Source organism: Cryptosporangium phraense (assembly GCF_006912135.1).
GTDB lineage: Bacteria > Actinomycetota > Actinomycetes > Mycobacteriales > Cryptosporangiaceae > Cryptosporangium > Cryptosporangium phraense.
The window spans coordinates 1-55809 of sequence record NZ_VIRS01000014.1; the positions used below are offsets into that span (position 1 = coordinate 1).

Sequence of the window (55809 nt, forward strand, 5' to 3'; positions counted from 1 at the left end):
GGGCTCCGGGGCTATCGACGGGGCTCCCTGGTGCAGGGAGCAGCGGTCGCCTTCGTGAGGGACTCGGTTCCGGCACGGCCGGCCCGATCGGGTCGCCGCGCCGCACCTCGGCTCTTCGGCGTTACTCGTGCTCACTCCACCATCCTGACTCACTCCCGCACGCACAACGCCGGGACGTCCGAACTGTCGTTGTTCGCGTAGCCTCCCGAACGAGAGACCGACGGAAGGACAACGGTGGAACTGCCCCGGTCGTTCGCGGGTGCCCCCGCCCTACCGATCGACGCCGTCCCGACGACCGTCCGCGCCGCCGCCCTCGCCTCCCGCGGGTCCGGCGAACCGGTCGGCGGCTACCTCTACGACCTCGCCGCCGCCCAGACCCGAGCCACCGCCCTCGTCGACGCCCTCCCCGGCACCGCGACGGTGTGCTTCGCGGTCAAGGCCAACTCGTACCCCCCGCTGCTCGCCGCCCTCGCCGAGCGGATCCACGGCTTCGAGGTCGCGAGCGTCTCCGAAGCCCGCCTCGCCGTCGCCGCCGCCCTCAAAGCCGGAACGACGCCCCGACTCGTCGCGTCCGGCCCGGCCAAGAACCCGGCGATGCTGGCCGGCCTCCTCGGCCCGGAGATCCCCGACGGCGCGCTCACGGTCAACGTCGAGAGCCTGCTCGAACTGCACCGCCTCTCGCGCGCCGCCGTCGCCGCCGGACGTCACGCCCCCGGCCGCGAGGTCCCGGTCGCCCTCCGGGTCAACCCGCGAACGAGCCCACTCCGGATCGAACACACCCACGGCCTCACGATGGGCGGCCTGCCCAGCCCGTTCGGCATCCCCGAGCCCGAGATCCCCCGGGTCCTGCGCGCGCTCGGCTCGCTGCCGGGCGTCCGCTTCAGTGGCTTTCACCTGCACGCGGTGAGCGGCAACATGGACGCCTCCCGCCACGCGGACTACGTCCGCGGGGTCGTGGACTGGTCTGTCCGCACCGCGGACGAGCACGGCCTCCACCTGCGGACGATCGACGTCGGTGGCGGGCTCGGGATCCCGTTCGAACCCGGGCCCGAGTTCGACGTCGCGGCCTTCGGAGCCGCCCTGCCCGACCTGGGGGACGTCGAGCTCGTCCTCGAACCCGGCCGCTGGATGACCGGACCGATCGGCTGGTACGCGACCGAGGTCGTGGACGTGAAGCACTCCTACGGCGAGGTGTTCGTCGTGGTCCGCGGCGGCATCAACCACTTCCAGCTCCCCACCTCCTGGGAGATCCGGCACAACTTCGCGGTGCTGCCGGTGGACGACTGGCCGGTCGGCCTGCCCCGCCCGTCGGCCGAGCGCGTGCCGGTCATGGTCTCCGGTGAGCTGTGCACCCCCGAGGACGTGCTCGCGCGCGAGGTCACGGTCGAGTCGGTGCGGGCCGGTGACCTGCTGATCTTCCCGAACGCCGGGGCCTACGGGTTCGAGTTCGCGATGCCCGCGTTCCTCGGCCAGCCGCCGGCCTGGCGAACCGCGCTGATCCGCCCGGACGGTCCGACCCTGAGACCGCGTCCGGCGAGCCGAGTTGACGACCTGACGAACTTCCGCTGAGGTTAGGCAAGCCTAAGTCCACATCGACCTCAGGGGAGTCCCCCCACCATGACCGTGCTCAGCCAGGTCGACGGAATACTCGCCCGCCAAGCCGCCCGGGAGTCCTCGGCCCGGACGTACGCGAGACACTTCCCGATCGTCCCGGTCCGCGGCGAAGGCATGACGATCCACGCCGCGGACGGCCGGACCTATCTGGACTGTCTGTCCGGAGCGGGCACGCTCGCGCTCGGGCACAACCACCCGGTCGTCGTCGACGCGATCCGGCGGACGGTCGACTCCGGCCGGCCGCTGCACACGCTCGACTTGTCGACACCGGAGAAGGACGAGTTCGTCACCGAGCTGTTCGCAACGCTGCCGGACACCGGCTACAAGATCCAGTTCTGCGGCCCGGCCGGCACCGACGCGGTCGAGGCGGCGATCAAGCTCGCCCAGACCGCCACCGGCCGGACCTCGGTCGCCGCGTTCACCGGCGCCTACCACGGCATGACGCTGGCCGCGATGTCCGCGTCCGGGGGCGTGGCCGCGCGCACCGGGACGAACCTCGACGTCGTCCGGCTGCCGTTCCCGTACCCCTACCGGTGCCCGCTCGGCCTCGGCGGGGTCGCCGGCGAACACGCGTCGGCCGCCTATGCGGAACGCCTGCTCGACGACCCCAACAGCGGCGTGCCGCTCCCGGCCGCGATGCTGGTCGAACCCGTGCAGGGCGAGGGCGGGGTGATCCCCGCTCCGGACGACTGGCTGCGCCGTCTGCGCACGCTCACCCAGCAGCACGGCGTCCCCCTGGTGGTGGACGAGATCCAGACCGGCGTCGGCCGCACCGGGACCATGTGGGCGCACGAGCGGGCCGGCATCCGGCCGGACGTCGTCGTGGCCTCGAAGGCGATCGGCGGCGGACTGCCGCTCGCGGTCGTCCTCTACCGCGAGGACCTCGACGTGTGGGAGCCCGGCGCGCACGCCGGGACGTTCCGCGGGAACGTCCTCGCGATGGCCGCGGGAGCGGCCACGCTCCGGTTCGTCCGGGAGAACGACCTGGCCACGGCGGCGGCAACGAACGGCGCGCGGCTCCGCGACGGTCTGGAGAAGCTGACCCACCCGGCGATCGGGGACGTCCGCGGGCGCGGGCTGATGCTCGGCGTCGAACTCGTCGACCCGGACGGGGTGCCGGACCACCTCGGCGCCCGCCCGGCCGCGTCCGCGCTGGCCGGACGGGTCCGGACCGAGTGTCTGCGGCGGGGTCTGCTCGTTGAACTGGGTGGCCGGCACGACGCGGTGCTGCGCCTGCTGCCCCCGCTGACGATCACCGAGCCCCAAGTCGACGCGGTCCTCGACCGCCTCGCCGACGCCTTGCGCGCTTGCGAGTGAACGCACTCACCCCTTGCCAGACCGGGGTGGGTGCGAGGGAGTGTCTAGGGATGCAAACCACTGATCGCGCCTGGCGCGAGGCCGGGCACGCGCTCCTCGTGCGTGCGCTGGCCGAGCTGTCCTACGAGGACATGCTCTCGCCCGAGCCGCTGGGCGACGGTGCCTACCGCGTTTCGCTGGCGGCCGAGTACACGTTCCGCGCGGTACGCGGCGGGTTCGAGAGCTGGCGGATCGATCCCGGGTCGGTCCGGCGCAACGGCGTGCCGGCGTCCGACCCGATGGAGTTCCTGGTCGACGCGCGGTCGGCGTTGGGGCTGGACGGGCCGACCACGGCCGAGGCGCTGCGCGAGCTGGTGGCGACCTGGTCGGCCGACGCGCTGCTCCGGCGGTCGCTGCCGACCGCGTCCGGGCTGGCCGACGCGTCGTACGTCGATCTCGAGCAGGCCCAGGGCGGTCACCCGGCGATGGTCCTCAACAAGGGCCGGCTCGGCTTCACCGCCTCCGACGCCGAGGCCTACGCGCCCGAGGCGGGCCGCACGCTCCGGTTGACCTGGATCGCCGTGCATCCATCGCTGGGGGTCTCCGCGGGGGTTTCTCTGGCCGACGAGCTCGATCCGGACACCACGGCCGCGTTCGCGTCCCGCGCGCCGGACGGGTACGTCTGGCTCCCGGTCCACCCGTTCCATCTGGACGTGGCGGTCCGCCCGTTGTTCGCGCCGTACCTGGCCGACGGACGGATCGTCGAACTGGGTGAGGCTCCGGACCGGTACCGGGTGCTGGCGTCGGTGCGCACGCTGGTGAACGTCGACCACCCGGCCAAGTTCCACGTGAAGGTGCCGCTGCTGATCCGGAACACGCTGGTCTGGCGGGGGCTGCCGGCCGGCCCGACGGCCGGGGCGCCCGCGGTGTCGGCCTGGCTGCACGCGCTGCAGGCGTCGGATCCGTTCCTGGCGTCGCACGTGGACCTGCTGGGTGAGGTCGCGTCGGTCGCGGTGCGCCACCCGCTGTTCGACCGGATCCCGGACGCGCCGTACCGGTACCACGAGCTGCTCGCCGCGGTCTGGCGCGAGCCGGTGGAGACGTATCTGCGGCCCGGCGAGCGGGCCCGGTCGCTGGCGTCGCTGCTGGTGACCGGCTCCGACGGGGTCGCGCTGGTGGCCGAGCTGGTCGCACGGTCGGGCCTCTCGGCGGTGTCCTGGGTGCGGACGTTGCTGCGTGTCGTGCTGGCCGCGCCGCTGCACGCGCTGCACGTCCACGACCTGGCGTTCTGTCCGCACGGCGAGAACACCGTCGTGGTGTTCGGGCCGGACGACGTCCCGGTGCGGACGATGCTCAAGGACTTCGCCGAGGACGTGAACCTGCTGCCCGGGCGGGTGTACCCGGGGTTGCCGCCCGAGGCCGACCGGCTGCTGCCCCGGTGGTCGGAGGGGGAGCTGGCGCACTCGATCGTCACCGCGGTCTTCGCCGGGGTGTTCCGGCCACTGGCGGTGCTGGTGGGGCCGCTCGGGATCTCCGAGCCGGAGTTCTGGGGCCTGGTGCGGGAGGCGGTGGAGGAGTACTTCGAGGCGGTGCCGGAGGCGGCGGCCCGGCGGAAGGAGTACGGGCTGACCGCGGACCGGGTCGAGCGGATCTGCCTCAACCGCGAGCAGCTCACCGGCGGCGGGTTCCACGACCGGGCCGAGAAGGAGGAGTTCGAGATCGTCTCCGGGACGGTGCCGAACCCGCTGGTGGTGCACGGGTGAGTGCGCTGGCCGAGGCGGCCGAGGTGGTGCTCGCGCTGCCGGACCTGTACGGCCGGCTGGTGGGGACCAGGCTGGCCGGTGACTTCTTCCGCGCCGAGGTGGCCGCGGCCGGATACGGCGGGTGCGACTACCTGCTCTCGGCCGACGTCGACCTGCGGGCCTTCTCGTCGTACGCGGGTTCCTACGGTGACCTGGTCCTCCGGCCCGACCTGGGCACCGCCCGGCCGTTGCCGTGGCGGGACGGGGCCGTTCTGGTGCTGGCCGACGCGGTCTCCCGTTCCGGGGAGCCGGTGCCGGTGGCGCCCCGCCAGGTCCTCCGCTCGCAGCTGGCCCGGCTGGCGTCCCAGGGGTTGACCGCGTTCGTCGGCACCGAGCTGGAGTTCCTGGTGTTCTCGGAGTCGTACCGGGACGCGTTCACCGCCGGGTACGCCGGGCTGAGCACCGCGTCCAGGCACAACTCCGACTACGCGCTGACCGGCCTGGGGGAGATGGACGACCTCGTCGGTCGTCTGCTGCGAGGGATGGCCGAGGCCGGGCTGCGCCTGGAGTCCGCGCGCGGGGAGGTGCACCCGGGCCAGTACGAGATCGTGTTCCGCTACGCGGAGGCGCTGTCGGCCTGCGACGCCCACGTCTTCTACAAGATGGGCGCGAAGCAGATCGCCGAGGCCAGTGGGCGCGCCCTGACGTTCATGCCGAAGTACGACGCGGGCGAGGGCAACTCGTGCCACGTGCATTTCTCGCTCCGGGAAGATGGCCGTCCTTCACTGGGCGATTCGGCGTTGGGCCAGTTCGGGGAGCACTTCCTCGCCGGGGTGCTGGCCTGCGCACCGGAGCTGACGCTGCTGAGCGCGCCGACGATCAACGCGTACAAGCGGCTGGCCCCGGAGGCGTTCGCGCCGACGTCGGCCACCTGGGGCTACGACGACCGGACCCGGGCGATCCGGGTCGTGGGGACGGGCTCGTCGCTGCGGCTCGAACACCGCATCGCCGGTGGGGACGCGAACCCGTACCTCGTGGTGGCGGGGATCGTCGCGTCGGGCCTCTACGGCGTCGAGCGGTCGCTGCCGTTGGCCCCGCCGAGCGCTGACGGTTCGCCGCTGCCGCGGACCCTGGAGTCGGCGGCCCGGCTCTGGCGGGAGAGCGCGGTGGCGCGGGCCGCGTTCGGCGACGAGGTCGTCGATCACCTGGCGGCGGCCGCGGACGCGGAGCTGTCGGCTTTCGCCAACACGGTCACGGACTGGGAGCGCCAACGTGCCTTCGAACGCCTCTGAATCGGCGGCCCTGGCCGGGCGGGACAGTGCTGTGCTCGCCGAGTTGCTGCGGGTAGCGCTGGATGCCCTGGCCGCCGGCGCCCGCGACCGAGGCGGTCCGGCGCCGGCCGGAACGCCGGCCGTGCTCGACGCGGCCTGGCGCAACGCGCTCGGCGGTGCTCCCGGGGCCGAAGCCTTGCGGGAGCTCGTCCGGGTGTTCGCGGCCGGGTCGGTGGATCCGGCCGACCCCTGGTGTGCGGCCCATCTGCACACGCCCCCGTTGGCGCTGGCCGTCGCGGCCGACCTGGCCGCCTCGGCGCTCAACCCCTCGCTCGACTCCTGGGACCAGGCCCCGATCGCCACCACGCTCGAACCCGCCGTCATCGCCGAGCTCGCCGCGCTGGCCGGCTTCGACCCGGCCACGGCCAGCGGCGTCGTCACGACCGGTGGCTCCGAGTCGAACCTGCTCGGGCTCCTGCTGGCCCGGGAGAGAGCGATCCCGGGCGCGGTCCGCACCGGCCTTCCGGCCGGCCGCTACCGGATCTACGGCTCCGCGGTGACGCACTTCTCCGTCCACCGCGCCGCCGGGCTCCTCGGCTTCGGCGAAGACGCCGTCGTCCCGGTCGACACCGGGCGCGACCACCGGCTCGACCCCGACGCCCTCGACCGCGCGCTCACCGCCACGACCGACCACCCGATCGCGATCGTCGCCACCGCCGGTACCACCGACCTCGGCGCGATCGACGACCTTCCGGCCATCGCCGAGGTGGCGGCAAAGCACCGGGTCTGGCTCCACGTCGATGCCGCCTACGGCGGGGGAGCCCTCTTCTCCGAGCGCCTGGCGCCACTGCTCAGCGGCCTCGAACGAGCCGACTCCGTCGGCCTCGACCTGCACAAACTCGGCTGGCAACCGGTCGCGGCCGGCATCTTCCTCACCTGCTCGGCCACCAACCTCACCGCGCTCGCCCGCCGCGCCGAGTACCTCAATCCGGCCGACGACGAGGACGCCGGGTACACGAGCCTGCTCGGCCGCTCGCTGCGCACGACCCGTCGCCCCGACGCGCTCAAGATCGCGGTCACCCTCCGGGCGCTGGGCCGCGACGGCCTCGGCCGGCTCGTCGACCGTTGCTCGGCGCTGGCCCACCACGCCGCCGCGGCCGTCGAGGCCGAGCCCGCCCTCGAGCTCTACCAACCCCCGGTGCTCACCACGGTCGTCTTCCGTTACCGGGCGTCCGACGAGGTCAACGCCCGGCTGCGCCGTGCGTTGCTGGCCGCCGGCCGGGCGGTCGTCGGCCGGACCGAGATCGACGGCCGCGTGTGGCTCAAGCTCACCCTCCTCAATCCGGACGCCACGGAGGCCGACGTCGACGGGCTGCTCGCGGCCGTACTCGACGCCGGAGCGGCGGAACTCAAGGCGGTGCGATGACCGAACCCGACATTCTGAACCGGCTTCTCGGGGACATCCCCGACCAGAGCCGGACCCCGAGAACCGGCGCGCCCACGACCGAGGGCGTCGCCAACTCGCTCGCGGTCCAGGCGCTGTTGCGCTGCTGGCTGCGCGAGGCCCGCGCCCCGGTCGCGCACGCCGGGGACACGCTGCGGATTCCGCTCCAGGTCGCCGGCGTCACGGTCGCCGCCGACGTGCGCTACCGCTCGCCGACCGGCTGGCACCGGTTCGGGCCGGCCCGGTTCCCGTCCGGCGTCAACGTGGACGCCACCGTGCTGGCCGCTCTGCTGGCGGCCGAGGCCAACTCGCACGGCTCCCCGAGCGACCTCGTCGAGCAGGTCATCGACTCCACCCGCCGGCTCGACCGCTACGTGCGGGCCCGGGCCGCCACCCCGAACGGCGACCCGGAGTCCCCGTTCCTGGTCGCCGAGCAGGCCCTCGTCGCCGGCCACCCCCTGCACCCGACGCCGAAGAGCCGCCCCGGGCTCTCCGACGTCGACGAGCTCGGCGCCGCTCCCGAGCTGCGCGGTGCGGCGCCGCTGCACTGGTTCGCGGTCGACCGGACGCTGATCCGGCACGGGTCGGCGACCGGCACCTCGGCGCTCGACCTGATCGCCTCGCTCGCGCCCCCGGGCGTGCACCAGCCCGCCGGTACCGCGCTGGTCCCGGCCCACTTCCGCCAGGCCCGCTCGCTGCTGGCCCGGGCCGACGTCCAGGACCTGATCGGCGACGGGCGCGTCTACGACCTCGGCCCGGGCGGCCCGGCCTGGTCGTCCACGTCGTCGGTGCGGACGCTCTACCGCGCGGACGCCCGGCTGATGCTCAAGCTCTCGCTGGGCGTCCGCATCACGAACTCGCGGCGGGAGCACCTGATACCGGAACTGATCCGCGGGGCGGAGGCGTACCGGCTGGTGGAGGCCGGCCTCGGCCGGCTGTTGTCGGCCGAGCACCCGCGGTTCCGGATCCTCGGGGACCCGGCCTGGGCCGCGGTGCCCCTGCCGACGGAAGACCCGGCCGGGCAGGTCGCGCTGGCGGTGAGCCTGCGCGACAACCCGTTCGGGCCGGACGCCCGGGTGGCCTGCGTCGCCGGGCTGGTCGCGGAGCGACCCGACCTGCACGACCAGCGGTCGGCGCTGACCGTGCTGATCGAGGGCCTGGCCATCGGACGTCCGGCCGCCGCCGTCGCGGTCGAGTGGGTCCGCCGCTACGTGGACGAGGTGATCGCGCCGGTGGCCTGGCTGCACGGCGTCCACGGGCTCGGGCTGGAGGCGCACCAGCAGAACACGCTGGTGACGCTCGACCCGGCGGGCTGGCCGGTCGGCGGCTGGTACCGCGACAACCAGGGGTACTACCTGTCGCCGACCCGGGCCGGCGTCCTGCGTGCGCTGGTGCCCGGCCTCGGCGTGGACAGCGACGCGACCAACCCCGACGACGTCATCGACGAGCGGGTGACCTACTACGTCGGCGTGAACAACCTGCTCGGGCTGATCGGCGCGATCGGGTCGGCCGGGCTCGCCGAGGAGAACGTGCTGCTGCGGGCGGCCGTGGCCGCGCTCGAATCGCACCGCTACGGCTTCATCAACACGCTGCTGGACGCTCCCGAGCTGCCGTGCAAGGCGAACCTGCTGACCCGGGTCGCCGGGCTCGACGAGCTGATCGGGCCGGTGGAGACGCAGTCGGTGTACGTCCGGATCCCCAACCCGCTCTGGGAGGTACGCAGGTGAGTGAGCCGTACGACGTGCTGGGCATCGGGATCGGGCCGTTCAACCTGTCGCTGGCCGCGCTGGCCGAGCCGCTGCCGGGTCTCCGCTCGATCTTCTTCGACGGACGACCGGGCTTCTCCTGGCACCCCGGCATGATGATCGAGGGCGCGACGCTCCAGGTGCCGTTCCTCGCCGACCTGGTGACGCTGGTCGATCCGCGCAGCCGCTGGTCGTTCCTCTCCTACCTGCAGGAACGCGACCGGTTGTTCCCGTTCTACTTCGCCGAGCGGTTCCACGTCCCCCGGGCCGAGTACGACGACTACTGCCGCTGGGTGGCCGAGTCGCTGCCGTCGTGCCGGTTCGGACGACAGGTCGACTCGATCGCATGGGACGCCGACGCGCAGCTGTTCGTCGCCGAGGTCTACGACGTCCACACCGCGCAGACGTCGTTCGTCCGGGCGCGCAACGCGGTGCTGGGCGTCGGTACCGAGCCGGTCGTGCCGGCCGTCCTGCGTCCGCTGCTGGGCAAGGAGGTGTTCCACTCGGCGGAGTTCCTCGACCGCCAGGAGTCGCTGCGCGGAGCGCAGGACGTCACGATCCTCGGGTCCGGGCAGTCGGGCGCCGAGGTGCTGCTCGACCTGCTCCGGTCGCAGCGGGACGCCGGGTACCGGCTGCGCTGGCTCACCAAGGCACCGGCGTTCGCGCCGATGGAGTACTCGAAGCTCGGCCTGGAGCACTTCACGCCGGACTACACCCGGTACTTCCGGTCGCTGCCGTCCTCGGTACGCGACGCGCTCGTGCCGTCGCAGTGGCAGCTCTACAAGGCGATCGACGCCGACACGATCGACGCGATCCACACCGAGCTCTACGACCGGACGGTCGCGGGCGGCACCGTGCCGCTGACGATGTCGCCGAACGTCGAGGTCGTGGGGGCGTCCAGGGGGCCGGACGGGATCACGCTGGAGTGCCGTGAGCTGCTGCAGGAGCGGTCCGTGTCGCTGCGCACCGACGTCGTGATCGCCGCGACCGGCTACGCGGCCCGGCCGCCGCTGTGCCTGGCCCCGCTGGAGTGGTCGATCGACCGCGACGACGCCGGGCGGTTCCGGATCGACGGCGACTACCGGGTGGCTCTGGATCCGGCGGTGACGGGCGGGCTCTACGTCCAGAACGCGGAACTGCACACGCACGGCGTCGGGACGCCCGACCTCGGGCTGGGCGCGCACCGCGCGGCCACGATCCTGAACGCGCTGACCGGCCGGGAGGCCTACCGGCTGCCGTCCCGAGCCGCCTTCACGACGTTCGGCCTGGACTCCTAACCTGGTCCGATGGGATCGAACGGACCGTTGGACGGCGTGCTCGTGGTCGACCTGTCCCGAGCGCTGGCCGGGCCGCACGCGGCGATGATGCTCGGCGATCTCGGCGCCCGCGTCATCAAGATCGAGAACCCGGACGGCGGCGACGACACCCGGTCGTGGGGGCCGCCGTTCGTCGGGCCCGACGACTCGATCTCGACGTACTTCCTGTCGTGCAACCGCAACAAGGAGTCGGTGACGCTCGACCTGAAGTCGGACTTCGGGAAAGAGACGCTGCGGAAGCTGATCGCTCGGGCCGACGTGCTGGTCGAGAACTTCCGGCCGGGAGTGCTCGACCGGCTGGGCTTCTCCACTGACCGGCTGCACGAGTTGAATGCCCGGCTGGTGGTGCTGAGCATCACCGGGTTCGGGCACGACGGGCCCGAGGGCGGGCGGGCCGGGTACGACCAGATCGCCCAGGGCGAGGCCGGTCTGATGTCGCTGACCGGGCCGTCGGCCGACGAGCCGACGCGGGTCGGCGTCCCGATCGGTGACCTGCTGGCCGGCATGTACGGCGCGTACGGCGTGGTGGCGGCGCTGCACGAGCGGAACGAGACCGGCCGCGGACGGGTGGTGCGGACGAGCCTGCTGGCGGCGATCGTCGGCGTGCACGCGTTCCAGGGGACGCGGTACACGGTCGCTCACGAGGTGCCGCACGCGTCGGGGAACCATCACCCGTCGATCGCGCCCTACGGGTTGTTCCACTGCGCGGACGGCACGCTGCAGATCTCGGTCGGGAGCGAGGCGCTCTGGCGTCGTTTCATCGCCGCGTTCCCGTCGCTGGATCGGCCGGAATTCGGCTCGAACCCGCAGCGGGTCCGGGCTCGCGAGGCGGTGATCGCCGCGGTCGACCAGGTTTTCGCTGGGTGGAACCTGGCTGATCTGCTTCCGAAGCTCGCGGAGATCGGGATCCCGGCCGGTGAGGTGCGGACGCTCGACCGCGTCTACGAGTGGGATCAGACCAGGTCGCAGGGGTTGATGGTGGACGTCGAGCACTCGGTGCTGGGGTCGATCACGCTGCCTGGGCCGCCGCTGCGGTTCGATGCGAATCCCTTCGCCGGTGGGCGCCCGGTCAACGATGCACCGCCCACCCTGGGTGAGCACACCGACACAGTCCTGGCATGGCTGGAGGAACCACAGCAAGTCGCCGATCCGGAGTAAGCGCGTCAATTGACGGGCATGCTCGTTTCCATGAGACGGGGCGTGCTCGGATTGCTGGTGCTGTTACTCGCAGCGGCCTGCGCTCCCGCGGACGGCACGTTCCAGCACCTGCAGGCGGTCTCGGTATCGCTGGAGGACCGCACCTCGGCGACGCTCGACGTCCGCCTGTCGGCGGAGAACGTCCGGGTGAAGGTCGCGGACCTCGACGACCTGCTGCTCAGGGCCGTCGTCAAGCGCGGCGACGGCTCACCGTCGGCCACCGTCGTCGGGGACGACGTCACGGTGGCCGGCAGCGGCACGAACTTCGAGCTGACGCTCAGCAGCCGGGTCCGGTGGACGCTGACGTTGTCGGGCGGGGCGTCGGCGGTGGACGCCGATCTGCGCGGATCCCGGCTCACCAGCCTGAACGTGCCGGCCGGGGTGTCCCGGGCTTCGCTGTGGCTGCCCGCGCCGGCCGGGGACACGTCGGCCACGCTCTCGGGCGTCGGCACCGCGAACGTGTACGTGCCGAACGGCGTCCCGACCCGGCTGACGTGCCGCAGCGGCGGCGGGACGGTCACCGTCGACGGCGTCGAGAGCAGTGGGGTGCAGGCGGGTCGCCTCTGGACACCGGCCGGCTGGGACGGGGCCCGGAACCGCTACGACCTGTCGGTGGGCGGCTTCGGAAAGCTGACGCTCGGCCGGTCATAGGGCGCGCCATTCGTCGCGGAGCGGAAGCCGCCCTAGAGTCTGCGCCATGTCGAACGCCTTCTCCAACGAGGATGTCGCCGCGGCCGCCGAGGTGCTGGCCGAATCCATCCGGCGACATGCCGCGGTCATGGTCGACTCGGACGCTCCGGTCCGGGACGCGCTGGGCGCGATCGAGGCGCTCCGCACCTCGGCCCGCCGATACGAAGAGGTCATCTTCGGGACGTCCGGCTGGGGTCCCGTCTTCGCCGACCTGGACGAGGACGACTTCGATGAGGACGACGAGCACGACCACGACCACGAACACGACCACGTCGTCGAGCACGGCACCACGCCCCCGATGGCGGTGACCGTCCGGGCCCGCTACGACTACCTGATCCCCGACCCCGACGCCCTGATCCGGGCCGGCCAGCTGGCCCGGATGCGCTCCTGGGACGGCGACCCGCACGGCGCCGAACCGGTGGCCGGCGTCGGCGAGGCGATCTACGAGCTCTTCCACCTCTCCGGGGCCACGTTCCCGGCTCTCGAAGTGGGCGAGCTTGAGCCCGGCAGCGGCTTCATGACCGTCCACCACACCGCGGCCCCCCTCGAGCCCGACGACGTCGTCGGGCCGGGCGTCGATCTGGAAGAGCTGTTGATCAGCGACGAGGAGGACGAACTCCTCTACGACCTGGCCGAGCCGCGGTACGCGACCCGCGAGGAGGCGGAAGAGGCCGGACGTCGTCTGGAGAGCGACGAGGGGATGTGACATCGGCCCGTCTGAACCGATTCCGGTAAGCATCACGGGTGCATGATCGAGGTTCTCTCCGACGCCGAGGAGGACCTGTGGGCCGACGCCGTCTTTCCGCTCGAGAACTGATCGACAGCGCGCTCGACCAGGACAGCTGGGAGTCGTGGGACGCGGCCGTCACCGACCCGGCCGGAGCCGACGACGAGTACCGGGCGGCGCTGGCCGCCGCCCGCGAGAAGACCGGCGTCGACGAGGCCGTCCTCACCGGCGCGGGCCGGATCCGGGGACGGCGGGTCGCCGCGGTCGTCGGGGAGTTCCGGTTCCTGGCCGGGTCGATCGGCGTCGCGACCGCCCGCCGGGTGGTCGCCGCGGTCGAACGGGCGACGCGCGAGGGGCTGCCGCTGATCGCCGCCCCCACGTCCGGCGGCACCCGGATGCAGGAGGGCACGGTCGCGTTCCTGCAGATGGCGAACATGACCAGGGCGGTGACCGCGCACAAGGCGGCCGGCCTGCCGTACCTGGTCTACCTGCGGCACCCCACCACCGGGGGAGTGTTCGCGTCCTGGGGCTCGCTCGGCCACGTGACGGTCGCCGAGCCCGAGGCGCTGGTCGGGTTCCTCGGTCCCCGGGTCTACGAGCTGCTCAACGGGCGCGAGTTCCCGGCCGGCGTCCAGACCGGCGAGAACCTCTTCCGGCACGGGCTGGTGGACGCGGTGCTGCCGCCCGAACAGGTCACCGACCTGGCCGCGCGGACGCTGGAGATCCTCTGCACGCCCCGGACCGGCCTGCCCCGCCCCTCCGACGTTCCGCGCGAGGAGCTGGCCGACGTGCCGGCCTGGGAATCCGTCACCCGCTCGCGACGCGTCGACCGGCCGGGCGTCCGTCGTCTGTTGAAGCACGCGGCTCAGCCGGTGATCCCGCTGCACGGGACCCAGCAGGGCGAGATCGGATCGGGGATGCGGCTGGCGCTGGCGCGCTTCGGCGCGGCGCCAGCCGTCGTCCTGGGGCAGGACCGTCGGGGACAGACGGCGGAGAGCCCGCTCGACCCGGGCGCGCTGCGGACCGCCCGACGGGGGATGAGGCTGGCCCAGGAGCTGCGGTTGCCGCTGGTGACGATCATCGACACACCGGGCGCGGCGCTGTCCAGGGAGGCCGAGGAGGGTGGGCTGGCCGGCGAGATCGCCCGCTGCCTGGCCGACCTGATCGAACTGCCGACACCGACGCTGTGTGTGCTGCTCGGCGAGGGCACCGGGGGAGGGGCGCTGGCGCTGCTGCCGGCCGACCGGGTGATCGCGGCCGAGCACGCCTGGCTGTCGCCGCTGCCGCCCGAGGGCGCCTCGGCGATCGTCCACCGGACCACCGACCTGGCGCCCGAGATGGCCGCCGCCCAGGGCGTGCGCTCCCGCGACCTGCTGGCCAACGGGATCGTCGACCGGATCGTCGCCGAGCACCCGGACGCGGCCGACGAGCCCGAGGCGTTCCTGGCCCGGCTCGGGCGGGTGATCGAGCACGAGCTGGTCGGTCTGCTGGAGCTCGAGCCGGAGAAACGGGTGGCCGCCCGCACGGACAGGTACCGCCGTATCGGAGGCTGACAGCGAATCGGTGGCCTTTGGGCGAGTGTTGACAATGTCCGGGCGCCCCGGACTTCCTACGCTCGCCCCATGCGGGTCGTGATCGCTCTGGGCGGCAACGCGATGACCTCCTCGGACGGGCGGGCCCGGCCGGAGGACCAGATCGCGGCGATTCGCCGCGCCGCCGGCCCGATCGCCGAGGTGATCGCGAGTGGGGCGCAGGTCGTGCTCACCCACGGCAACGGTCCCCAGGTCGGGAACCTGCTGGTCAAGAACGAGATGGCGGCCCACGTGGTGCCGCCGGTGCCGCTGGACTGGTGCGGGGCCCAGACCCAGGGCACGGTCGGTTTCGTCCTGCTCAACGAGCTGGAGGCGGCCGGACCGGTCGCCGCCGTCGTCACCCGGGCGCTCGTCGACGCGCACGACCCGGGCTTCATGAACCCCACCAAGCCGATCGGCCGCTATCTCAGCAGCACCGAGGCCGCGGTGATGATCCAGCACGGCCAGCGCTGGGAAGACCGGGGCGAGCGCGGCTGGCGCCGGGTCGTCGCCTCGCCGGAGCCCCGGGCGATCCTCGACGCCCCGTCGATCGCGACTCTGCTCGACGCCGGTTACACGGTGGTGTGCAACGGCGGCGGGGGCATCCCGGTCGTGCGCGACCCCGACGGGCGGCTGCGAGGCGTCGAGGCGGTCATCGACAAGGACCTCGGTGCGGCTCTGCTGGCGAATACGCTGAAGGCCGACACGCTGGTGATCGCCACCGACGTCGACGCGGCCGTGGTCGGCTGGGGCACGCCTTCGGCGCGCCCGCTGGGTGAGATCGGGGTCGTCGAGCTGCGCCGGCTGGCCGCCGAGGGCCATTTCGCCTCCGGCTCCATGGGTCCGAAGGTCGAGGCGGCCTGCCGGTTCGCCGAGAACGGTGGCCGCTCGGTGATCACCTCGCTCGATTCCATTGCGGACGCCGTGCAGCGCGCCGTCGGCACGGTAGTGACCAACTAGAGGAGACGCAGTGCCCGAGGCCATCGAAGTACGCAAGGTCCCGATCCTGAACGTCAGCGACGCGTCGGGCCTCGCTCAGCTCATCGACGACAAGGTTCTCGACGCCGACCGCGTGATCGCGGTGATCGGCAAGACCGAGGGCAACGGCGGCGTCAACGACTACACCCGGATCATCGCCGACCGGGCGTTCCGCGAGGTGCTGGTCGAGAAGGGCACCCGCAGCGCCGACGAGGTCAAGCAGATCCCGATCGTGTGGTCGGGCGGTACCGACGGGGTGTTGTCCCCGCACGCGACGATCTTCGCCACGATCCCGGCGGAGTCCGTCGTGCCGACCGACGAGCCCCGCCTCACGGTCGGCTTCGCGATGAGCGAGGTGCTGCTGCCCGAGGACATCGGCCGGGTCGCGATGATCGAGAAGGTCGCGGCCGCGGTGAAGGTCGCGATGGAGCGCGCGGGCATCACCGACCCCGCCGACGTGCACTACGTCCAGACCAAGACCCCGCTGCTGACGATCTCCACGATCCGGGACGCGAAGAGCCGCGGCAAGACCGTCTGGACCGAGCACACGCACGAGTCGATGGACCTGTCGAACGGCACGACCGCGCTGGGGATCGCGGTCGCGCTGGGCGAGATCGAGATGCCGACCGACGCCGACGTCATGAACGACCGGTCGCTCTACTCGTCGGTGGCGTCGTGTTCTTCCGGGGTCGAGCTCGATCAGGCCCAGGTCGTCGTCGTGGGCAACGCGCGCGGGGTCGGCGGCCGGTACCGGATCGGGCACGGGGTGATGAACGACGCGCTGGACGCGGACGGGATCTGGTCGGCGATCCGGTCGGCGGGGCTCGATCTGCCCGAGCGGCCGCACCCGTCGGACCTCTCCGATCGCCTGGTGAACGTGTTCCTCAAGTGTGAGGTCTCGCAGGACGGCGTGGTGCGTGGGCGCCGGAACGCGATGCTCGACGACTCCGACGTCCACTGGCACCGGCAGATCAAGGCGACGGTCGGTGGCGTGACCGCGGCGGTGACCGGTGACCCGGCGGTGTTCGTCTCGGTGTCCGCGGCTCACCAGGGCCCCGACGGCGGTGGCCCGGTCGCCGCGATCGTCGACCTTGGCTGATGTAGTCGACGGTGGGGTAGTCGGCGGTGGGGTCGTCGGGATAGTGCTCGCGGCCGGGGCCGGACGTCGCTTCGGGCGGCCGAAGGCCCTGGTCTCGTTCCGGGGCGTGCGGCTGGTGGACCGCGCGGTGGCGCTGCTGCGCGACGGCGGGTGCTCCCCGATCCTGGTGGTGGCCGGTGCGGCGCCGCTGACCGTCGCCGGTGCGACCGTCGTCGACAACCCCGGGTGGGACGAGGGCATGGGCTCCTCGGTGCGCGCCGCGCTGGCGGTGGCCGAGGGTGGTGCGGCCGTGCTCGTCCCGGTCGACACCCCGTACCTCGGTCCGGACGCCGTCCGCAGGCTGATCTCGGCGTACCGCGACGGCGCGACCGTGGCCGTCGCGACCTACGGCGGCAAGCGTGGCCATCCCGTGCTGATCGCGGCCGAGCACTGGCCCGCCGTGCGCGAGACCGCCGTCGGCGACGTCGGAGCCCGCGCGTTCCTGGCCGCCCACCGAGAACTGATCACCCCGGTCCCCTGCGACGACACCGGCCGCCCCGACGACGTGGACACCCCTGACGCTTTAGTGTGACTTGCCCTATACCACCGAATTACTCTCCGAAAACCTGCAAGGGAGTGCGGAGGGCGCCGACAGGTAGCGCGAAGGGTGCGGGCGGGGGCCCGACAGGGCCGGTACGACGGGGGAGCAGGGACATGCGGCGGACGATCATCTCAGCGCTTCGGGCCACGACCACCGTGGGCGGCGCCCTCGTCGGTGTGGCGCTCGCGCTGACCAGCCCGGCGCTCGCTAGCCCGGCGCTCGCTGCTCAGGCCGGCGCCGCCGGCTTCCCCGACGCCGTCCAGGCCGGCTCCACGTGGACCGCCCGGACCGGCGGCCGGATGCTCGTCGACAACGGCGCGGACATGGACCAGCTCTCGGCCGGCGGGAAGCAGACACTGCTCGCCGGTGAGGCCTACGAGCGCAAGTACGGCTCGTACTCGAAGGACGGCGCCAAGATCGTCTACTCCGACCAGGGCACGAAGGGCTTCGGCGCCCAGATCTGGAGCATGGACTCGAGCGGCCGGAACCGCCGCCAGCTCACCTCGCTCGACACCGAGGCGTTCGGCCCGGAGCTCTCGCCCAACGGCAAGAAGATCGCGTTCCAGACCCAGGGCGCGATCTGGGTGATGAACGCCGACGGCACCGGCTCCCGCAAGCTCTCCACCGACGGCTACTACTACGGCACCGGCATCAGCTGGGCCCCCGACAGCGCGAAGTTCGTCGTCACCCGGGGCCAGATCGACGAGCGCAGCGGTGAGCCGTACCAGCTCGAGATCGTCACGATGAACGCCGACGGCTCCGGCGAGACCGCGCTGACCAAGTCCGGCGGCGACAAGAACAGCCCGGCCTGGAGCCCCGACGGCAGCACGATCGTCTTCAGCTACACGACCACCAAGGCCCAGCAGCAGGGCGACACCTACGACCTCTGGACGATCAAGTCCAACGGCAACGGCCTCAAGCAGCTCACCCACACCAAGAACGTCAGCGAGCAGGACACGGTCTGGGCGCCCACCGGCGCGGCGATCGCGTACGCGTCCTGGGCCGAGCAGACCGAGACCAGCCCGCGCGTGATGAAGGCCAAGGCCGACGGCACCTCGGTGACCTCGCTCGACGCCACCGGCTACCCGACCGCCTGGAGCTGAGCCTCGATGTGTGCCCACCCCCGCCGCCCGTCGGGTTACCGCCGCCCGGCGGCCAAGCGCCCGGTCTCCCGGCGCCCCGCCTGCCGCGCGGCCGGTTCGACCCGCCCGCCCGAGCGTCGGCACCTGCCACCGCCGACGAAGCCCCTGACCTGAGGAGGTGATCGCTCGAAGACTCACACCACGCCACAGAGTCACTGCGTCGATACGGCCGGGCCGGTTCGGTTACCGAACCGGCCCGGCTCGAGCGTGACTCCCCGCTGCAGTTCAGGAGCTCCAGGTCGACGGATACCGCATCTTCCCGGTCATCCGGAAGCTCGCGACGATGCTCTCGGCCAGCTTCCGGGCCGACCCGGTCTTCTCCGCTGTCTTCCGCTCCGGCCGGGGCTGGACTTGGACGAACGTCTCCGGCTGGGCCTGGAAACTGTAGAAGTCCCGGCCGTCGACGTGGTCCACGTCGACCGTCCAGGGCCCGATCCGGCGGTCGGGCGACAACCCGGCGGTGACCGTGTCGACCAGGACGTCAGCGCCCGGCCCCACCCCGTCCTCGGCCGGGAACACCAAGCTGAAGGAGGAGGCGCCGTCCGGCCGGCTCAGCCGGTCGTAGTGCGCGATCTCCAGCCGGGTGAGCGGGACCTTCGGGCGGGTCATCGTGAACGGGAGCAGGGTCGGCTGCTCGGCGTCCAGCCGGAGCGTCTCGGCGATCCGGGCCGCGATCTTCATCGCGTCACCGACGTCCCACAGGGTCACCGAGCCGACCGCACCGGGCGCCCAGGTGAAGCGCAGCTCGCCCGCCCGGTTGTCGCCGGCCGCGATGTCCCGCGGGTACCAGGTCGACGGACGTCCCAAGACCGTGGGCCCGGCGACGTGATCACCGGGGCGGGGGTCGCTGGGGCGGGCCGGGCCTCCCATCGGCGCCGTCGGAACCAGCGGGGCACCCCGGGCGGCCAGGTAGACGTCGATCTCCCGGCCGGAGGTCGAGTCCTTCGTCGTCTGGTAGCGGACGCCGGGCGCCTCCAGCTGCTGACGCCAGCGGTCGAACCCCGGCGGGAGGAAGCCGATCCGCAGCCGGGTCGTGGCCGGATCGAACGACGGCGGCGCCGACCGGGCCGGTTCGGGGGCCGGCCGGGCCGGTGGTCCCGGACGGTCGAGCAGTCCGGCCGACGCCAGCGCCACAGTTGCGGTCACCACCAGCACCAGAGCCGCCGCCGCGGCGACGACCAGCCGTTGCCGCCGCCGCCGTAGCCGTTCCGCGGTCTCGGCCGCCCGGTAGGAGTCGACGGTGGTCTCGGCCGGGGTGTCGGTCGCCACCTGGGCCAGCACCTCACGCAGCAGGTTCGGGTTCATCGCTGGATCGCCTCCTCGGGCAGGGCGCGGCGCAGCGCCGCCAGGCCCCGGGCGGTGTGACTCTTGACCGTGTTCACCGGGCAGCCGAGCGCGGCTGCCGTCTCGTCCACCGAGAGGTCTGCGTAGTAGCGGAGCACCAGCGCAGCGCGTTGTTTCGGGGGGAGGGCAGCCAGCGCGGCCCGCAGGGCCACGCCGGCCTCCGCGTCCGGCCGGGGCGCGGCCGCCTCCGGCACCCGGTCGACCAGCACCACCCGGCGGGCCTAGCCACCGCGTCTCTCGCTCAGGAAGACCCGGACCAGCACGGTCCGGGCGTAGGCGTCCCGGTTGGTCCGGATCCGGTCCCAGCTCAGGTACAGCTTGACCAGCGCGCTCTGGACGAGGTCGTCGGCGCGGTGCCCGTCCTGGCAGAGCACGTACGCGAGGCGCCGCAGCGCGGGCAACGCGGTGCGGACGTAGTCGTGGTAGTCGTCGGCCACGCTCGTAAGAGGTAGTCGGGTCATCCACAGGTTGCAGTCGAGCGCGAAATGAGGGTGCGCCGTCCGCGTAGAATTCTGCGGCGTGACGCTCCGTCTCCACGACACCGCCAGCAGGTCGACCCGCGAGTTCGTCCCGATCAAGCCGGGACACGTCGGGATCTACCTGTGTGGGCCGACGGTGCAGTCACCGCCGCACATCGGGCACCTGCGCTCAGCGGTCAACTACGACGTGCTGCGCCGCTGGCTGGCCCGGTCCGGCTACGCGGTCACGTTCGTCCAGAACGTCACCGACATCGACGACAAGATCCTCAACAAATCGGCCGGTACCGACACCGAATGGTGGGCGCTCGCCTACGAGAACGAGCGGGCGTTCTCGGCCGCCTACGCGGCGCTCGGTTGCTTGCCGCCGACGATCTCACCCCGGGCCACCGGCCACGTGCCCGAGATGATCGAGCTGATGAAGCTGCTGATCGAGCGCGGCCACGCCTATGCGTCCGAGGGCGACGTCTACTTCGACACGCTCTCCTACGCCGCTTACGGCGCGCTGTCCGGGCAGCGGCTCGACCACATGCAGGGTGACGGCGCCGATGAACATTGCAAGCGCGACGCCCGCGACTTCGCGCTCTGGAAGGGCCGCAAGCCCGGCGAGCCCGATACCGCGTCCTGGCCGACGCCCTGGGGCCCGGGCCGCCCGGGCTGGCACCTGGAGTGCTCGGCGATGGCCGGCCGCTACCTCGGCGAGGCCTTCGACATCCACGGCGGTGGCCTCGACCTGGTGTTCCCGCACCACGAGAACGAGATCGCGCAGTCCAAGGCGGCTGGGTTCGGGTTCGCGAACTACTGGGTGCACCACGCGCTGCTCAACCTCGGGCCCGAGAAGATGAGCAAGTCGCTCGGCAACGTGATCGACCTGCCGCACGTGCTGAACCTGGTCCGCGCGGTCGAGGTCCGGTACTACCTGGCGACGCCGCACTACCGCTCGACGATCGACTACAGCGAGGAGTCGCTGCTCGAGGCGGCCCAGGGCTACCGGCGCATCGAGAACTTCGTCCAGCGCGCAGCCGAGCGGGTCGGGGCCGTTTCCGGAGCGCTGAGCCCGGCGTTCACCGCCGCGATGGACGACGACCTCGGAACGCCCGCGGCCATCGCGTCCGTGCACGAGGCAGTGAGGGTGGGGAACTCGGCGCTGGCCGACGGCAACGACGCTGCGGCGACGCAGGCGTTGGCCGAGGTCCGTGGCGGTCTGGAGGTCTTCGGTCTCGATCCGCTGGCGCAGGCCGACGGCTCGGCCGACGATCTGCGGGGTGTCGTGGACTCCTTGGTGGCGGTCGCGCTCGAGCAGCGGCAGGCCGCTCGCGGGCGGAAGGACTACGGGGCCGCGGACAGCATCCGGGATCAGCTCAAGGACGCCGGTATCGTGGTCGAAGACACTCCAGCGGGTCCACGCTGGACCCTTTGAACCCAAGGTTGAAGCATGCCCGGCAATAGTCCGCGTCCGAACCGCCGCAAGGCAGGCACCAAGAAAGGCGCGGTCGTCGGATCGGGCGGTCAGCGGCGCAAGGGGCTGGAAGGCAAGGGCCCGACGCCCAAGGCGGTCGACCGGTTCAAGCACGTCGCGGCCCGGAAGGCGGCGGCGGCGCGCAAGGCCAACCCGCCCAAGAACGGCGACCGTCCCCGCACCGCGGCCGGCCGGCGCGCTCAGGGCACCCGGGAAGGCGCCGAGTTGCTGGTCGGCCGCAACCCGGTGGTCGAGGCGCTGCGGGCCGAGATCCCGGCCAGCGCGCTGTTCATCGCCCAGGGCGTCGACGTCGACGAGCGGATCAACGAGGCGGTGCAGACCGCGGGTGACCGCGGGCTGTCGATCCTCGAGGTCAGCCGCACCGAGCTCGACCGGATGACCGGCGGGGTCCTGCACCAGGGCATCGGCCTGAAGGTGCCGCCGTACTCGTATGCCGACCTGCCCGACGTGCTGTCCTCGGCGAGCGGCACCCCGCTGCTGGTCGCTCTCGACGGCGTCACCGACCCGCGCAACCTCGGTGCGGTCGTGCGCTCGGCCGCCGCCTTCGGCGCCTCCGGGGTCATCCTCCCGGAGCGGCGCGCGGCCGGGATGACCGCCACGGCCTGGCGGACGTCGGCCGGCGCGGCGGCCCGTGTGCCGGTCGCTCGCGTCACGAACCTCACGCGGACGCTCCGGTCGCTGCAGGATCAGGGCTTCACGGTCCTGGGTCTGGACGCCGACGGGGACGTCGATTCCGACTCGCTGGACGTCGGCACCGACCCCGTGGTGATCGTGGTCGGCTCCGAGGGGCGCGGGCTGTCCCGGCTGGTGGGGGAGGCCTGCGATCAGCTGGTCTCGATCCCGATGACCAGCGACACCGAGTCGCTGAACGCGTCGGTCGCGGCCGCGGTGCTACTGGCGGACGTAGCGCGGCAGCGGCGTCAGGCTGCGCACGACTAGCCCGAGCACGAGGCCGATCAGCAGCCCGTAGACGTTGTCGGCGACGTCGCGGGTGTCGCAGAAGCGGTTCAGCGGCAGCGTCCGCTGGGCCGCTTCGATGCCGATCGGGATGAGGACGCCGAAGGCGGCCAGCGTGAGTGGGATCTTGACGTTCTTGCCGGTGAGCGCGGTGAAGATCCCGAGCGGGACGAACATCCAGACGTTGAGGCTGCGGCCGTTGATCGAGCCGGTGAACGGCCACGGCACCCAGTCGGGCTCCCAGCCGGCCCGGATGCAGCCCCAGCCCTGCCAGGGGTTGGCGAACGGCGCCGGGGCCGGCGTCAGCGTGACGATCGCGATGCCGGCCAGGCTCAGCAGGAGCCCGGCGGCGACGACCGGGTGGGTGCCGAGCTTGCGGACGATCGGCCGCCAGCCGACGGCGGCGATCAGGAGCACGACCACGGCGATCGGCACGATGCGTAGCAATTCACGGATGATGCTGCCGGCCAACGCTCAGTTCCCCCAGGTAAGCAGAAAGGCCCGCACCTCAGTGCAGGCCTTTCCGACTTTACTGTGCGTCAGTCGAGGCGCTTGCCGCTCTCGGCGTGGAACACGTGCACCGCGTCCTTGTCGAGCTGCAGGTGCACGGTGTCGCCGATCACCGGGATCTTGCGACCGTCGGTGCGGGTCACGATCCGCGTGTCGTCGCCACCGATCTCGGCGTGGCCGTACACGTAGGCGTCCGAGCCCAGCTCTTCGACCAGGTCGACGACGACCGGCAGCCCGGTGCCGTCGGACACCAGGTCGATCGCTTCCGGCCGGAAGCCGATCGTGACGTTCTTGGAGCCACCCTCACCCGCGCCCGCGACCTGCTCGCGGGTGAGCGGAACCACGATCGAGCCCAGCTGGGCACCCTCGTCGGTCAGCGGGACCGTCTTGAGGTTCATGGCCGGGGAGCCGATGAAGCCCGCGACGAACGCGTTGCCCGGACGGTCGTACAGCGAGCGCGGGGTGTCGCACTGCTGCAGCAGGCCGTCCTTGAGCACCGCGACCCGGTGGCCCATCGTCATGGCCTCGACCTGGTCGTGGGTGACGTAGACGGTCGTGATGCCGAGGCGCTTCTGCAGGGCGGCGATCTGCGAACGGGTCTGGACACGCAGCTTGGCATCCAGGTTCGAGAGCGGCTCGTCCATCAGGAAGACCTGCGGCTCACGGACGATCGCGCGACCCATCGCGACACGCTGACGCTGACCACCGGAGAGCGCCTTCGGCTTGCGGTCGAGGTATTCCTCGAGGTCCAGCAGCTTGGCGGCGTCGCGGACCTTGTCGGCGATCTCCGACTTCGGCGTCTTCTTGAGCTTCAGCGCGAAGCCCATGTTCTCCGCGACGGTCATGTGCGGGTAGAGCGCGTAGTTCTGGAACACCATCGCGATGTCGCGGGCCTTCGGAGGGAGGTTCGAGACGTCCTTGTCGTTGATGAGGATCGCGCCCTCGTTGACGTCTTCCAGGCCGGCCAGCATCCGGAGCGACGTCGACTTGCCGCAACCCGAGGGACCGACCAGAACGAGGAACTCGCCGTCCTGGATCTCGAGGTTCAGCTTGTCGACCGCGGGCTTGGTGGAGCCGGGGTAGATACGGCTCGCCCCCTGGTACGTGACAGTTGCCATCGTGCAGTCCTTTCCACCGGCAGGAACGTGCCGGACGATCCGAGTGGTGAGGACGGTGCACAAAGCTCCGCCTCCCGTGCCGGTAAACATATCTCCCGCGTGTCGGGAATGTTGCTTGAACCGGAACTATCGCTGGCGGTGGCCGGTCGGCATCGTTGGGTAATTAACACCACCATGAATCGTTTCAAAATGGCACGGACTGCGCGCCGATGACGTACATCACAAAGCCGCTCTGTTACCGGCGGGTATACGAAGGGCGCTGGATCGGTTAGGGTCCGCCCATGGCTCAGCGTCCGCCCCGTCGGACCGCCACACTTGCGTCGCTGGCGGCGGAACTCGGCGTGTCCCGCACCACCGTCTCCAACGCCTACAACCGTCCCGACCAGCTGTCGCCGCAGCTCCGGCAGCGCGTCCTCGAAGCCGCCAAGCGGCTCGGGTACCCCGGGCCCGACCCGTTGGCGCGCTCGTTGCGCACCCGCCGGGCCGGAGCGATCGGCCTGCTGCTCACCGAGGCGTTGTCGTACGCCTTCCGCGACCCGGCCGCGGTCGAGTTCCTCGAGGGCCTCGCCCGCGAGTGCGAGGACGCCAAGACCGGCCTCCTGCTGGTCCCGGCCGTCCCCGGCGCCGGAACCGACCCGGCCCTGGCGGCGGCCGCCGCCGTCGACGGCTTCATCGTCTACTCCCTCCCGAACGACGACCCGCATTTGGACGCTGCGCTGGCGCGCCCGGTGCCGACGGTGATCGTCGACGAGCCGCTCAATGCCGCCGGCGCGGACTACGTCGGCATCGACGACCGGGCGGCGGCGGCGAAGGCCGGCGCGCACCTGGCCGAGCTCGGCCACCGCCAGATCGGCATCATCTGCAGCCGGATCAGCTCGACCCGCGGTCCGGGCGGCCAGGCGACGCCCGAGCGGCAGCGGTCGTCCCCGTACGACGTCGTTCGCCTGCGTCTGGACGGTCTGTTCGACGGCCTGCAGCTCGACCGGGACGAAGTTCCGGTCTGGGAGTGCTGGGAGAACACGCTCGACTCCGCGGCCGGCGCGGCCAAGGAGATGCTGGACGCGTACCCGTCGCTGACCGCGGTGGCCTGCACGACGGACGTCTTGGCCTTGGGGGCGATCCAGGCGGCCAAGTCTCTGGGCCGTTCCGTTCCTGACGACCTGTCGGTGACCGGCTTCGACGACATCCCCGACGCCGGGGCCAGCGGGCTGACGACCGTGCACCAGTCGCACGCCGAGAAGGGCCGCGCGGCCTGGCGTCTGCTCAGCCGCGACGACCGGGACGAGGTCCCGACCCAGCGCGCCACCATCCCGACGGAGCTGCGGATCCGCCAGACCACGGCCGTACCTTCTCGATAACTGACCGGAGGTCCCTGTTGGAGGGACCATCGGGTCTAGTTGGATGGTCGGGTGCAGCCGGTGCGGACGAACAGCGACCTTTACCTCGCGATGTCCCGAGTGGGGTCCGCCGCGCGCAGACCGCTGGCGGAGTTCCTGCGGGCGTGGTGGTCGACGGGGTACGACTACGCGGACTCGAAGGCGTTGGAGCCGCTGGAGCTCGTGGGCTGGGTGAGAGATGCGTTGGTGGCGCCGGCGCCGCCGTACGAGCGTTACTGGGCCAGGGAGGATCTGGATCTGGAGGCGCTGGACGGGTTCTCGGCCTGGTCCCGGGTGATCAGGGCGCAGGTCTGTGATCTGGAGGAGATGGCGTCGGCCGGGGTGTTGCGCACCCAAGCGAGTTATCTGGGCCTGGACGCGCCCCGGCCGCCGGGTGCCGGGCGGCGGCCGACGCCGCCCCGCTGGTTCAACCTGGACGTGGCCAGTTACCTGGAGTCCGGCGTGATGGCGACGGTCGGCGGGTGGAGGCCGGAGTTCGAGGACGCGGTGGTGGACGTGGAGCCCCCGGAGCCGCTGGAGATCGGGGCGTTCGACTGGTCGGACCTGACGAGGTTCGCCATCGGTGGCCAGACGCACCAGTGAGGGTGCGGGTCGGTGGCGGGCAGCGGTTACGATCTGTGGCATTGCTGGTGTGGCGCAATTGGTAGCGCACCCGACTTGTAATCGGGCGGTTAGGGGTTCAAGTCCCCTCACCAGCTCTCTTCTGACCTCTTGCTTTGCTGGCTCTGTGGGTCGTGTCGGCTGATCGAGTAGCCAAGCGGCGTCGGCGCATCTTCGCGGTTCCCCATGGTGCCTTCTCTGTCGAGGTGGCGGCCTCGCCGAGCATGGTGGGGGAGACCTGCGAGTAGGTGCTGAGTGTCAGGGCGATCTAGGAGTGACGAGCAGCTCCATGACAATGCGGGCCGGGACACCGTGCGCGACAGGCAGCGTCGCCGCGGTGTGCCGCAGGTCGTGGAGCCGGGTCGGACGGACCTTGGCCTTCTCTAGGAGCGCCTCGAATGCCCGCGCGTCGGCGCGATGGTCGATCGGGTGTGCCGCGGAAGCAGACGCCCGGGACGGACATCCAGAGGGACATGACCCAGCGTTCGCGAGCGATGAGACCGACTCGGGCGAGGTCGTTAGCGCGATATCCGTTGATCGTGAATCCTGCCTCCCAGAGGTGATCAGGGGCCGTCACTCGGCGCCGGGCGTCTTCCATTCGGGTCGCTGAGGGATCGTGAGGTCACCGCGGTACCGCTCAGGGATCTCGTACCGGGCAGTCGCTTCGTCAGGGGTTATGCCGTCGAGCGCCGGCCAAGTCGGCGGGTGTGGCGCCGAAATGCAGCGCCCACTGTCCGGCCATCACGGCATTCAGTTCGGCCTCTTCGATGGCCGTGCGATTGACCGCCACGGTAGCCAGGTAGCGCACGCGGATGCCGATCCAGTGCAGCGGGTCACGACGTACATCTCGTGGGAGATCGCCGAGGGGACGCGATTGCTGGTGGAGGAGATCCCGCACCTGCACGGCATCCACGGTGTGCTGGAAGTGCGCGGACAGACGATGACCCGCCTCCGCGAGGAGGTCACCGCCCGCATGCCCCGAGCCGAGGAAGCGCGCTATCTCCAGATCCCGTCCGGAGTTCCGGTACTCGATTCCCTCTACACCAGCGTCGACCAGCACGGAATTGCGTACGTGCTGACCCGCTTCGTCTTGCGCGCCGATCTCGGCGCCCTCTGATACGACGCACCCGTTGAGTAGGTTCGCAATTCGAGGCCTTACTCCGCCGCACTGCCCCAGACGGCTCCGTACGCTAGGCCACGCTGGAGATCCGAGAAGTCCAAGGCGATGCCACCGAATCTGTCAACTTCGACCGCTGGTGCTTCGGATAGCCTGTTACGAATCTCTCGATGTGCCACTCCCCGAATTTCGCGAATTTCGATCGGTAATTGGTTTGTTCGGAACTGAACTCTGAGCCGGAAGACATCACACTCCTTGAGCGGAGAGAATAGGAATTGAGGCGCGAAGCCCCGCCAAGAGGGCATGCTGTACATAAGGCCCAGCGCATGACTTTCGCCGATTCGGATGAGGCGAGTGAGTTTCAACACGACACTGGTTCTAGTTGGAGACTCGGTCGTCTTTCGGATAACTGAACCACCGTAGAGCGTGTCAATATCGATCCCATCGCTCGACTCAACGGGCGTGCTAACGGATAACATCATATACTTCATCTCGTCCGACTCCGCTAGGATGCTGCGATGCTCGATAATCCTCGGGCTTTCGGTATCGAGATGGATCGAAGCGCTCATCCAACGCGTTCTCCACCAGCCCAAGTCGGCAGGTATCGTACCCAAGTTTAGATGATCCAATTTGCGCGAGATTTCCTCTGCAAACTGCTCAGGAGCGATTCCTCGGAGGTCGATCCAGGCTTGATCATCTGAGATTCCTGGAACGGGTGTGTCGTCGAAACGTGCAGCGAGCACACGAGGGCGCGGCGCTTGAAATTCGCCTCGGGATGCTGCGGTCAACTCTGCGATTGTGTGGCTGGACTGGACGTATTCGGCGGACCCAAATACAATTACGACTGCGGCCTGGCTGCCGTAGATTCGGACGAGTTCATCGCTTAGATTCTCGCCCCAAATTTCAGCCAATTGATGACGGTCGAAGAAGCACCGGACCCCTAGTCGACCGAGTTCAGTCGCTACACGTTCGACGTATTCGCGCTGCGCACCTGCATATGAGAGCGCCACCTCCCAGTCGAGACTCATTTTACTATTCCTCTCCGCTACGGACGGTATGGCGGTGGGTTGAGGTTCTATCGCGTCTATAAATTTCAATTCGCACACAACTCTGCTTGGGTCAGTCCCCTTGTCTACCTGCATTCGGCATCCACAAAGCCCCTACGATCTACACATTCCTCCGGCGATTACTTGAGCACTTCGGTTGGGAGTGAACGCGAACTATCTATAGCATCGACGCGTACCGCAAGACTGCTGGCATGAGTTGACCGCAGCCCTACGCAAGCCCCACCCATGCGAGCTTCCAACCCCTAGCATCGCTTTTAGCAGCGACGGACGGGGTGCCGTGCGTGACGTCGACGAGAGCGACTGTCGACCACTACGAACGGTTGGCAGCAAGCCATGACCACAACTGGACGCACAGCGGCGTGTTCCTGGACTGGATGACCAGCCAGATCGTCTCCGCAGCCTCGATCGGTGCGACCGACCGCGTCGCCGACGTCGGTTCCGGTACCGGCTTGTTCGCGAGACACATCGCGGACCAGGTCCACCCTGCCCAGCCGATCCTCTGCGTAGACACGTCGCGGCCGATGCTCACCCAGATACCCACATCGCCCGAGCCCCAGCCCGTAGTGGCGCCCGCCGAAGAGATGGCGGAGTGGGTGACGGCGGGAGGCGGAGCCGGGACCGCCGGCGAACTCGACGTCATCCTCCTCAAGGAGTCGGTCCACACCCGGTAGCGGTACGGGCCGAGGCCTTCGTTCGACAGGCGGGCGCCGGTGGCGACGCTCGTGAGGACCGTGGTCTTGCCGCTGCCGGGGCCGCCGATCACGAGGACGTTCGCGGTTGAGGTCGCGAGGCGGGCGAGCTCTACGTACTCAGCACGAAGACCGGCCTGTCGGCAGAACAGGTGGTTGGTGCCGGCCGCGCCTGACCCAGGTCGTCGTCAGCCGTCGGACGTCCACTCGCGCCCAACGATGATCTTGCAACTGGAAACTCGGAGGTCAGACACCAAGTCGGAAGTCCTCAAGTTTCTGCCGGATGACCATGGCGGGATCCTGGCCGTGCTTCCGATTCTCCAGCATTTGCATTAGATCGTCGTCGTTAAATACCAATATCATTTTGCCGTGTAACATCCACTGTTCACGGCAGGTGTGCATCGCTCCCTTGTCGGCCGAATTTCGTGTCAAAATGAAGGCGAACAGGCCTGTTTTGTGTACCGAGAGATAGTTTGCTATTTGCAGGATATGTTCCTTCTTTACGTAGCCGCAGAAATTCTTTGCATCAACCACCAAAAAGTCGGCCCGATAGTGTTCTCGCATAAACTGCCAAAATCCGGCGGTAGCATAGTTCGGGATCGCGAAATCGCGACGATTGACGCGAGGGATATCCGCACTTTCGGAAATAGGCTTGTTTAGGGGTGGTGTGAACAGGTACTCAAGAACTTCGCCGCAGAATCTCTGGTACAAGGGCCAGTGGTCACGACCACATTTGATGCGGGCCAACCGGCGCTGCATCTCTTCTGCCTGCGAGACTGATCGTGGGGCGGTTTGCTCGGCGCTGAAGAACTCATGTGCGTCGGATAGGAATCCGGCCTTGGCGGCAATCCTGGTGATCTCGTCTTGATCCCAAAGGACTATGTTGGATGCGCGGAGTCGTTGAACGAAGGTGGCCGACAATGATCCTGGAATTGCAAGAACGACCGTTAGTGGGGTCTCTGCCGCGCCATCCTCTTCGAGTGCCGATCGATATTTATCCAGCCTCCAAATAAGCTCACGGATTCGCCTGTCGGTCTGAGGGGTGCTCCCTCGGACCTCGACGAGAGTAAGTGTTCCGGCTCGCTCGAAGGCGATATCTACCCTCATTCGGAGCGGTTTTGGAAGTCGGACTTCAGAGGCTAGTTCGACATCGAAAGCCCGAGGAATGATCTTCTGAAGCAACTGCGTCAGTTGCAGCTCTGAGTACCGCGGCGCCGGCTCCTCTGGCATACGTGTCCATCCTGTTTAGATCGGAACTCGACCCTATTGCATCGGTCGGACTCTGCGCACGAGTAGTGTGCCAGCGGAGCGCAGTCGGGGGCTCGGTCAGCTCTGCGCCGACAGCACCTGCCTCGTTCAGGTTCGCCACATACGGGACCGGTCCCTAGGCCGGCGGCCGTTCTGTCACACGGAGGTCACGCCAACCCTGCAACGGCTCCGGACGTCGACGGACAGCCTCGGTCGCTGCAACCCCTCTGGCCAGCCCCGCGCCGGATGACAGAGGTCGACGCCGGACGGCAAAGTACGCGTCACACCGCACTTGTAATCGGGCGGTTAGGGGATCAAGCCCCCTCACCAGATCTGGTCTGACCAGGGCCTTCTGCGTTGCGCGCAGTACGTCTCCGTGGCGGCGGTTGGCTTAGAATCACTTCATGGCCCTCGACAGGATCACTGCGGAGCCCGGCAAGCTCGAGGGTCGGCCTTGTATCCGGGGTCTACGGATGTCGGTCCAGTCGGTTGTCCGGCTTGTTGCCGCCGGTTGGGCGTTCGACGAGATCCTGGCGAACTACCCGGACCTCGAACACGAGGACATCAGGCAGGCTCTTGAGTGCGCGGCTGCTGCGACTGACGCGCACGTGCTCTCGCTTCGAGAGCCGGCGTGAAGTTTCTGATCGACGAGAACCTTTCGTCGCAGCTCGCCGAATTTCTCCTGAAGTCGGGCCATGATGCTGTGCACGCTCGCGACCTGGACGCGGCGGGAGCCTCCGACGCCGACGTGATGACCCTGGCCGCTGTTAGTGACGCGTGATTGTCTCCGCGGATCGGGATTTTGGCGCCTTGCTCGCGTATGGCCGCGCCACGGAACCCGTCAGTGATCCTTATTCGAGCGCTCATCGGTCGACGCCCATCTGAACTGGCCGCGATTCTGATCGCGAACCTCAACGAAGTCGCGGCAGACCTTGAACATGGCGCCGTCGTGGCATTCACCAAGACTGAGATCCGGGTGCGTCGGCTCCCGTTGCGGTGACGCCGTAGCCAACACGTCGGACGACGCCGCGCGCCCACAGACAGTGACCCGCGCGGCCCTGGATCGTGAGCGTGTGATCGCGGAGGTCGAATCGCGCCCAGGCGAGGCAGCAGACTCCGCTTCGGCGTAGGGCGGCAGCACATCTGGGCGCATCGCACAAGCGCAGATAGACAGCCTGAACTAATCAGCCTAGGCTGACTAACGTGCCAAACCGCGAAGAGGCAGCAGCCACCGCCCAGCGGCTCCGGATCGTCTTCGGGCGGCTCCGCCGCCGACTCCAAGACGCCTCCGCGGTCAGCGGCCTCAGCGCCCCCCAAGCCTCCGCCCTGGCGCGCCTCGCTCTCAACGAACCGGCCTCCGCGAGCCAACTCGCCGGCGCCGAGCGCGTCCGTCCGCAGTCGATGGCCAAGACCATCGCCGCGCTGCACGACCTCGGCCTCATCCGCCGCGAGGCGGACCCCGACGACGGCCGCCAGAAGTGGATCTACCTCACCGACGAAGGCCGCGCCGCCGCCCAGGGGGCCCGCAGCCACCGCGAGGAGTGGCTCACCGATGCGATCGCCCAGCGCTTCACCGACGACGAGCGCCACCTGATCGACCAGGCCCTCACCCTGCTGGAAAGGGTCGTCGACCAATGACGCTCCGAGAGAGACTCCGCCCGACCAACACCGGCTTCGACCGCAAACTCATCGCCCCACTCGTCGCCGGCGCCGTCCTCAACCCCATCAACTCCACGATCATCTCGGTCGCGCTCATCCCGATCGGAGTAGCGCTCGGCGAACCACCCAGGGCAACCGCCTGGCTCATCTCGTCGCTCTACCTCGCGACCGCCGTCGGGCAGCCCGTCGTCGGCCGGCTGATCGACGTCTACGGGCCGCGTCGACTGTTCCTCCCGGCGACCGCCCTCGTCGGGCTGGCCGGCGTCATCGGCGCGCTCGCGCCGAACCTCGGCGTGCTGATCGCGGCCCGGGTCATCCTGGGGTTCGGCACCTGCGCCGGCTACCCCGCCGCGATGCGCCTGATCCGCGACGAGGCCGACCGCACCGGCCAGGGCAGCCCGGCCGGGATCCTGACGATCCTGGCCATCTCGACCCAGACCATCGCGGTCATCGGGCCCCCGCTCGGCGGCCTGCTGATCGGTCTCGGCGGATGGCGCACCACGCTCGCGATCAACGTCCCGATCGCCGCGGCCGCGTTCCTCCTCGGCCAGAGACGCTTCCCGAAAGACACCCGGAGCAACGGCAGACCCAACCTCGACTACACCGGCATCGTGCTCTTCGCGACCACCCTCGTCGCCCTGCTCCTGTTCCTGATGAACCCCCGCCCCACCAACGCCTACCTCCTCGCCATCGCCGCGGCCGCCGCCACCGGTTTCGCGGTCCGCGAACTCCGCCACCCCGACCCGTTCATCGACCTCCGCGTCCTCGGCGGCAACGTCCCGCTCCTGCTCACCTACGGACGCGCCCTGCTGGCGTACATCGTCGGCTACAGCTTCCTGTTCGGGTTCACGCAGTGGCTCGAGGAAGGTCGCGGCCTCGCCGCCGGCCACGCGGGCCTCGTCCTGCTGCCGATGTTCGCGACGGCCATCGTCGTCTCGGCCGTCACCGGACGCCGGGAGGAGCTCCGCGGAAAGCTGATCGTCGCGTCGGCCGCGCAGGTCCTGGCCTGCGCCTTGCTGCTCACGCTGCACCCGCACAGCCCGATCTGGCTGGTCGTCGGGATCGTGCTGATCTTCGGCCTCCCGCAGGGCCTCAACAGCATCGCGCTGCAGAACGCGGTCTACCGCCAGGCCAACCCGGCCGACATCGGCGCGTCCGCCGGCCTGCTCCGCACGTTCGGCTACCTCGGCGCGATCACGTCCTCGGCCGCGCTCGGCGGCTTCTACGGAGCGCGCGCCGACACGGTCGGCCTGCACCACCTCGCGGTGTTCCTGGTCGCGACCGGCGCCGCGTACCTCCTCGTCAACGTCTTCGACCGATCCCTGAGGAAGCGATGAACCGCACCGCGCTGCTCGTCATGGACTACCAGGTCGGCCTGCTGCACCGCGTCGCCGATCCTGGCGGGCTCCTGGCCCGCGTCAACTCCGCTGTCGCGGAGACCCGTCGCCACGGCGGCCACGTCGGTTGGGTCCGCGTCGCGTTCACCGACGACGATTTCGACGCGATCCCGCCGACCAGCGTCATGGCCCGCAACGGGCGCCGCCCCGAGTTCCACGTCGACGCCCCGACGACCCGGATCGACCCCACCCTCGATCAGCAGCCCCACGACATCGCCGTCCGCAAGACCCGCGTCGGCGCCTTCACCACGACCGACCTCGATCACCAGCTCCGGGCCCGCGGCGTCACGAGGCTGGTGCTCGCCGGCATCAGCACCAGCGGTGTCGTGCTCAGCACCGTCCGCGAGGCGATGGACCGCGACTACGAGATCGTCGTCCTCAGCGACGCCTGCGCCGACCCCGACCCGGACACCCACGCGTTCCTCACCGAGAAACTCTTCCCGAGGTCCGCGACCGTGACCGATTCCCTCCCGCCGTCCCGACCGGCCTAGTCGTCCGTCAGGACGGCGATCTCGGACGCGGTCAGATCCCGGTCTGCGTACAGCAACCGAATCGCGCGCGGGTCGGGATTTCCGGCATCCGGGCCGCGCCAGACCGGGCGCAGCCCGGCGCGCTCGGTCGCGCGCTGGGAGCGCAGATTCCCCTCCAGCAGGTACGCGGTCATCGGCAGGTCCGGCCGCAGCTCGGCCGCGGCCGCAACCGCCTCGCGGACGATCTCCTGCGCCAGCCCCCGCCCCCAGAAGGCCGGCCGCAGCCGATACCCCAGGTTCCAGGCGACGTCGTACCGGACGAAACACCCACCGATGCCGACGAGCTCACCACCGGGCGTGCGCGCGACCCACATCCCCAACCCGTCGTGCGCCCACCCCGACCGCCACCGGACCACCATCCCGAGCGTCTGCTCCACGGACCCGTGCCGGGCCAGCGGATCGGCCGCCCACACCTGCGGATCGGCGTACAGCTCGTACAGGTCCGGGACGTCGGACTCGCCGGGCACGGTCAGCGCCAGCCGCGCGGTCGAGACCACCCGGAAGCTTGTCACCATGGCCCCATGACCTACCAGGTGCGCCGGATCGAGCCGAACGACTTCCGGGAGCTCAAGCGTCTGCGGCTCGAGGCGCTGAAGAACTCCCCGCTGGCGTTCGTCGAACAGTACGACGACGCGGTCGTGCTGCCGGACAGCGCCTGGCGCGACCGCGCGTCCACGCAGATCGGGTTCGCCGCCGTCGCCGGCGGCCGGTTCGTCGGCATGGCCGGTGTCTTCCGCGAGGCGGAGGTCATCCACCACGTGTCCGCGATGCTCGTCGGCGTCTACGTGACGCCGGCGTTCCGCGGAGGTGCCTACGGCACCGCGCAGGCGGTGACGGCCGCGGCCGTCACCTTCGCGTTCGAACACCTGCATGCGGACGTCGTCCGGCTGTTCGTTCTCGACCTCAACGAACGGGCCAAGGCGTTCTACCGGCGAGCCGGCTTCACCGAGACCGGCCACACGATCCGCTATCCCCCGGACCCGGCCTACCTCGAACGGGAGATGGCGCTCACCGAGCGCATGCCCCCCGAACAGCCGTCGTCTCATCTAGAGCCTCAGAGCGACTCTCTGGCTACAGTGCGCTCCATGGAGCAAGTGGACGAAGAAACGATCGACGACGCGCTCGACGTTCTCGAATACCTGAGCGAGTGGCGGCTCGCACCCCAGCGCTGGGAGAGCGTCCAGGCCATCCTGGACCGCATGGACATCGCGCTCCGGACCGCCGACGGGCCGGCCCTCCGGCGCGCGGTCGCCGAGCTCGAGCTCAGCGGGCCGGTCCGCGCCAACCGGATCGGCACCGCCGAGATCATCACCGCGCCCTCGCGAATCGTGGACCGGCAGAACACCCTGGTTCACGTCCTGACCGTCAACAAAGGACGGAAAAACGGCGATGCAGAACCGCTTTCTTCCTGAGCAGGAGCTCGTCGCCCACCTCTACGCCCCGCTCGACGGCCCCCACGCCGACACGGCCTACCAGCAGATCAGCGCGATCTGGAAGCGGTGCCGATCCGAGCTGAACATGACGCTCTCCATCCCCGGCACCGACCTGCCGACCGACTTACCGGAGAAGTTCACCCGCGAAGGCAGCGCCCTCGCCGGTCTGCAGGACCGCGTCGCCGACTACCAGGCGATCGTCCGGCACGAGCACGAGGTGCTCAACCTGTCCCTGGTCTTCGCCACGCCGGTCGCCGACCACGACCGCAAACCCCGGATCGGGGCGGCCGCGCCGCTGGGCTGGCGTGAATACGCCCGCTGGTGGCGGCAACTGACCGCGAACGGCCTCGACGCACTGCTCGGCTCGGTCGTGATTTTCCAGGCCAAGCGTCCGGAGGAGAGCACCGACTACGTCAGCTGGGGCGCCGACGCCGGCGCGGTGCTGCCGCCCGGCCCGACCGACGAACCCGGCTGGCGTCAACGCCCCACCAACGCCGGCGAGTTCGCGCTCTGGGAGGTCGCTCCGGCCGACGACGACGGCGGCGACCGCCGGCTCGTCGTGCTCGCCGAGCCCGGCCGGGACCGCCAGCTGTCCGACTTCACCTGGAGCTCCGGTGACGTCCGGCTCCCGCCGCTGGCCCGCTACCTGATGCACGCGGCGAAGCTCCGGTTCCACTCCCGCGTCCGCGGTGACGGCAGCGCCCTGACCGACCTGCGCCGCCGCGTCGAAACGCGCGTCGGCCGCTTGACCGACGGCCTCAGCCGTCCCGACGCGGATCTCCGCGACGAGGCCGCGGACCTCGTCCGCGACGAGGCGATCCTCCGTGCGACGCAGGCCGAGCTCCGGAACATGCGCCGCTCGGTCGAGATCGCCGAGGACAACATGCGCAACGCGATCGACGACCTGCTGCCCTCGGACGCCCGGCTCGTCCGCTGGCTGAAACCGCAACTGGGCGACGACATCGAGTTCGTCAACATCGCCCGCGAGCAGGCGGAGGGCCTGCGCGGGCTGATCCGGGACGCGGGCCTGCTCGACCGCCGCGCCGAGCCACCCGCCGACTATTCGGTACTGACCCCGCCCGAGCCGACGACCCACCAATTGTCGGACCGCGTCGAGCAGCGCATGGGCTTCGGCATCGACGTCGTCGGCTACAGCACCCGGCCGACGCCCCGTCAGGTCGAGATCCAGCGGCGCATCGCCACGCTGGTGGAGCAGGTCGTCAGCGACCTCGGCGTCCCGCTCGGCGCCACCGACCGGCAGGACGCCGGCGACGGCATGATGGTCGTCCTGCCGGCCGGAATCGAGGTCCCGACGGCTCTACCCCGCTTACTGCTCGGCTGGCGGTCCCGCCTGGCCGCCGACAACGACCAGCACGAGGACCGGCTGCGGATGCGGCTCGCGGTGTCGATGGGTGGCTTCTCCCGGGCGGCGATCGGCTACGCCGGAGGAACGATCATCGAGATCGGACGTCTCCTCGACAGCGACGAGCTGCGCAGTGCGCTGGCCGAGGACGAGAGCCTGGAGCTGGCCGCGCTGCTCTCCGACCCGCTGTATCAGCAGGTCGTGGGCGAGCGCTTCGACGGTCTTCAGCCGGAGGAATTCGAGCACGCCGAGATCCAGAAGAAGCAGTACCGCCGTGCGGCCTGGCTCTGGCGCGGCTGAGCGTCGTTTCCTCTGGACGTCACCCGCGGGTCGGAGACGCGAATGAGGTCGCGGTTGCGGGGTAGGCCGGGTCCATGCCTCTTGATGCGCAGCCTCCGGGCCGGCGGGGCACCGTCGGTCATCCGTATAGTCCGCTGACTTTGCGCCTCGTTCTGGCCGGGTTCGGCCTCGTAGCGTCGGTGATTGGTGCTGCGGTGTTGTTCGGCATCGGCCAGGCGGTGCCGGCGTGGGTGTTGGTGGCGCTGGCCGTCGTAGCGCTGATCGACCTGGCCGTGATCCAGACCCGCCGCCGAGCCCGCCGCACCTAGTCGAGATAGCTGCGCACGGTCTGGCGAATCGCTTCGGCGTGCTCGTAGATGCCGTCTAGCGAGTCTACCGGATGCTTGGTCTCGATCTTGTCCGCGTCGAACAAGCCGAGGTACTTCTGCTTCTTGGCGTTGAACCACAGGCGGGCGATCGGCTTGCGGTTGTTGTCATCGAGCAGAATCGCGAAGTAGGACTTCGCGTCGCGATTCACGATCCGGTCCGGCTTCACCTCACTGCAGGCGATCGCCTTGACGATCTGGTATCCCTCGAGTTCTTCGAGCGTGGTCGTGATCTCGGTGTCGCGATCGATGTCGCGCTCGGCGACCGGCTGGCTAGTAACGACATCGCTCGGCGTCGACGTCCCGACCGGAGCTGAATACGACGCGCCAAGGGCTGTCTTCAGCCGATCATTGACCTGCTCGTTGAGGAACTGCTTCGACGCTTTCGCAACCAGGGCCGTGAACTGGGTGCGCGCCTTCTGGGTGAAGCTGCCCTCGTAGACGCGCGTGGTGAACAGCCGGACGAAGTCCTCGTCCGGCTCCCGGAACTGCGCCGCGATGGCGCGTTTGATCGCGCCGACGTACTTCAGTTCCTCCGCCGCGCTGATGACGGATTCCAAGTCGAAGACGTCCTTCGTGAGCTTGCGCAGCTCGGGCAGGAGCGTCTCGTCGATGTCGAGGAGGTCGAGCACCAGGAACGGTCGGTCGTCCATCTTGTTGGGCGCGTCGAGATCCGTGTAGAAGTTGTAGACCTGTCCGTTGGTGAGCACGGCGATGCGCGCGTTCGTCACGGAGAAGTACCGGAACAGCTGAGACGCGTTCTCGATGCGGAGCGCCCCGGTCGACTTCTTGCACTCGATGAGGATCTGGACCTCGCCGTCGCGCATGATCGCGTAGTCGACCTTCTCGCCACGCTTCGTGCCGACGTCGGCCGTGAATTCGGGGACGACTTCGAGCGGGTCGAAGACGTCGTAGCCGAGGATCGTCGAAATGAACGGCATCACGAAGGCGTTCTTCGTCGCTTCCTCGGTCTGGATCGCTCCGCGCTGGTTCTCGACCTTCGTCGCCAGCGCGGCGAGACGTTCTTCGAACTCCACTGTTCCGCCCGCCCCCAACCGTCAGTGAGACCATCCGCGGTCCAGTCACCGTAGGGGAGGCTGCTCGTCAAGCGGCTCCCCCATTGAGCCCTCATTTGATGGACGTTTCCTCTACCACGAGTCTGAGCAGAGCTCTCCTGCCCCCAGTTTCATTGGGCCCAGAGGCGATTAGTGGCCATCGGCCCTGGGGGCGCTGGGTCAGACGCTGGCCGGTCTCTGATCGAAAGCAGCGCAACTCGGCAGATCTCGGTTCCGCTGGGCCGCATCAAAATGTAATCTGCGTAGTTCCGTCCAGCCTCGCAGAGGGATGACTAATGCGCACGCATAGCATCGACGATCCGGCTCTCCCCTTGGATTTCCCGTACGCGTTCAATCAACCGGGCGAGCCAATCCGGCTATATACCGGTTCGATCGCGGGGTTTGATTCGTCGGAAATGAACGGCCGTGTCTTCTTGCATACGGTGGGTACGGCTAGCCTGCGTTGGGAGATGGATGTTCCTGATGACTACTTCTCCGGGAGTCTCGACGAGGCAACGCTTTCATTGGCGGAAAAAGGTCTCGCAAGCAATATTTTGAGCTTTCGACGACAGCCGGATTCTGGATGGATCAACAGCGCGGAGATCGGGTCCTCTCAGTCCACTGTGCGGAGCGTGATTGTGGGCTGGCTCAACGTGCCTAGTCTCCCGGGATGGAACTATTTGATTGCGGCCGATGGTCGCAGATGGCCGGGCCGAATCTCTTTCGTGGTCGGGGAATGGGAGATCGCGATCGACCAGCGACCTGATCATCGCGAGGCTTTTCGGAACCTCGACGATCAGCATTACTACCTACTGACTCATGTCATGGAGATTCGTCGGTCCAGCGGCTGCGTTTTCGAAATTGCTGCAGCTGAAAACATCATCGAGGCGCTCAGGATTACGCTCTCCTTCATGCTGGGGCGCTGGGTCTCGCCTGCCCTCGCGATCGCGTACGATCTTGACGGGAAGCTCGGATGGGAATCCTGGAAGTCGCCCATCTGTGATCCGGCCCGCAGGATCGGGTTGGAATGCGTATCGCTGAGTAATCGCACCGAATTCATGGACCTTCTGGTCCGCTCGACCTCGGCCGTCGCTGACGAAGTGCGCCAAGGAGTGAGCAGGTTCAGGATGCAGGCCTCCGTGACGGCCGCGCAGACAAGCTTCGTGGAGCAGCGAATATTGGCGGCTTTCCCGGCGCTGGAGAACATCGCATGGGAGTTTCTGACCCTCTCAGGAGGAGGCGGCGGCCGAAAGACCGCCTCCTCGAGGAGGCAGTACGGGAGCGGAGCCAATCGACTGCGAGAGACTCTGCGACTAGCGGGAATTCCTCTTGGTGTCAACGCTTCTGCGCTTCCTGCCCTGAGTCGATTCGCGGCAGACCAGGGACTTCCTGATGGCCCCGCTGCCCTCGTGAAAGTTCGAAACGAACTCGTTCACCCCAAAGAGTTGAATAGCCGTATCTATGGTTGTGAGGGGCTGATGCGGGATTCATGGATGCTGTCTCGACACTACCTCGCGCTGCTGATCATGTTCTCGACAGGATTCGGTGGCTCCTTTGTCAATCATTTGACGGCGACTTGGGTCGGAGAAGAGGAGCCGGTGCCCTGGTCGATCGCTGAACGGCTCGACAGCACTTTCATCGAATGCCGCGGATCTGATCGGAACGGCGTGTCCGAGATTGGCGGTCTCAGCTAGGGCCGCTTCGACCGGACGCGTGCGACGCTATTGGCCCTTCGCGACCACGGGCTGGCGACGCGCTGCTCTTCCGGCGCTAGCGCGTTCCCTGAGCCCGGCCTAGCTCGGCGGACGACAGGACCGCCGCTATCGAGCCCGTTCGGGACAGAATCGCGCGTTGGCGGTCGGCTCCGTTTCCCTCTCGGCGCACCCGACTCAGCTCACTCCCCACCTCGTCCAGGTCACCGCTCCTCAACAAAGCAGGCGTCACCCGTTCCCACAGCTCCTCCACCAACTCCCACGCCGGCCTGGCCCGTCCGGACCTCGGATCCAGCAGCGTGCCCGCCAACCCCACCCGGGCCGCGTTCCAATGCGCCGCCTCCAACACATGATCGGCAACCGGGTCGTCCGTGTCGTGCACCGTCGACAGCGCGGTCGCCACCAGCGCCCGCACCAGGCCGGCGACCAGCACCGCGTCGCCCACCGTCGCGCACACGTCAGCGATCCGGATCTCCACCGTCGGGTACCGCTCCGACGGGCGCGCGTGCCACAGCACCAGCCCCGGATCGAGCATCACCCCGGACTCGACCAGCGACGCCACCGCCTCGTCGTACTCCTTCTCCGACACCACGTGCGGGGTCGGGCCCACGCCCGGCCAGCGGTCGAGCTGCACCCCTCGCCAGCTCGCGTACCCGGTGTCCACCCCCGAATGCAGCGGCGAATTGGCGGCCAGCGCTTGGATCACCGGCAACCACGGACGAACCCGTCGGCAGACGTCCACCGCGGCACCTCGGGACGGCACACCGACGTGCACGTGACATCCGCAGACGGCCGGATCGCGGGCGATCGGGCCGTAGTGCTGCACGATCCCGCGATAGCGGGAATCCTCGGTCGGGGTGCGGTCGGCCTCGCCGACCGGCGTGGCTCCGACCGCCACGGCCCGGGCCCCGGCCGCCGCCGCGGCCGTCGCGGTGGCGGTCCGCAGCGTGGCCACCTCGGCGCGGACGGCCGCCAGCTCGACGGCCGGCGACGTCACCATCTCGACCATGCACGGCCGGAACTCGGCCCGGTTGTGCGACCGGAGCTCGGCCGGCAGCCCCGTGTAGACCTCGCCCGCCCTCGGCACGTTCTCGCCCGTCGAACGATCGACGAGGAGATACTCCTCCTCGACCCCGACCGTGAGCCCGGTGCTCACGCCGGGCGTGCCGCGGTCAGCAGCACGACGGCGATCCGCTCCGCGTCCGCGTACGCATCATCGTCGAGTTCCTCGCCGTAGACGTCCGGATCGACCTCACGGTACGTCCAGACGAGGTCCGTGCCGCTCAGGCGCTCCGCGGCGGCGGCGCGGAGCGAGTCGTGACCGTCGACGATGCCGACGCCGCTGAACAGGACCAACGTTCCACCGGGCGCCAACCGAGACGCGGCCGCACCGATGATCTCGAGCGTCAGGCCGTGGCCGCCGGGGCCGCCGCCGTCCCGATACGTCCGACCCGCGGGGTCGATCATGAACGGCGGGTTGGACACGATCAGGTCGAACGACCCGTCGACGTCGTCCAGCAGGTCGCTGCGGCACGGCTCGACGGCGACGCCGGCCTGGAGAGCGTTGACCGACGCGTAGCGGAGCGCGGTGTCGTTGATGTCGACGGCCAGCACCTGGGCGCCGGGAGCACGCTTGGCGACGACGATCGCGCCGGCGCCGGTACCGCAGCCGATGTCGACCGCGCGCCGGATCGGCGTCGAACACGTCCGGACGGACGCGATCGCGGCGTCGGCCATGCGGTAGGTGTCGGGGCCGAAGAACACCGCGTCGGGCGCCTGCGTCGGGAACGCCGAGTGGACGAACAGCTCGTCGTCGTACGTGGAGAAACGCACGAGGCTGCGCAGGCTGTCACCCGACCGGGCCAGCGCACCGGCGCGGTCGAGCAGGTCGACGACGTCCGCGGGGAGCGTGCCCGGGCGGAACGGGCGGCTCCAGCCCAGCGCGTCACGCAGGTCGCGCGCCCAGGCGTTCGACGGACGGCGGTTGACCCGAGCGTGCGTCGTCGGGGTCACGGTGGTGAACGTGTACCCGAGTTCCTTGAGCGTGTCACCGAGCTCGAGCAGGGCGGTCATGGGCAGGCTCTGCCCGCCTACGACCGATTCATTCCTGGGCCGGTGGGGCAGGGGCCGGTGGGGCAGGGGCCGGCGGCGGAGGGGGCGGCGGCGGGTGCTGGGCGCCGTTCGCCGGCCGGGCGAGATCACCGCTGAGCGTGTCGAGGAGCTGTTCGGCCACCCGTTCGGCGGCGAGCTTGGACTCGTCGGTCAGCGTTGGCCGGGCACCGCTGACCTCCATCTGCTGCGCGACCATCGCGACCACGTCACCGGCGGTCAGCGTGAGTTCCGGCGGGTCGGTGGTCATGCCGGGGCCCGCAGGTCGTCGGGGATCTCGCCACGCTCGGACGCGGCCACCACCTCGGACGCCCAGCGCGCGCGGCTGCACGGCCAGGCCGGAGCCGCCGTCCAGTGTCCGGCGTTGCCGCAGACGGCCTCGTGCTGGTAGCGCTCGATCGGCTTGTGAAGTTCGAGCAACCGGTACGCGGTTGCGACGTCCTCGGGCGTCAGTGGTCGGTGCCAAACCAGCCCCATGGTTTCCCCTCCCTGGGAGTCGTTCCCTGCCCGGACAGGGACGTACCGCTGCCCCCTACCCTGCGATCTTCGATCCAATCCCGAATGGGAGACCAAGTTTTCGCAATTCCCATCGTAGGCGTTTCGGGTCGCAACGATGTCTTTCATACGTCTTTCGTTCGTTCAACGGACAGCGTTTTCGGACTGGCAGCGGTCTATGGGGTTCGTCGCCCAGCGAATCGATTGGGTTGCCTATCTGTTCGAGTTCGCGTGACCCCCGAACGGGGGTTATCCGATCGGCGGCGACCCTCGACCAACGGACGTGAGCAGGTAGCCGCCAGGATCGACCGTCCACACCGGCCGGACGCACAGCGAACACACTGGCCGCACACAGGAACCGCCGGACCTAACGTTCCGGAAATGCAGCCGCCACAGGACCCGAACAATCCCAACAACGGCAACCCGCCCCCGTACGGTCAGCCTCAGCAGCCCGGATGGGGCCCCGGCCCACAGCAGCCCTACGGCGACCCGTCCCAGGGCTACCCGCCGCAGCCCGGCTACGGGCAGCAGCCTCCTTACGGCCAGCCCGCCTACGGGCCGCCCGGCGGCTATCCGCCGCCGGGCGGCTTTCCGCCGCCGAGGAAGAACGCCTCCGCTGGGAAGGTCATCGGCATCATCGCCGCGATCCTCGTCGGACTGTGTGTCGTCGGCGGCATCATCAACGCCATCGGCGGCGGGGACGACACCGACACGGCGACGACCGGGTCGAGCACAAGTGCTGAGGTAGCGGCGCCGGCCGGCGAGAAGACTGGCGCGTCCGAGCCGAGTAGCCCGAAAGCGGCGCCCACCAGGAAGGAGACCGCGGAGCAGCGCAATGCCGTCCGGGCCGCCAAGCAGTACCTCGAATTCCAGCCGTTCTCCCGCAAGGGCCTGATCCGTCAGCTGTCGTCGGACGCCGGCTCCGGTTTCACCGAGGAAGCCGCGACCTATGCGGTGGACTCGCTGCACATCGATTACAACGAGCAGGCCTACAAGGCCGCCAAGAGCTACCTCGAGATCAACCCGTTCAGCCGACAGGGCCTGATCGAGCAGTTGGAGTCCGACGCCGGCTCCGGGTTCACCCATGCCCAGGCTGTGTATGGGGCAGACAAGGCGCTGAAGGAGTCGTAGGCCGGCATGCGGCGCAAGGTACACCGCCCCGCAGGCCGCCGTGTCGACACAGATGGTGGTGTCGGGAGGCCTGCGCTATCACCGCTGGCAACCCGTCGGCTCGGGTCTCGGCGGTCATCGACGCGATCCCGCTCTTCGGATCCCCGATCAAGCTGTGGGCCGACCGACCTGACGCAGGCCATTGCGGGCCGAGGCCGTCGCGTCGCTGCAGGTCAGATCCGGAAGAACCCCGCCTGACAGCGGTCTATCAGCGTCCTGACAGGTGCGATCCGCAAACTCATCTTCAAGCGGCCGAACGGGCGAATGGAGCGCCACCGATGGGCACAGCAACGTCTTCCACCGTCCGGTCCGCGGACGGCACCCCGATAGGCGTCCTCAGCGCCGGACGAGGGCCGGGGCTCGTCGTCGTTCCCGGCAACAACCGCCGGGCCCACCACTACGACGGGCTCGTCCGCGCGCTCGAGGACGAGTACACGGTGCACGTCGTCGACCGGCGCGGACGCGGAGCCAGCGGCCCGCAGGGCCCGCACTACAGCATCGAGGCCGAGGCCTCGGACGTCTTCGCGGTCATGCGCGAGACCGGCTCCGACCTGATCTTCGGCCACAGCCACGGCGGCCTGGTCGCACTCCACCTGGCGCTCTGGCGGCCGGTCGACGCGCTGGTCGTCTACGAGCCCGCGGTGAGCATCGGCGGCTCGTTCGACGTCGAGTGGTTACCGGCCTTCCAGCGGCACCTCGCGCTCGGCCAGCACGGCGCGGCGATGGCGACGTTCCTCAAGGGCACCCGGCTGGTCCCGATCGGCGACGCCCCGTACTTCGTCTACCGCGCGCTCGCGCACCTGCTGCTCCGGGGCGCCGACGGGGCCGAGACCCGGGCGATGATGCCGACCACGCCGGCCGAGATCGCCGAGATCGCCCGCCTGGATTCCGACGGACGCCGGTACGCGAGCATTCAGTCGCCGACGCTGCTCCTCGGCGGCGGGCGCACCCCCGACTACCTCACCACCGCGCTGCGCCGGCTCGACCAGCTGCTACCCGACAGCGAGTGCCACCTGCACCCCGACCTCGACCACAACGCCCCCGACCTCAGCGCTCCGGCCGCGGTGGCGGCCGAGATCAGCGGTTTCGTCACCCGCCGGGCGGCGGTCGTCGCCGGTTGAGGCCCGCACTAGGCTGCCACCCATGGTCCTACGGCAGCTCGCGGTGCTGATCGCCGGGCTGCTGGTCCTCACCGGGTGCTCGGTTTTCCGGTCGCCCCCCTCGACCGAGACGCACATCGTCACGTTCGAGGTGGAGACCGTCGACGCCTCGACCGTCGACATCAAGGCCGACTACTCGATGGTCCCGCTGGCCGACAAGAAGTCCACCCAGTACGGCTCGTCCTGGGACGTGGAACTGACGTTCCACTACCCGGACGTCTACCGGCTGGTGCTGTTCGGTGAGCCGCGGCAGCGGACCTACCGCTACCTCCGGCCGACGGTCGACGACCCCGAGGTCCGCTGCCGGATCAAGATCGACGGCGTGCTCGTCGCCGAGTACACCGGCAAGTCGGCGCTCTGCGTCCACACGATGACCGAGGGACGGCAGAAGCGGCTCACCACGGCCTGATGTGACGTACGTCGCTGCTGGTATCACGGCACCGGGTGACGACTCTTGTTCGTTGTGAAGGTCGTGGAAAGGGGAGTTGCTGTGGTGGACAACGTCGTGGCGGAGCGCGGAACCGGCGGCCGGTCGTTATTCACCGCGCTCGCGCTGACCGGCATCGCCGCGTCCGTCGCCTGGGCCGTGCGTGACATCCCGTCCGCGATCGGTGGCCGGCCGGCCGGTACGCGGCTCGAGCGCATGCGTCAGTCGCCCCGCTTCCGGGACGGGGCCTTCCAGAACGAGTCGCCCGCGTCGATCGCGCCCGCCGGGCGCGGGATGCTCGGCGAGTTCCTCTTCGGCCGGCAGCGGCGCAAGCCCACCCGGCCCGTCCCGGTCGTCAGCCCCACGCTCGACGAACTGGCGGCTCCGGCGTCGGAGGGCCTACGTGCGACGTGGCTCGGCCACGCGACCGTGCTGCTCGAGATCGAGAGCCGCCGCGTGCTGTTCGACCCGGTCTGGAGCGAGCGCTGCTCGCCGTCGTCGCTGGCCGGCCCACGCCGGCTGCACCCGGTCCCGCTCGACCTGGGCGCGCTCCCTGCGGTCGACGCGGTCGTCATCTCCCACGACCACTACGACCATCTGGACGAGACGAGCATCCGGACGCTGGCCCGCTTGCAGGATGCGCCGTTCCTCGTGCCGCTCGGGGTGGGGGCCCATCTGGAGCGCTGGGGAGTCCCGGCGTCCCGGATCGTCGAGCTCGACTGGGACGAGACCGCGACGGTCGCCGGCCTGGGCTTCACCGCCACCGCGGCCCGGCACTTCTCCGGCCGGCTCCGCTCCGACAACGCGACGCTCTGGGCGTCCTGGGTCGTGGCCGGCGCCGAACGCAAGGTCTTCTACACCGGCGACTCGGGCTACTTCGAGGGCTACACGACGATCGGCGCCGCCCACGGCCCGTTCGACCTGACGCTGATCCAGATCGGCGCCTACGCACCGTATTGGCCCGATATCCACATGACGCCCGAGGAGGGCGTCGCCGCGCACGTCGCGGTGAACGGCGGACTGCTGATCCCGGTGCACTGGGGGACGTTCAACCTCGCGCTGCACGACTGGTCGGAACCGGTCGAGCGGCTGCTGACCGAGGCCGCCGAGTGCGGTGTTCGCGTCGCGGTACCGCGCCCCGGGCAGGCCATCGACGTCGACGCCGCTCCGGCGCCCGACGGGTGGTGGCGGTCGGTTGCCTGACCACTCGATTTCTCGCTAGTTCTCGCCTGATCCCGCCCCGCCCCGCGCCACCCCTCCCGGCGCGGGGCGGTGCTATGTCGGCCGTCCGGGGGCAGGCCCCCAGAGCCCCGGCCCCCAGCTGGTGGTCACCGTTCACGGCGCGCCGACCGTTCGGTTCGACCCCGTCCGCAAGGGCGGTGCGGACCCTGACCGGACGGAGGATTCGGCGGGGCAGCGCCCGTCGCGCTGACTACTTAGCGTAACTAATTGAAATCAGAATGATCTGGGGGAGGTGGGCACCGTGCCGAAGGGATCGCATCGGGACCGACGACGCCGTCGGTCGTCGTGGCGAGCGGGGTGGGACGCTGCGGGGGCAGTGGGGCGCTGGGCCGTGATCGTCGGTGGGGTAGCGGGGTTGGTGGTGTGCGCGGTCGGGTTACCGCTGGCCGCCGCGCCCCGGGCGACGACCGGCACGACGACCGACGGCGCCGCCGCGGACTGCGTGGCCGAGGCCGTCGCCGCGTACCGGGTCCGCATCGTCTGCGGGATCACCGACCTGGCGCGCGACGGCGACTCGGTCTACGTGGGCTGGCGGACGACGAGCGGCCGGGTGCGCTCGATCTACGACCGGGAAGGCGCCGGGCAGACGATCTCGGTGACCGGATACGCCCCGACCGCGCGCGTGGGGCCGCCGCACCGGGTGCTCTGGAAGGTGTGCCGCGACCGGCAGGCGCCGCTGCCCGACGCCTGCTCGGAGTGGCGCACCGTCTGGGCCGAGCCGGCCGCCTAAGTGCGTTCGGTGCGCTGGACCGGGCGGCCGGGGCGCCAGAGCTCGACGATCATGACCTTGCGTTCCTGGTCGACCGAGGTCAGCACCGCTTCGCGCAGATCGACGCGGAACAGGTGGAACGGCTCCGGGGGGTGCCGGTCGTCGACGTAGGTGCCGAGGTCACCCTGGTCGACCACTTCCACCGCTGAGCCGGCGACCTTCGCGTCGCCGCCGTCCATCGAGCCGTCGCCCGGGTTGGCGTGAATCGCCACCCGGGCGTCGCGCTGCAGGTCGAGCGCCTTGCGGGCCTGCCACATCGACCCGAACGTCAGGTCGGGCCCGTAGAACTCGACCTCCGTGCCGCTGACCCGGGGCGAACCATCCGCCCGGAGCGTCGCCATCACGTGGTGCTTCGTGGCCGTGAACCGTGCCTTGATCGCCTCCGCCAACGCCGGTGCCTCGACGGAGAACTGTTCCCAACTCGCCATGCCCGACAGTCTCGCCGGAAACCCTGACAGTTCCCGGCAGGGTTACAGCGCCGGGGCCAAGGTGATCGACGCGGCGACCTCGTCCGCGGCGGCGGCGTCGAACGACACCGTCCGGTCGTCGGCCCGGGACGCCGGCGGCAGGTCCGCCGCCCGGGCCTCGATCCAGGCCAGGCACGTCGTGACGATCTGCCGGCCCAGCGGCTGACCGTCGAGGGCCTCGAGCAGCATCAGCGTGCCCGGGTCGTCGGCGGTGACCGGCTTGCGGGCGGTGCGGTCGGTCTGCGAGAGCACCGGCGAGTTCAGCGCCGCCACCCGGCCGGCCGCCTCGACCAGGCGCACCTCGGCCTCGTCCAGGCCCAGCCGGGCTCCGACCTCGCGGCAGAGCTCGGCCACGCCCGATCCCATCGGCGGCTCCTGTTCGAGTGCCGGAGCGATCGTCGAGGCCAGCGCGACGCGGTTCCGGCCGGTCGCCTTCGCGTGGTACATCGCCCGGTCGGCGTCGCGGATCAGGATCTCGTCGTCGACCAGGCCGATCGCGCAGGCCACACCCAGCGAACCGGTCACCTGGATCGGCTCGGAGTCCGGGATCTCGACCGGACGGCCGGCCAGCGCCGACCGGAGCCGTTCGGCCAGGATCGACGCCCCGGCCTCGTCGGTGTCGGGCAGCAGCCAGACGAACTCCTCGCCGCCGAAGCGGGCGACGACGTCGGCGTCCCGGGTGATGCCCTTCAGCCGGGCCGCCGCCTGCACCAGCGCGGCGTCGCCGGCGTGGTGGCCGCGCTCGTCGTTGATCCGCTTGAAGTGGTCGAGGTCGAGCACGACCAGGCTGAGCGGACGCCCGCTGCGGCGGGCCCGGGCCACCTCGTTGCGCATCGTGTCGTCGAAGAACCGGCGGTTGTACAGGCCGGTCAGCGGGTCGGTCACCGCGAGCCGCTCCTGCTCGCGCAGCGCCCGGCCGAGCTGACGGGCCAGGTCGGTGCGGTCGCGGGTCACCAGGTACTGACGCACCATCAGCCCGCCGAGGACGACCGCGCCCACGGTCAGCGAGAGGTAGCTCCCGCTGAACGCGTGCTCGAGCGTGCCCAGGCCGAGCACCGAGAGGCCGGCGGCCATCAGCGGGACGGCGGTCAGGTCCCGGCCGATGGCCAGGCGGACGGCGTCCGGCTCGTCGTGGCGCAGGGCGACCAGGCCGCCGAGCGCGAGCAGGACCGCGGCCAGCTGGTACCCGGAGTCGAGCCAGCTCCCGTCGCCGTAGGTGCCGTGCACCCGGCCGTAGAGGTAGAGGCAGTCGGTGAGCGCGTACACCAGGTACGACCAGCCGGCCAGCCGCACCGAGACCGGCAGCCGACGGTGCCCGGAGAGGCCGAGCGTCAGCAGGCAGCCCAGCACGACCAGGTCGGAGAGCGGGTAGAGCGCGGTGACGACCCGAGCCAGGCCGTCGACGTCCTCGATCACCGGGGCCACCAGGACGCGCCAGCCCAGCGCGCCGAGCCCGAGCAGGACCAGCGAGACGTCGAGCGCGACCCGGCCGCGGCGCGACCGGTGCCCCTGGCCGAACCCGATGACGAAGGCCGGGATCACGATCAGGTACTGGGCCAGGAACAGCCCATCGGCGGCCGACGGGTAGGCGACGTCCGGGCCCTCGATCTCGACGTACGCGAGCCAGAACACCTCGCCGGCCAGCCAGCACAGGTAAGAGATCGCGAGCAGAGCCCAGGTGCGGCCGGTCCGGGTCCGGGCCCGGCGGCGGAACGCGGCGATCACCGCAGTGCCCGTGGCGAGCCCGATCGGGACCAGGAACAGCACGTTGACCGCCAGCCGGGTGGCCGAGCCGGTGTCACCGGCCAGCCAGTTCAGCAGCGCGAACGCCGCCACCCAGTACAGACCGCCGATCGCGGCGAACCGTACGACCGCATCACTGCGGACGAGACGGCAGACCGCGATGCTCCGACTGCTCTCGTCCGGGTCGGTCGAGGCGCCCGCCAGCTCTGCAGCGAACCTCTCCACGAGTTATCACCCGTTCCCGCGATCCGGGGCGCGCCCTCCTGGCTCAGCCCGTACGGGGAACTCATCGGCGTCTCGCCGTGGCCGTCCAAGTGTCGTTCAGGCATCCGACGGTTGCGCCCGGGTAGCTCAGTGACGGGTCAGGACGATCTCCACCGCTCCCGGCTCGGCCGCCAGGTAGCACGACCCGCCGACCGGGAACGCGTAGATCGGGCTCGTGTGCCCCACGTCGACGTTCGCCAGCACCGGGACGCCGGCCAGCTGCGGCGCGGTCGTGACGATCTCCCGGAGCAGTTCCTGGGTCATCCCGGTGGCCCGCTGGAACCGGCCGATCACCAGCCCGCGGACCGCGACCCCGGTCTGCAGCAGCGACGTCAGGCGCCGAGCGAAATCGTGGACCGACGACTCGAAGTCGTCCTCGACCACCAGAACCGCCCCGTCCAGGTCGGGCCAGTACGGCGTCCCCTGCAACAGCGCCAGCGTGCTCAGGTTGCCGCCGATCAGCGGGCCGTTGGCGATGCCCGGCTGCAGCAGCCACCAGCCCTCGTTGCGAGCCGGGGCCGCCCGCTCGATGTCCGGCCGCCACCACTCGTCGTCGGTCCACGTCGCCGACGGACGCCAGCTCACCGCCGCGCCCGTGAACACCGCGCTCCGGAACGCCTCGATCGTCGCCTCGTTGTGGTCGCGCATCGCGAACGTCGAGAAGTGCGGGCCCGAGTACGTGACCAGATTCGACCGGGCCAGCAGCGCGCACTGCAGCGCGGTGATGTCGGAGAACCCGCTGAGCACCTTCGGGTTCGCCCGGATCAGGTCGTAGTCGAGGTGCGGGAGCAACTGGTTCGAGTGGTAGCCGCCGATCACCGTGAGAATCCCGTCGACCTCCGGATCGGCGAACGCCTCGTGCAGGTCGGCCACGCGTCCGGCCACCGGACCGGTGCCGAGCGGCCCGGTCTCCTCGACGTGCGCACCGAACGAGATCTCGAACCCGAACTCCCGCTGCAGCCGCTCGACCGCGCCCGCGCGCGAAGCGTCCGAAAGAAGGCCTAAAGACGACGACGGCGCGATCACCCGGATGCGGGAACCCTCGGTCAGCCGGGGCGGCAGCGTCGTCACCGGGCCTGCCCCAGCCCGTCGAGGACCTCGGCCGTCGGGAGCGCGGCGAGCGTCGCTCCGGGGATGCGAATCTTCGATTCGCGCAGCCCGCTGCCGATCACCACCTCGGCCGAGGCCGCGACCGCCGCGTCGATCAGCACCGGCCAGTCGGCCGGCAGGCCGAGCGGGGTCACCCCGCCGTAGGCCATCCCGGTGATCTCGACCACCTCGTCCAGCGGTGCGAACGACACCTTGCGGACGTCCAGGTGACGGCGGACGAGCCCGTTGATGTCGGCCCGGGTCGTGGCCAGCACGAGGCAGGCCGCGTACTTGACGACGCCTCCCCGCTTGCCCGCCACGACGACGCAGTTCGCCGACTCGTCCAAGGGCTCGCCGTACCGGGCGCAGAAGGCCTCGGTGTCGGCGTCGGTCGGGTCGATCGCAGCGACCTTGGCCCCCTCCACGAGGGCCTTCCCTACCGGTGGGGCCAGCAGTTCCAGGTGGTCGGCGGCGGGCAGCCAATCCAGCTTCTCGGTCACGTGCGATCCTCCGATCTGTTGGCTGCAACCCAACCACGGATGCGAGGGCGTTGATGACCGAGGTGGTTCTGCTGACCGGCGCGGCCGGCCTGATCGGTTCGGCACTCCGGACCCGGATGGCCCGGCCCGGGCGGCTGCTACGCCTGTTCGACACCGCGACGCTGGGCGCACCCGGCCCGGACGAGCAGGTCATCCAGGCGTCGGTCACCGACCCGGCCGCGGTCACCGACGCCTGCGCCGGCGTCGACGCGATCGTGCACCTGGCCGGCATCTCCGGCGAGGCGCCCTACGACGAGATCCAGGCCGTGAACGTCGAGGGCACCCGGAACGTGTTCGAGGGCGCCCGCGAGCACGGGATCTCCCGGGTCCTGCTGGCCAGCTCGAACCACGCCGTCGGTTTCGCGCGGCGGGAAGACGAACCCCTGCCCGCCGACGTCCCGTTCGCGCCCGACACCTGGTACGGCTGGTCGAAGACGTCGATGGAGTCGATGGGGCAGCTCTACCACCACCGGTTCGGGATGGACGTCGTCGCGCTGCGGATCGGGACCTGCCGCGAGACGCCGCCGCACGTGCGCTCGCTGGCGACCTGGCTCTCCCTCGACGACGCGGCCCGGCTGGTCGAGGCGTCGCTGAGCACGCCGTCGCCGGGGTTCCGGCAGGTCTGGGGCGTCTCGGCGAACACCCGGAACTGGTGGTCGCTGGCCGAGGGTTTCGCCATCGGCTACGCCCCGGAGGACGACGCCGAGGCCTACGCCGACCAGGTCGACGGTGAGCCCACCGACCTCGTCGGCGGGCCGTTCACCACGATCCCGCTGGGTGAGCGTTGAACTCGGCGGCGGTGCGGGCGCGGTCGAGCGTCCGCATGATCGACAGCGTCTCGTCGAGCGTCATCAGCGGGGACTCGGTCTCGCCGGCGCGGATGCGCCGCGCGACCTCCTCGGCCTGGAACGTGTAGCCGAGGCCGGGGAGCGTGAACTCCTCGGTCACCGGCTCGGCGCCGGTGCGGACCAGCGTGAACTTCTCCGGCCGGAAGAACGTCGGCGGGATGTCGATCCGGCCGGTCGTGCCGGAGATCGCGGCCCGGATCGGGTTGAGGCCGCGCAGCGAGCAGTGCAGCACCGCGACCGCACCGGACTCGTACCCCAGCAGCACACCGGTGTTCGCGTCGACGCCGGTCGGCGCGAGCCCGGTGGTGGCCAGCACGGTGGCCGGCTCGCCGAGGATCATCGACGCGAACGAGATCGGGTAGACCCCGAGGTCGAGCAGCGCGCCGCCGCCGAGCTCGGGCGCGAACAGCCGCCCGGCCGGGTCGTACTCGGCCGGGAACCCGAAGTCGGCCTCGACGGTCACGACCTCGCCGATCGCGCCGTCGGCGAGCAGGTCGCGGATCCGGGCGATGGCCGGGTTGAACCGCGTCCACATCGCTTCCATGCAGAACACGCCGGCCGCCCGGGCGGCCGCGACGACCTCGGCCGCCTCGACCTCGTCCATCGTGAACGGTTTCTCGACCAGGACGTGCTTACCGGCGCCGATGAAGGTCAGCGCGGCCGACGCGTGCCCCGAGTGCGGGGTGGCGACGTAGATGACGTCGACGTCGGGGTCGTCGGCCAGAGCCTGATAGCTGGCATGGGCGTGGGGGATGCCGAATTCGTCCGCGTAGGCCGTCGCGGTCTCCGCGGCCCGCGAGCCGACGGCCACGACCTCGTGGTCGTCCAGCGTCCGCAGGTCGGAGGTGAACGTCCGGGCGATGCCCCCGGTACCCAGAATGCCCCAGCGCAGCGTCACGCCCTCATTGTGAACGACCCGCCGACCAGCACCTCTTCGACCTCCAGGTCGGCGCCGAGGACGAGCAGGTCGGCGGCCAGGCCGGGCACCAGCGCGCCGACCCGGTCGGCGATGCCGATGGCTCGGGCCGGGGTCGCGCTCAGAGCGGTGACCGCGTCGATCAGCGGCACCCCGGCGTCGACGGCCCGGCGCAGCGCGATGTCCTGGGTGAGCGTGCTCCCGGCGGTCGCGCCGCTGCCCTCGATCAGCGCGACGCCACCCCGGACGTCCACCGAGCGCGGGCCGACCTGGTACTGGCCGTCGCCGGAGCCGGCCGCCGCCATCGCCGCGGTGACCAGCGCGATCCGCTCCGGACCGCAGAGCCGGAACGCCATCGCGAGCAGCGCGTCGTGGACGTGGATGCCGTCGGCGATCAGCTGCACGACGACGTCCGGGTGCTCGAGCAGCGCGCCGACCGCCCCCGGTTCGCGCTGCTGCGGCCCGGGCTGGGCGTGGAAGAGGTGGGTGGCCAGCGTCGCGCCGGCCTCGATCGCGGCCAGCGTGCGCTCGTAGCCGGCCCCGGTGTGCCCGATCGCCACCAGCACGCCGGCGTCGACCGCCCGTTTCACCAGCTCGAGCGCGCCCGGCAGCTCGGGGGCCAGCGTCAGCACACGCAGGTGCCCTCGGCAGGCGTCGATCAGCGTCTGCAGCGCGTCGACGTCGGGCGGGATCATCGCCGCCGGGTCCTGCTCGCCGGCGTGCGCGGGGGAGAGAAACGGGCCCTCGGCGTGGATGCCGGCCAGCGCCCCGGCCTCGACCAGAGGTGCGAGTGCGGACGCGGCCCGAGCCATCTCGTCGAGCGGCGCGGTGGCCAGACTCGCCAGCGCCGACGTCGTCCCGTGAGTGCGGTGCAGGGCCCCGATCGCGGCCGGCGCGTCCGGCTCACCACTGCAGTAACTCTGGCCACCGCCACCGTGGACGTGCAGGTCGACGAAGCCCGGTACGAGCCACCGTCCACCCAGGTCGACGACCTCGGCGTCGCGGGGGAGAGCCCGCTCGGGGCCACCGACGGCGGCTATTTTTCCCGATTGGAGAGCCACCCAACCACCCGGCACGACCCCGACCGGTGACACCAGCGTGGCGTCGGACAGGACGGTCATGCCGCTCCTTACGCAGATCAGAACGGTAGGTCATCGTACCTTCGGCCAGTTGTATCCGGCCGCGTGCATCAGCGTCGCGTCAGACTGTGCACAGAGCCCCGTCCGGAGCCGTTCCGATGGCTACAGTGGGGACGCTGGCCGGAGGAGGGACGAGGAGTTCATGGACCAGAGCCACGTCCCGGCGCCCCTCGACGAAGCTGATGAAACTCATGAGGCTGCCGAGAACGCCGGGCCGGAACTGAACGATTCAGGGTTGACCGAGCGCGAACTAGCGATCCTGGCATTCGAACGGCAGTGGTGGCAGTTCGCCGGTGCCAAAGAGCAGGCGATTCGCGACCAGTTCTCGATGTCGGCGACCCGGTACTACCAGCTGTTGAACGCATTGATCGACCGGCACGACGCACTGGTGCACGACCCGATGCTGGTGAAGAGGCTGCGTCGCGTGCGGGCGCAACGTCAGCGCCAGCGCTCGGCTCGCCGCCTCGGCGTCCGCCTGTAGGTCCCTTCGGGCGCGTGCCGCCGGGGCACGCGTCCGCCGGAAGGTTCATCCGCAGGGCAGGCCGACCCGCAGCCGGGTACCGGCGCCGAGGTCACTCTCGACGGCGGCCCAGCCGTGCAGGGCGCGGGTGCGATCGGTGATCCCGGCGAGCCCACCACCGGGGACGACCCGCGCTCCGCCGGGCCCGTCGTCGGCCACCAGACCGTGCAGCCAGCCGTCGACCTCGGTGATGACGATCCGGACGGAGGCGTCGGGCGCGTACTTGGCCACGTTGGTCAGTCCCTCGCAGAGGGCGAAGTAGGCGGTCGCCTCCACCGCGGGTGGCTGCCGCCGTGCGCTCACCGCGAGGTCGACCGACAGCCCCAGCCGACCGGCGACCGACTTCAGGGCCGGCCCGAGCCCGTCGGTGCGCAGTACCGGCGGATGCAGGCCCTGGGCGAGCGCCCGCAGGTCGTCCAGCGCGGCCTGGACCTCGTCCCGGCACGCGGCCGCGACCGAACGCACCGACTCGACCGGCGTCTCCGCGGCCAGCTGCTCGAGCTGCGCCGACAACGCGACCAGCTGCTGCTGCGCGCCGGTCCGGAGGTCGTTCTCCAGCCGCTGCCGCTCGGCCGTCTCCCGCTCCTCGACCCGCGCCTGAGCGGCGTGCACCTGCTGGAGGTGCGCGGTCGCGACTGCCTGGAGCTGCGCGGTGAGCAGGGCCTGGCTGCCGGCCCGGAGCA

Annotated in this window: 58 protein-coding genes and 1 tRNA gene (1 of these 59 only partly in view); 38 read left to right on the forward strand and 21 right to left on the reverse strand. The window is 70.3% G+C overall.

Annotation, left to right across the window (positions count from 1 at the left end; translation table 11 throughout):
• Positions 1-234 precede the first annotated feature (234 nt).
• From FL583_RS19920 to FL583_RS19990, 15 genes are all read left to right on the forward strand, one after another.
• Entirely contained in the window at positions 235-1569 is a 1335-nt protein-coding gene (locus FL583_RS19920) for an alanine racemase (RefSeq protein ID WP_142706207.1), read from the forward strand.
• Between the two features lie 48 nt (positions 1570-1617).
• A complete protein-coding gene (locus FL583_RS19925; protein ID WP_142706208.1) occupies positions 1618-2931 on the forward strand; it encodes a diaminobutyrate--2-oxoglutarate transaminase family protein in 1314 nt (437 codons plus the stop codon).
• 50 nt (positions 2932-2981) lie between these two features.
• The gene (locus tag FL583_RS19930; RefSeq protein WP_142706209.1) at positions 2982-4673 is read left to right on the forward strand and encodes an IucA/IucC family protein; all 1692 of its coding nucleotides are present in this window, start codon (positions 2982-2984) and stop codon (positions 4671-4673) included.
• Entirely contained in the window at positions 4670-5944 is a 1275-nt protein-coding gene (locus FL583_RS19935; RefSeq protein WP_142706210.1) for a glutamine synthetase family protein, read from the forward strand. The genes FL583_RS19930 and FL583_RS19935 overlap by 4 nt, the downstream gene beginning before the upstream one ends.
• Positions 5925-7349 (forward strand): pyridoxal phosphate-dependent decarboxylase family protein, encoded by a 1425-nt coding sequence (locus FL583_RS19940; RefSeq protein WP_142706211.1) that lies wholly within the window; start codon positions 5925-5927, stop codon positions 7347-7349. The genes FL583_RS19935 and FL583_RS19940 overlap by 20 nt, the downstream gene beginning before the upstream one ends.
• Positions 7346-9094 carry an IucA/IucC family protein gene (locus FL583_RS19945; RefSeq protein WP_142706212.1) on the forward strand — a complete coding sequence of 583 codons (1749 nt, stop codon included), beginning with the start codon at positions 7346-7348 and terminating at the stop codon, positions 9092-9094. The genes FL583_RS19940 and FL583_RS19945 overlap by 4 nt, the downstream gene beginning before the upstream one ends.
• A complete protein-coding gene (locus FL583_RS19950) occupies positions 9091-10389 on the forward strand; it encodes a lysine N(6)-hydroxylase/L-ornithine N(5)-oxygenase family protein (protein WP_142706213.1) in 1299 nt (432 codons plus the stop codon). The genes FL583_RS19945 and FL583_RS19950 overlap by 4 nt, the downstream gene beginning before the upstream one ends.
• A 9-nt stretch (positions 10390-10398) precedes the next feature.
• Positions 10399-11586, forward strand: a complete 1188-nt coding sequence (locus FL583_RS19955; protein WP_142706214.1) for a CaiB/BaiF CoA transferase family protein — start codon at positions 10399-10401, stop codon at positions 11584-11586.
• Positions 11587-11616: 30 nt separating this feature from the next.
• Entirely contained in the window at positions 11617-12276 is a 660-nt protein-coding gene (locus FL583_RS19960) for a hypothetical protein (protein ID WP_142706215.1), read from the forward strand.
• A gap of 46 nt (positions 12277-12322) precedes the next feature.
• Positions 12323-13021, forward strand: a complete 699-nt coding sequence (locus FL583_RS19965) for a hypothetical protein (RefSeq protein ID WP_142706216.1) — start codon at positions 12323-12325, stop codon at positions 13019-13021.
• A gap of 77 nt (positions 13022-13098) precedes the next feature.
• The gene (locus FL583_RS19970; protein WP_142706217.1) at positions 13099-14595 is read left to right on the forward strand and encodes a carboxyl transferase domain-containing protein; all 1497 of its coding nucleotides are present in this window, start codon (positions 13099-13101) and stop codon (positions 14593-14595) included.
• 69 nt (positions 14596-14664) lie between these two features.
• Complete coding sequence (locus FL583_RS19975) at positions 14665-15573, forward strand: carbamate kinase (protein WP_142706218.1); 909 nt, start codon at positions 14665-14667, stop codon at positions 15571-15573.
• Between the two features lie 10 nt (positions 15574-15583).
• Complete coding sequence (gene bar, locus FL583_RS19980) at positions 15584-16690, forward strand: barbiturase (RefSeq protein WP_142706219.1); 1107 nt, start codon at positions 15584-15586, stop codon at positions 16688-16690.
• The gene (locus FL583_RS19985) at positions 16683-17261 is read left to right on the forward strand and encodes a nucleotidyltransferase family protein (RefSeq protein ID WP_142706220.1); all 579 of its coding nucleotides are present in this window, start codon (positions 16683-16685) and stop codon (positions 17259-17261) included. Before bar ends, FL583_RS19985 begins: the two co-directional genes overlap by 8 nt.
• A 122-nt stretch (positions 17262-17383) precedes the next feature.
• Entirely contained in the window at positions 17384-18373 is a 990-nt protein-coding gene (locus FL583_RS19990) for a TolB family protein (RefSeq protein ID WP_142706221.1), read from the forward strand.
• Between the two features lie 264 nt (positions 18374-18637).
• Here the strand turns inward: FL583_RS19990 and FL583_RS19995 are convergent, their stop codons facing one another.
• From FL583_RS19995 to FL583_RS41780, 3 genes are read right to left on the reverse strand one after another with little or no spacing between them, the layout of a single operon-like run.
• On the reverse strand, positions 18638-19717 hold the full coding sequence (locus FL583_RS19995) for a hypothetical protein (RefSeq protein WP_142706222.1): 1080 nt from the start codon (positions 19715-19717) through the stop codon (positions 18638-18640).
• Positions 19714-19968, reverse strand: a complete 255-nt coding sequence (locus tag FL583_RS41775; RefSeq protein WP_240746747.1) for a sigma-70 family RNA polymerase sigma factor — start codon at positions 19966-19968, stop codon at positions 19714-19716. Before FL583_RS41775 ends, FL583_RS19995 begins: the two co-directional genes overlap by 4 nt.
• Positions 19969-19977: 9 nt before the next feature.
• Entirely contained in the window at positions 19978-20193 is a 216-nt protein-coding gene (locus FL583_RS41780) for a sigma factor (RefSeq protein ID WP_240746748.1), read from the reverse strand.
• A gap of 82 nt (positions 20194-20275) precedes the next feature.
• Between FL583_RS41780 and cysS the strand changes: the two genes are divergently transcribed.
• Both cysS and rlmB read left to right on the forward strand, forming a co-directional pair.
• Entirely contained in the window at positions 20276-21652 is a 1377-nt protein-coding gene (cysS, locus tag FL583_RS20005; protein ID WP_142706223.1) for a cysteine--tRNA ligase, read from the forward strand.
• A gap of 15 nt (positions 21653-21667) precedes the next feature.
• Positions 21668-22651, forward strand: coding sequence for a 23S rRNA (guanosine(2251)-2'-O)-methyltransferase RlmB (rlmB, locus tag FL583_RS20010; protein ID WP_142706224.1), 984 nt, complete (start codon positions 21668-21670; stop codon positions 22649-22651).
• Here rlmB and FL583_RS20015 read toward each other — a convergent pair.
• Complete coding sequence (locus tag FL583_RS20015; protein WP_142706225.1) at positions 22604-23140, reverse strand: VanZ family protein; 537 nt, start codon at positions 23138-23140, stop codon at positions 22604-22606. The two genes, rlmB and FL583_RS20015, sit on opposite strands and share 48 nt — an antisense overlap.
• A gap of 68 nt (positions 23141-23208) precedes the next feature.
• Positions 23209-24297: an ABC transporter ATP-binding protein gene (locus FL583_RS20020; protein ID WP_142706226.1), complete on the reverse strand. Its 1089-nt coding sequence runs from the start codon at positions 24295-24297 to the stop codon at positions 23209-23211.
• Between the two features lie 281 nt (positions 24298-24578).
• Between FL583_RS20020 and FL583_RS20025 the strand changes: the two genes are divergently transcribed.
• The 3 genes from FL583_RS20025 to FL583_RS20035 all read left to right on the forward strand — a co-directional run bounded on the left by FL583_RS20025 (position 24579) and on the right by FL583_RS20035 (position 26392).
• The gene (locus tag FL583_RS20025; RefSeq protein ID WP_142706227.1) at positions 24579-25655 is read left to right on the forward strand and encodes a LacI family DNA-binding transcriptional regulator; all 1077 of its coding nucleotides are present in this window, start codon (positions 24579-24581) and stop codon (positions 25653-25655) included.
• Between the two features lie 51 nt (positions 25656-25706).
• A complete protein-coding gene (locus tag FL583_RS20030; RefSeq protein ID WP_205752295.1) occupies positions 25707-26276 on the forward strand; it encodes a hypothetical protein in 570 nt (189 codons plus the stop codon).
• Positions 26277-26319: 43 nt separating this feature from the next.
• Positions 26320-26392 (forward strand) — tRNA-Thr (locus tag FL583_RS20035).
• Positions 26393-26961: 569 nt separating this feature from the next.
• Here FL583_RS20035 and FL583_RS40215 read toward each other — a convergent pair.
• Positions 26962-27102 carry a hypothetical protein gene (locus FL583_RS40215; RefSeq protein ID WP_170323754.1) on the reverse strand — a complete coding sequence of 47 codons (141 nt, stop codon included), beginning with the start codon at positions 27100-27102 and terminating at the stop codon, positions 26962-26964.
• Between the two features lie 15 nt (positions 27103-27117).
• On the opposite strand from FL583_RS40215, the gene FL583_RS20045 reads away from it, so the two are divergent.
• Positions 27118-27411: a UTRA domain-containing protein gene (locus FL583_RS20045; protein ID WP_170323755.1), complete on the forward strand. Its 294-nt coding sequence runs from the start codon at positions 27118-27120 to the stop codon at positions 27409-27411.
• A 38-nt stretch (positions 27412-27449) separates the two neighbouring features.
• Here the strand turns inward: FL583_RS20045 and FL583_RS20050 are convergent, their stop codons facing one another.
• A complete protein-coding gene (locus tag FL583_RS20050) occupies positions 27450-28439 on the reverse strand; it encodes a toll/interleukin-1 receptor domain-containing protein (protein WP_170323756.1) in 990 nt (329 codons plus the stop codon).
• A 320-nt stretch (positions 28440-28759) separates the two neighbouring features.
• Here FL583_RS20050 and FL583_RS20055 point away from each other — a divergent pair, with 320 nt between their 5' ends.
• Entirely contained in the window at positions 28760-29149 is a 390-nt protein-coding gene (locus FL583_RS20055; RefSeq protein ID WP_142706231.1) for a class I SAM-dependent methyltransferase, read from the forward strand.
• A 264-nt stretch (positions 29150-29413) separates the two neighbouring features.
• Here FL583_RS20055 and FL583_RS20060 read toward each other — a convergent pair whose 3' ends face one another.
• A complete protein-coding gene (locus FL583_RS20060) occupies positions 29414-30397 on the reverse strand; it encodes a hypothetical protein (protein ID WP_142706232.1) in 984 nt (327 codons plus the stop codon).
• Positions 30398-30819: 422 nt separating this feature from the next.
• On the opposite strand from FL583_RS20060, the gene FL583_RS20065 reads away from it, so the two are divergent.
• The 5 genes from FL583_RS20065 to FL583_RS20080 all read left to right on the forward strand — a co-directional run bounded on the left by FL583_RS20065 (position 30820) and on the right by FL583_RS20080 (position 33962).
• Positions 30820-31050, forward strand: a complete 231-nt coding sequence (locus FL583_RS20065; RefSeq protein WP_142706233.1) for a DUF433 domain-containing protein — start codon at positions 30820-30822, stop codon at positions 31048-31050.
• Entirely contained in the window at positions 31047-31196 is a 150-nt protein-coding gene (locus FL583_RS40220) for a DUF5615 family PIN-like protein (protein WP_170323757.1), read from the forward strand. The genes FL583_RS20065 and FL583_RS40220 overlap by 4 nt, the downstream gene beginning before the upstream one ends.
• Positions 31197-31618: 422 nt before the next feature.
• A complete protein-coding gene (locus FL583_RS20070) occupies positions 31619-32053 on the forward strand; it encodes a MarR family winged helix-turn-helix transcriptional regulator (RefSeq protein WP_142706234.1) in 435 nt (144 codons plus the stop codon).
• Complete coding sequence (locus FL583_RS20075; protein WP_142706235.1) at positions 32050-33411, forward strand: MFS transporter; 1362 nt, start codon at positions 32050-32052, stop codon at positions 33409-33411. The genes FL583_RS20070 and FL583_RS20075 overlap by 4 nt, the downstream gene beginning before the upstream one ends.
• A complete protein-coding gene (locus tag FL583_RS20080) occupies positions 33408-33962 on the forward strand; it encodes a cysteine hydrolase family protein (RefSeq protein ID WP_142706236.1) in 555 nt (184 codons plus the stop codon). The genes FL583_RS20075 and FL583_RS20080 overlap by 4 nt, the downstream gene beginning before the upstream one ends.
• On the opposite strand, the gene FL583_RS20085 is transcribed toward FL583_RS20080, so the two are convergent.
• Complete coding sequence (locus FL583_RS20085; protein ID WP_142706237.1) at positions 33959-34516, reverse strand: GNAT family N-acetyltransferase; 558 nt, start codon at positions 34514-34516, stop codon at positions 33959-33961. The two genes, FL583_RS20080 and FL583_RS20085, sit on opposite strands and share 4 nt — an antisense overlap.
• A gap of 6 nt (positions 34517-34522) precedes the next feature.
• On the opposite strand from FL583_RS20085, the gene FL583_RS20090 reads away from it, so the two are divergent.
• The 3 genes from FL583_RS20090 (at position 34523) to FL583_RS20100 (ending at position 37405) form a co-directional block, all read left to right on the forward strand.
• Complete coding sequence (locus FL583_RS20090) at positions 34523-35413, forward strand: CATRA system-associated protein (protein WP_142706238.1); 891 nt, start codon at positions 34523-34525, stop codon at positions 35411-35413.
• Positions 35391-37097 carry a CATRA conflict system CASPASE/TPR repeat-associated protein gene (locus FL583_RS20095; RefSeq protein ID WP_142706239.1) on the forward strand — a complete coding sequence of 569 codons (1707 nt, stop codon included), beginning with the start codon at positions 35391-35393 and terminating at the stop codon, positions 37095-37097. The genes FL583_RS20090 and FL583_RS20095 overlap by 23 nt, the downstream gene beginning before the upstream one ends.
• A 74-nt stretch (positions 37098-37171) precedes the next feature.
• Positions 37172-37405, forward strand: a complete 234-nt coding sequence (locus tag FL583_RS20100) for a DUF6343 family protein (RefSeq protein ID WP_142706240.1) — start codon at positions 37172-37174, stop codon at positions 37403-37405.
• Here the strand turns inward: FL583_RS20100 and FL583_RS20105 are convergent.
• Positions 37402-38499 (reverse strand): type I restriction endonuclease, encoded by a 1098-nt coding sequence (locus tag FL583_RS20105; RefSeq protein WP_142706241.1) that lies wholly within the window; start codon positions 38497-38499, stop codon positions 37402-37404. The genes FL583_RS20100 and FL583_RS20105 overlap by 4 nt on opposite strands.
• A gap of 314 nt (positions 38500-38813) precedes the next feature.
• On the opposite strand from FL583_RS20105, the gene FL583_RS20110 reads away from it, so the two are divergent.
• Positions 38814-40211: a YopA family protein gene (locus FL583_RS20110; RefSeq protein WP_142706242.1), complete on the forward strand. Its 1398-nt coding sequence runs from the start codon at positions 38814-38816 to the stop codon at positions 40209-40211.
• A gap of 76 nt (positions 40212-40287) precedes the next feature.
• Here FL583_RS20110 and FL583_RS20115 read toward each other — a convergent pair whose 3' ends face one another.
• The 4 genes from FL583_RS20115 to FL583_RS20130 are packed head-to-tail and all read right to left on the reverse strand — an operon-like array spanning position 40288 to position 42815.
• Positions 40288-41385 carry a carboxylate-amine ligase gene (locus FL583_RS20115; RefSeq protein WP_142706243.1) on the reverse strand — a complete coding sequence of 366 codons (1098 nt, stop codon included), beginning with the start codon at positions 41383-41385 and terminating at the stop codon, positions 40288-40290.
• The gene (locus FL583_RS20120) at positions 41382-42302 is read right to left on the reverse strand and encodes a methyltransferase (protein WP_142706244.1); all 921 of its coding nucleotides are present in this window, start codon (positions 42300-42302) and stop codon (positions 41382-41384) included. Before FL583_RS20120 ends, FL583_RS20115 begins: the two co-directional genes overlap by 4 nt.
• Positions 42303-42330: 28 nt before the next feature.
• Complete coding sequence (locus FL583_RS20125; RefSeq protein WP_142706245.1) at positions 42331-42588, reverse strand: hypothetical protein; 258 nt, start codon at positions 42586-42588, stop codon at positions 42331-42333.
• On the reverse strand, positions 42585-42815 hold the full coding sequence (locus FL583_RS20130; RefSeq protein WP_142706246.1) for a hypothetical protein: 231 nt from the start codon (positions 42813-42815) through the stop codon (positions 42585-42587). The genes FL583_RS20125 and FL583_RS20130 overlap by 4 nt, the downstream gene beginning before the upstream one ends.
• A gap of 399 nt (positions 42816-43214) precedes the next feature.
• On the opposite strand from FL583_RS20130, the gene FL583_RS41010 reads away from it, so the two are divergent.
• The 5 genes from FL583_RS41010 to FL583_RS20155 all read left to right on the forward strand — a co-directional run bounded on the left by FL583_RS41010 (position 43215) and on the right by FL583_RS20155 (position 47562).
• A complete protein-coding gene (locus FL583_RS41010; protein ID WP_142706247.1) occupies positions 43215-43964 on the forward strand; it encodes an Ltp family lipoprotein in 750 nt (249 codons plus the stop codon).
• Between the two features lie 317 nt (positions 43965-44281).
• Positions 44282-45124: an alpha/beta fold hydrolase gene (locus tag FL583_RS20140; protein ID WP_142706248.1), complete on the forward strand. Its 843-nt coding sequence runs from the start codon at positions 44282-44284 to the stop codon at positions 45122-45124.
• Positions 45125-45146: 22 nt separating this feature from the next.
• Positions 45147-45572: a hypothetical protein gene (locus FL583_RS20145; RefSeq protein WP_142706249.1), complete on the forward strand. Its 426-nt coding sequence runs from the start codon at positions 45147-45149 to the stop codon at positions 45570-45572.
• A gap of 81 nt (positions 45573-45653) precedes the next feature.
• Complete coding sequence (locus tag FL583_RS20150; RefSeq protein ID WP_240746749.1) at positions 45654-46793, forward strand: MBL fold metallo-hydrolase; 1140 nt, start codon at positions 45654-45656, stop codon at positions 46791-46793.
• Between the two features lie 355 nt (positions 46794-47148).
• Positions 47149-47562 (forward strand): hypothetical protein, encoded by a 414-nt coding sequence (locus FL583_RS20155; protein WP_142706250.1) that lies wholly within the window; start codon positions 47149-47151, stop codon positions 47560-47562.
• Here the strand turns inward: FL583_RS20155 and FL583_RS20160 are convergent.
• From FL583_RS20160 to FL583_RS20175, 4 genes are all read right to left on the reverse strand, one after another.
• Positions 47559-48029 (reverse strand): pyridoxamine 5'-phosphate oxidase family protein, encoded by a 471-nt coding sequence (locus FL583_RS20160; RefSeq protein WP_142706251.1) that lies wholly within the window; start codon positions 48027-48029, stop codon positions 47559-47561. The two genes, FL583_RS20155 and FL583_RS20160, sit on opposite strands and share 4 nt — an antisense overlap.
• A 42-nt stretch (positions 48030-48071) precedes the next feature.
• Positions 48072-50036, reverse strand: a complete 1965-nt coding sequence (locus FL583_RS20165) for a GGDEF domain-containing protein (protein ID WP_142706252.1) — start codon at positions 50034-50036, stop codon at positions 48072-48074.
• A gap of 126 nt (positions 50037-50162) precedes the next feature.
• Positions 50163-51146, reverse strand: a complete 984-nt coding sequence (locus FL583_RS20170; RefSeq protein WP_142706253.1) for a S66 peptidase family protein — start codon at positions 51144-51146, stop codon at positions 50163-50165.
• Positions 51143-51664 (reverse strand): YbaK/EbsC family protein, encoded by a 522-nt coding sequence (locus tag FL583_RS20175; RefSeq protein ID WP_240746750.1) that lies wholly within the window; start codon positions 51662-51664, stop codon positions 51143-51145. Before FL583_RS20175 ends, FL583_RS20170 begins: the two co-directional genes overlap by 4 nt.
• 53 nt (positions 51665-51717) lie before the next feature.
• On the opposite strand from FL583_RS20175, the gene FL583_RS20180 reads away from it, so the two are divergent.
• A complete protein-coding gene (locus FL583_RS20180) occupies positions 51718-52491 on the forward strand; it encodes an NAD-dependent epimerase/dehydratase family protein (protein WP_142706254.1) in 774 nt (257 codons plus the stop codon).
• Here FL583_RS20180 and FL583_RS20185 read toward each other — a convergent pair.
• Together FL583_RS20185 and nagA are read right to left on the reverse strand one after the other, a co-directional pair.
• Positions 52463-53449, reverse strand: a complete 987-nt coding sequence (locus FL583_RS20185; protein ID WP_142706255.1) for a Gfo/Idh/MocA family protein — start codon at positions 53447-53449, stop codon at positions 52463-52465. The genes FL583_RS20180 and FL583_RS20185 overlap by 29 nt on opposite strands.
• On the reverse strand, positions 53446-54588 hold the full coding sequence (nagA, locus tag FL583_RS20190) for an N-acetylglucosamine-6-phosphate deacetylase (protein ID WP_142706256.1): 1143 nt from the start codon (positions 54586-54588) through the stop codon (positions 53446-53448). The genes FL583_RS20185 and nagA overlap by 4 nt, the downstream gene beginning before the upstream one ends.
• 160 nt (positions 54589-54748) lie before the next feature.
• Between nagA and FL583_RS20195 the strand changes: the two genes are divergently transcribed.
• Positions 54749-55087: a DUF3263 domain-containing protein gene (locus FL583_RS20195; protein WP_142706257.1), complete on the forward strand. Its 339-nt coding sequence runs from the start codon at positions 54749-54751 to the stop codon at positions 55085-55087.
• Between the two features lie 45 nt (positions 55088-55132).
• On the opposite strand, the gene FL583_RS20200 is transcribed toward FL583_RS20195, so the two are convergent.
• Positions 55133-55809: the 3' end of a sensor histidine kinase gene (locus FL583_RS20200; RefSeq protein WP_142706258.1), read on the reverse strand. It continues 1075 nt past the right edge of the window; 677 of the gene's 1752 nt are visible here — the last part of the coding sequence; its start codon lies off the right edge, out of view — the gene reads right to left on this strand; its stop codon occupies positions 55133-55135.

Excerpts from the sequence above, each read along its gene's own strand:
- FL583_RS19925 (WP_142706208.1), top strand. The coding sequence starts at position 1,618 with ATGACCGTGCTCAGCCAGGTCGACGGAATACTCGCCCGCCAAGCCGCC.
- FL583_RS19930 (WP_142706209.1), top strand. The coding sequence starts at position 2,982 with ATGCAAACCACTGATCGCGCCTGGCGCGAGGCCGGGCACGCGCTCCTC.
- FL583_RS19945 (WP_142706212.1), top strand. The coding sequence starts at position 7,346 with ATGACCGAACCCGACATTCTGAACCGGCTTCTCGGGGACATCCCCGAC.
- FL583_RS19955 (WP_142706214.1), top strand. The coding sequence starts at position 10,399 with ATGGGATCGAACGGACCGTTGGACGGCGTGCTCGTGGTCGACCTGTCC.
- FL583_RS19960 (WP_142706215.1), top strand. The coding sequence starts at position 11,617 with ATGAGACGGGGCGTGCTCGGATTGCTGGTGCTGTTACTCGCAGCGGCC.
- FL583_RS19965 (WP_142706216.1), top strand. The coding sequence starts at position 12,323 with ATGTCGAACGCCTTCTCCAACGAGGATGTCGCCGCGGCCGCCGAGGTG.
- FL583_RS19975 (WP_142706218.1), top strand. The coding sequence starts at position 14,665 with ATGCGGGTCGTGATCGCTCTGGGCGGCAACGCGATGACCTCCTCGGAC.
- FL583_RS19990 (WP_142706221.1), top strand. The coding sequence starts at position 17,384 with ATGCGGCGGACGATCATCTCAGCGCTTCGGGCCACGACCACCGTGGGC.
- FL583_RS19995 (WP_142706222.1), bottom strand. The coding sequence starts at position 19,717 with ATGAACCCGAACCTGCTGCGTGAGGTGCTGGCCCAGGTGGCGACCGAC.
- rlmB (WP_142706224.1), top strand. The coding sequence starts at position 21,668 with ATGCCCGGCAATAGTCCGCGTCCGAACCGCCGCAAGGCAGGCACCAAG.
- FL583_RS20020 (WP_142706226.1), bottom strand. The coding sequence starts at position 24,297 with ATGGCAACTGTCACGTACCAGGGGGCGAGCCGTATCTACCCCGGCTCC.
- FL583_RS20025 (WP_142706227.1), top strand. The coding sequence starts at position 24,579 with ATGGCTCAGCGTCCGCCCCGTCGGACCGCCACACTTGCGTCGCTGGCG.
- FL583_RS20050 (WP_170323756.1), bottom strand. The coding sequence starts at position 28,439 with ATGAGTCTCGACTGGGAGGTGGCGCTCTCATATGCAGGTGCGCAGCGC.
- FL583_RS20060 (WP_142706232.1), bottom strand. The coding sequence starts at position 30,397 with ATGCCAGAGGAGCCGGCGCCGCGGTACTCAGAGCTGCAACTGACGCAG.
- FL583_RS20065 (WP_142706233.1), top strand. The coding sequence starts at position 30,820 with ATGGCCCTCGACAGGATCACTGCGGAGCCCGGCAAGCTCGAGGGTCGG.
- FL583_RS20075 (WP_142706235.1), top strand. The coding sequence starts at position 32,050 with ATGACGCTCCGAGAGAGACTCCGCCCGACCAACACCGGCTTCGACCGC.
- FL583_RS20080 (WP_142706236.1), top strand. The coding sequence starts at position 33,408 with ATGAACCGCACCGCGCTGCTCGTCATGGACTACCAGGTCGGCCTGCTG.
- FL583_RS20085 (WP_142706237.1), bottom strand. The coding sequence starts at position 34,516 with ATGGTGACAAGCTTCCGGGTGGTCTCGACCGCGCGGCTGGCGCTGACC.
- FL583_RS20090 (WP_142706238.1), top strand. The coding sequence starts at position 34,523 with ATGACCTACCAGGTGCGCCGGATCGAGCCGAACGACTTCCGGGAGCTC.
- FL583_RS20095 (WP_142706239.1), top strand. The coding sequence starts at position 35,391 with ATGCAGAACCGCTTTCTTCCTGAGCAGGAGCTCGTCGCCCACCTCTAC.
- FL583_RS20100 (WP_142706240.1), top strand. The coding sequence starts at position 37,172 with ATGCCTCTTGATGCGCAGCCTCCGGGCCGGCGGGGCACCGTCGGTCAT.
- FL583_RS20110 (WP_142706242.1), top strand. The coding sequence starts at position 38,814 with ATGCGCACGCATAGCATCGACGATCCGGCTCTCCCCTTGGATTTCCCG.
- FL583_RS20120 (WP_142706244.1), bottom strand. The coding sequence starts at position 42,302 with ATGACCGCCCTGCTCGAGCTCGGTGACACGCTCAAGGAACTCGGGTAC.
- FL583_RS20125 (WP_142706245.1), bottom strand. The coding sequence starts at position 42,588 with ATGACCACCGACCCGCCGGAACTCACGCTGACCGCCGGTGACGTGGTC.
- FL583_RS20130 (WP_142706246.1), bottom strand. The coding sequence starts at position 42,815 with ATGGGGCTGGTTTGGCACCGACCACTGACGCCCGAGGACGTCGCAACC.
- FL583_RS41010 (WP_142706247.1), top strand. The coding sequence starts at position 43,215 with ATGCAGCCGCCACAGGACCCGAACAATCCCAACAACGGCAACCCGCCC.
- FL583_RS20140 (WP_142706248.1), top strand. The coding sequence starts at position 44,282 with ATGGGCACAGCAACGTCTTCCACCGTCCGGTCCGCGGACGGCACCCCG.
- FL583_RS20145 (WP_142706249.1), top strand. The coding sequence starts at position 45,147 with ATGGTCCTACGGCAGCTCGCGGTGCTGATCGCCGGGCTGCTGGTCCTC.
- FL583_RS20160 (WP_142706251.1), bottom strand. The coding sequence starts at position 48,029 with ATGGCGAGTTGGGAACAGTTCTCCGTCGAGGCACCGGCGTTGGCGGAG.
- FL583_RS20180 (WP_142706254.1), top strand. The coding sequence starts at position 51,718 with ATGACCGAGGTGGTTCTGCTGACCGGCGCGGCCGGCCTGATCGGTTCG.
- nagA (WP_142706256.1), bottom strand. The coding sequence starts at position 54,588 with ATGACCGTCCTGTCCGACGCCACGCTGGTGTCACCGGTCGGGGTCGTG.
- FL583_RS20195 (WP_142706257.1), top strand. The coding sequence starts at position 54,749 with ATGGACCAGAGCCACGTCCCGGCGCCCCTCGACGAAGCTGATGAAACT.